Source organism: Flavitalea sp., from assembly GCF_035489435.1.
GTDB lineage: Bacteria > Bacteroidota > Bacteroidia > Chitinophagales > Chitinophagaceae > DATHKG01.
In genome coordinates this window covers 1-57,671 of the sequence record NZ_DATHKG010000017.1, presented here as the reverse complement: position 1 = coordinate 57,671, position 57,671 = coordinate 1, and the positions used below count along the sequence as shown (strand labels likewise).

General features: G+C 41.4%; 47 protein-coding genes and 1 tRNA gene (1 of these 48 running past the window's edge). 32 read left to right on the top strand and 16 right to left on the bottom strand.

The window, feature by feature from the left end; translation table 11 throughout:
• The 4 genes from VK664_RS02085 to dgoD form a co-directional block, all read right to left on the bottom strand.
• A protein-coding gene (locus tag VK664_RS02085) for a SusC/RagA family TonB-linked outer membrane protein (protein WP_461396938.1) crosses the window boundary here: on the bottom strand, positions 1 to 2,868 show its 5' portion. Its footprint begins 273 nt before the window's first position; the window shows 2,868 of its 3,141 coding nt (coding positions 1-2,868); its start codon is at positions 2,866 to 2,868; its stop codon lies beyond the left edge, outside the window.
• Positions 2,869 to 2,997: 129 nt separating this feature from the next.
• Positions 2,998 to 4,257 carry a mandelate racemase/muconate lactonizing enzyme family protein gene (locus tag VK664_RS02080; RefSeq protein WP_461396937.1) on the bottom strand — a complete coding sequence of 420 codons (1,260 nt, stop codon included), beginning with the start codon at positions 4,255 to 4,257 and terminating at the stop codon, positions 2,998 to 3,000.
• Between the two features lie 398 nt (positions 4,258 to 4,655).
• Entirely contained in the window at positions 4,656 to 5,555 is a 900-nt protein-coding gene (locus tag VK664_RS02075) for a DUF4380 domain-containing protein (RefSeq protein ID WP_461396936.1), read from the bottom strand.
• A 161-nt stretch (positions 5,556 to 5,716) separates the two neighbouring features.
• A complete protein-coding gene (gene dgoD, locus VK664_RS02070; protein WP_461396935.1) occupies positions 5,717 to 6,961 on the bottom strand; it encodes a galactonate dehydratase in 1,245 nt (414 codons plus the stop codon).
• 486 nt (positions 6,962 to 7,447) lie between these two features.
• Here dgoD and VK664_RS02065 point away from each other — a divergent pair, with 486 nt between their 5' ends.
• The 6 genes from VK664_RS02065 (at position 7,448) to VK664_RS02040 (ending at position 17,231) form a co-directional block, all read left to right on the top strand.
• Positions 7,448 to 9,628 (top strand): outer membrane protein assembly factor BamB family protein, encoded by a 2,181-nt coding sequence (locus VK664_RS02065; protein WP_461396934.1) that lies wholly within the window; start codon positions 7,448 to 7,450, stop codon positions 9,626 to 9,628.
• 276 nt (positions 9,629 to 9,904) lie between these two features.
• Complete coding sequence (locus VK664_RS02060) at positions 9,905 to 11,143, top strand: OprO/OprP family phosphate-selective porin (protein WP_461396933.1); 1,239 nt, start codon at positions 9,905 to 9,907, stop codon at positions 11,141 to 11,143.
• Between the two features lie 75 nt (positions 11,144 to 11,218).
• A complete protein-coding gene (locus tag VK664_RS02055; protein WP_461396932.1) occupies positions 11,219 to 11,482 on the top strand; it encodes a hypothetical protein in 264 nt (87 codons plus the stop codon).
• Between the two features lie 164 nt (positions 11,483 to 11,646).
• Positions 11,647 to 14,037, top strand: a complete 2,391-nt coding sequence (locus VK664_RS02050; RefSeq protein WP_461396931.1) for an arylsulfatase — start codon at positions 11,647 to 11,649, stop codon at positions 14,035 to 14,037.
• A gap of 131 nt (positions 14,038 to 14,168) precedes the next feature.
• Positions 14,169 to 15,623: a DUF1254 domain-containing protein gene (locus tag VK664_RS02045; RefSeq protein WP_461396930.1), complete on the top strand. Its 1,455-nt coding sequence runs from the start codon at positions 14,169 to 14,171 to the stop codon at positions 15,621 to 15,623.
• A 36-nt stretch (positions 15,624 to 15,659) separates the two neighbouring features.
• A complete protein-coding gene (locus tag VK664_RS02040) occupies positions 15,660 to 17,231 on the top strand; it encodes a DUF1254 domain-containing protein (protein ID WP_461396929.1) in 1,572 nt (523 codons plus the stop codon).
• A 28-nt stretch (positions 17,232 to 17,259) separates the two neighbouring features.
• On the opposite strand, the gene VK664_RS02035 is transcribed toward VK664_RS02040, so the two are convergent.
• The gene (locus VK664_RS02035; protein WP_461396995.1) at positions 17,260 to 17,400 is read right to left on the bottom strand and encodes a hypothetical protein; all 141 of its coding nucleotides are present in this window, start codon (positions 17,398 to 17,400) and stop codon (positions 17,260 to 17,262) included.
• Here VK664_RS02035 and VK664_RS02030 point away from each other — a divergent pair.
• The 8 genes from VK664_RS02030 (at position 17,362) to VK664_RS01995 (ending at position 25,638) form a co-directional block, all read left to right on the top strand.
• Positions 17,362 to 17,745, top strand: a complete 384-nt coding sequence (locus VK664_RS02030; protein WP_461396928.1) for a GFA family protein — start codon at positions 17,362 to 17,364, stop codon at positions 17,743 to 17,745. The two genes, VK664_RS02035 and VK664_RS02030, sit on opposite strands and share 39 nt — an antisense overlap.
• Before the next feature lie 306 nt (positions 17,746 to 18,051).
• Positions 18,052 to 19,107 carry a SphA family protein gene (locus VK664_RS02025; protein ID WP_461396927.1) on the top strand — a complete coding sequence of 352 codons (1,056 nt, stop codon included), beginning with the start codon at positions 18,052 to 18,054 and terminating at the stop codon, positions 19,105 to 19,107.
• Between the two features lie 134 nt (positions 19,108 to 19,241).
• Positions 19,242 to 20,507, top strand: a complete 1,266-nt coding sequence (locus VK664_RS02020; protein WP_461396926.1) for a BamA/TamA family outer membrane protein — start codon at positions 19,242 to 19,244, stop codon at positions 20,505 to 20,507.
• A gap of 49 nt (positions 20,508 to 20,556) precedes the next feature.
• A complete protein-coding gene (locus tag VK664_RS02015; protein ID WP_461396925.1) occupies positions 20,557 to 21,363 on the top strand; it encodes a hypothetical protein in 807 nt (268 codons plus the stop codon).
• Positions 21,364 to 21,944: 581 nt separating this feature from the next.
• Positions 21,945 to 23,546, top strand: coding sequence for a tetratricopeptide repeat protein (locus VK664_RS02010; protein ID WP_461396924.1), 1,602 nt, complete (start codon positions 21,945 to 21,947; stop codon positions 23,544 to 23,546).
• A 449-nt stretch (positions 23,547 to 23,995) separates the two neighbouring features.
• Positions 23,996 to 24,316 (top strand): SDR family NAD(P)-dependent oxidoreductase, encoded by a 321-nt coding sequence (locus VK664_RS02005; protein WP_461396923.1) that lies wholly within the window; start codon positions 23,996 to 23,998, stop codon positions 24,314 to 24,316.
• 141 nt (positions 24,317 to 24,457) lie between these two features.
• Positions 24,458 to 25,009, top strand: a complete 552-nt coding sequence (locus VK664_RS02000; RefSeq protein ID WP_461396922.1) for a DNA-3-methyladenine glycosylase I — start codon at positions 24,458 to 24,460, stop codon at positions 25,007 to 25,009.
• Positions 25,010 to 25,164: 155 nt separating this feature from the next.
• Positions 25,165 to 25,638 carry a hypothetical protein gene (locus VK664_RS01995; protein ID WP_461396921.1) on the top strand — a complete coding sequence of 158 codons (474 nt, stop codon included), beginning with the start codon at positions 25,165 to 25,167 and terminating at the stop codon, positions 25,636 to 25,638.
• A 219-nt stretch (positions 25,639 to 25,857) separates the two neighbouring features.
• On the opposite strand, the gene VK664_RS01990 is transcribed toward VK664_RS01995, so the two are convergent.
• The 4 genes from VK664_RS01990 to VK664_RS01975 form a co-directional block, all read right to left on the bottom strand.
• Complete coding sequence (locus VK664_RS01990) at positions 25,858 to 26,238, bottom strand: hypothetical protein (protein WP_461396920.1); 381 nt, start codon at positions 26,236 to 26,238, stop codon at positions 25,858 to 25,860.
• 169 nt (positions 26,239 to 26,407) lie between these two features.
• Positions 26,408 to 26,695, bottom strand: a complete 288-nt coding sequence (locus VK664_RS01985) for a hypothetical protein (RefSeq protein WP_461396994.1) — start codon at positions 26,693 to 26,695, stop codon at positions 26,408 to 26,410.
• Positions 26,632 to 26,970 carry a toll/interleukin-1 receptor domain-containing protein gene (locus VK664_RS01980; RefSeq protein WP_461396919.1) on the bottom strand — a complete coding sequence of 113 codons (339 nt, stop codon included), beginning with the start codon at positions 26,968 to 26,970 and terminating at the stop codon, positions 26,632 to 26,634. The genes VK664_RS01985 and VK664_RS01980 overlap by 64 nt, the downstream gene beginning before the upstream one ends.
• 437 nt (positions 26,971 to 27,407) lie before the next feature.
• A tRNA-Arg gene (locus VK664_RS01975) sits at positions 27,408 to 27,481 on the bottom strand.
• 76 nt (positions 27,482 to 27,557) lie between these two features.
• On the opposite strand from VK664_RS01975, the gene ung reads away from it, so the two are divergent.
• Positions 27,558 to 28,229 (top strand): uracil-DNA glycosylase, encoded by a 672-nt coding sequence (gene ung / locus VK664_RS01970; RefSeq protein ID WP_461396918.1) that lies wholly within the window; start codon positions 27,558 to 27,560, stop codon positions 28,227 to 28,229.
• A gap of 57 nt (positions 28,230 to 28,286) precedes the next feature.
• Positions 28,287 to 28,946: an NAD-dependent epimerase/dehydratase family protein gene (locus VK664_RS01965; RefSeq protein ID WP_461396917.1), complete on the top strand. Its 660-nt coding sequence runs from the start codon at positions 28,287 to 28,289 to the stop codon at positions 28,944 to 28,946.
• An 89-nt stretch (positions 28,947 to 29,035) separates the two neighbouring features.
• Here VK664_RS01965 and VK664_RS01960 read toward each other — a convergent pair whose 3' ends face one another.
• Positions 29,036 to 29,527, bottom strand: coding sequence for a hypothetical protein (locus VK664_RS01960; RefSeq protein ID WP_461396916.1), 492 nt, complete (start codon positions 29,525 to 29,527; stop codon positions 29,036 to 29,038).
• A gap of 367 nt (positions 29,528 to 29,894) precedes the next feature.
• Between VK664_RS01960 and VK664_RS01955 the strand changes: the two genes are divergently transcribed.
• Positions 29,895 to 30,047, top strand: a complete 153-nt coding sequence (locus VK664_RS01955) for a hypothetical protein (RefSeq protein ID WP_461396915.1) — start codon at positions 29,895 to 29,897, stop codon at positions 30,045 to 30,047.
• 199 nt (positions 30,048 to 30,246) lie between these two features.
• Positions 30,247 to 31,017, top strand: coding sequence for a lysophospholipid acyltransferase family protein (locus VK664_RS01950; RefSeq protein ID WP_461396914.1), 771 nt, complete (start codon positions 30,247 to 30,249; stop codon positions 31,015 to 31,017).
• Here VK664_RS01950 and VK664_RS01945 read toward each other — a convergent pair.
• Positions 31,014 to 33,887: a putative LPS assembly protein LptD gene (locus VK664_RS01945; RefSeq protein ID WP_461396913.1), complete on the bottom strand. Its 2,874-nt coding sequence runs from the start codon at positions 33,885 to 33,887 to the stop codon at positions 31,014 to 31,016. The genes VK664_RS01950 and VK664_RS01945 overlap by 4 nt on opposite strands.
• A gap of 148 nt (positions 33,888 to 34,035) precedes the next feature.
• Between VK664_RS01945 and VK664_RS01940 the strand changes: the two genes are divergently transcribed.
• The 11 genes from VK664_RS01940 to VK664_RS01890 all read left to right on the top strand — a co-directional run bounded on the left by VK664_RS01940 (position 34,036) and on the right by VK664_RS01890 (position 48,670).
• Positions 34,036 to 35,001: an N-acetylmuramoyl-L-alanine amidase family protein gene (locus VK664_RS01940; RefSeq protein WP_461396912.1), complete on the top strand. Its 966-nt coding sequence runs from the start codon at positions 34,036 to 34,038 to the stop codon at positions 34,999 to 35,001.
• Positions 35,002 to 35,086: 85 nt separating this feature from the next.
• Positions 35,087 to 36,040, top strand: coding sequence for an N-acetylmuramoyl-L-alanine amidase family protein (locus VK664_RS01935; RefSeq protein WP_461396911.1), 954 nt, complete (start codon positions 35,087 to 35,089; stop codon positions 36,038 to 36,040).
• Between the two features lie 105 nt (positions 36,041 to 36,145).
• Positions 36,146 to 37,072: an N-acetylmuramoyl-L-alanine amidase family protein gene (locus tag VK664_RS01930; protein WP_461396910.1), complete on the top strand. Its 927-nt coding sequence runs from the start codon at positions 36,146 to 36,148 to the stop codon at positions 37,070 to 37,072.
• A gap of 113 nt (positions 37,073 to 37,185) precedes the next feature.
• Positions 37,186 to 38,169, top strand: a complete 984-nt coding sequence (locus tag VK664_RS01925; RefSeq protein WP_461396909.1) for an MlaD family protein — start codon at positions 37,186 to 37,188, stop codon at positions 38,167 to 38,169.
• 10 nt (positions 38,170 to 38,179) lie between these two features.
• Entirely contained in the window at positions 38,180 to 40,189 is a 2,010-nt protein-coding gene (locus VK664_RS01920; RefSeq protein WP_461396908.1) for an OstA-like protein, read from the top strand.
• A gap of 76 nt (positions 40,190 to 40,265) precedes the next feature.
• Complete coding sequence (locus tag VK664_RS01915; protein WP_461396907.1) at positions 40,266 to 40,799, top strand: hypothetical protein; 534 nt, start codon at positions 40,266 to 40,268, stop codon at positions 40,797 to 40,799.
• Positions 40,800 to 41,226: 427 nt separating this feature from the next.
• On the top strand, positions 41,227 to 41,976 hold the full coding sequence (locus tag VK664_RS01910; RefSeq protein WP_461396906.1) for a DeoR/GlpR family DNA-binding transcription regulator: 750 nt from the start codon (positions 41,227 to 41,229) through the stop codon (positions 41,974 to 41,976).
• 228 nt (positions 41,977 to 42,204) lie between these two features.
• On the top strand, positions 42,205 to 45,321 hold the full coding sequence (locus VK664_RS01905; protein ID WP_461396905.1) for a SusC/RagA family TonB-linked outer membrane protein: 3,117 nt from the start codon (positions 42,205 to 42,207) through the stop codon (positions 45,319 to 45,321).
• Positions 45,322 to 45,338: 17 nt separating this feature from the next.
• On the top strand, positions 45,339 to 46,964 hold the full coding sequence (locus VK664_RS01900) for a SusD/RagB family nutrient-binding outer membrane lipoprotein (RefSeq protein WP_461396904.1): 1,626 nt from the start codon (positions 45,339 to 45,341) through the stop codon (positions 46,962 to 46,964).
• Positions 46,965 to 46,991: 27 nt separating this feature from the next.
• Positions 46,992 to 47,735, top strand: a complete 744-nt coding sequence (locus tag VK664_RS01895) for a DUF4397 domain-containing protein (RefSeq protein WP_461396903.1) — start codon at positions 46,992 to 46,994, stop codon at positions 47,733 to 47,735.
• Positions 47,736 to 47,830: 95 nt separating this feature from the next.
• On the top strand, positions 47,831 to 48,670 hold the full coding sequence (locus tag VK664_RS01890) for an OmpA/MotB family protein (RefSeq protein ID WP_461396902.1): 840 nt from the start codon (positions 47,831 to 47,833) through the stop codon (positions 48,668 to 48,670).
• Positions 48,671 to 48,784: 114 nt separating this feature from the next.
• Here the strand turns inward: VK664_RS01890 and VK664_RS01885 are convergent, their stop codons facing one another.
• The gene (locus tag VK664_RS01885; RefSeq protein WP_461396901.1) at positions 48,785 to 50,065 is read right to left on the bottom strand and encodes a nucleoside recognition domain-containing protein; all 1,281 of its coding nucleotides are present in this window, start codon (positions 50,063 to 50,065) and stop codon (positions 48,785 to 48,787) included.
• A 187-nt stretch (positions 50,066 to 50,252) separates the two neighbouring features.
• On the opposite strand from VK664_RS01885, the gene ychF reads away from it, so the two are divergent.
• On the top strand, positions 50,253 to 51,350 hold the full coding sequence (ychF, locus tag VK664_RS01880; protein ID WP_461396900.1) for a redox-regulated ATPase YchF: 1,098 nt from the start codon (positions 50,253 to 50,255) through the stop codon (positions 51,348 to 51,350).
• Positions 51,351 to 51,534: 184 nt separating this feature from the next.
• Here the strand turns inward: ychF and VK664_RS01875 are convergent, their stop codons facing one another.
• From VK664_RS01875 to thrS, 3 genes are all read right to left on the bottom strand, one after another.
• The gene (locus tag VK664_RS01875) at positions 51,535 to 51,993 is read right to left on the bottom strand and encodes a hypothetical protein (protein WP_461396899.1); all 459 of its coding nucleotides are present in this window, start codon (positions 51,991 to 51,993) and stop codon (positions 51,535 to 51,537) included.
• Positions 51,994 to 52,180: 187 nt separating this feature from the next.
• Positions 52,181 to 52,801: a translation initiation factor IF-3 gene (infC, locus tag VK664_RS01870; RefSeq protein WP_461396898.1), complete on the bottom strand. Its 621-nt coding sequence runs from the start codon at positions 52,799 to 52,801 to the stop codon at positions 52,181 to 52,183.
• A gap of 79 nt (positions 52,802 to 52,880) precedes the next feature.
• Complete coding sequence (thrS, locus tag VK664_RS01865) at positions 52,881 to 54,815, bottom strand: threonine--tRNA ligase (RefSeq protein ID WP_461396897.1); 1,935 nt, start codon at positions 54,813 to 54,815, stop codon at positions 52,881 to 52,883.
• Positions 54,816 to 55,128: 313 nt separating this feature from the next.
• Between thrS and VK664_RS01860 the strand changes: the two genes are divergently transcribed.
• Both VK664_RS01860 and VK664_RS01855 read left to right on the top strand, forming a co-directional pair.
• Positions 55,129 to 56,346: a hypothetical protein gene (locus tag VK664_RS01860; protein ID WP_461396896.1), complete on the top strand. Its 1,218-nt coding sequence runs from the start codon at positions 55,129 to 55,131 to the stop codon at positions 56,344 to 56,346.
• Between the two features lie 143 nt (positions 56,347 to 56,489).
• On the top strand, positions 56,490 to 57,350 hold the full coding sequence (locus VK664_RS01855; RefSeq protein WP_461396895.1) for a hypothetical protein: 861 nt from the start codon (positions 56,490 to 56,492) through the stop codon (positions 57,348 to 57,350).
• Positions 57,351 to 57,352: 2 nt separating this feature from the next.
• Here VK664_RS01855 and VK664_RS01850 read toward each other — a convergent pair.
• The coding region (locus VK664_RS01850) for a hypothetical protein (protein WP_461396894.1) at positions 57,353 to 57,671 on the bottom strand (319 nt) is incomplete at its 5' end.

The following is a 57,671-nucleotide window of genomic DNA, read 5'->3' as shown; positions in this document are numbered from 1 at the left end:
GCCCAGCACATTGGGTGTTTCATAAAATGGCTGAAGATCAGATTTGGCAGTATTGACTCTGCCATCAGGATTAACTCCGTCTCCAATTACATATCCCTGTTCACGACCAACCAGCGTTCGTTTATGTAGTCCATGCCGCAAAGCATTCATATTTGAACCGGCAATCATTTTTGAACCCAATTTGAAGTCTATTAACACAGTCAGATATATCCCTTGATAATTAAATGAATTTGTTATGCCACCAAAATATTTTGGCAGTACATTTCCGACATAAGAATCATAACTGTTCCTGAGTGGCCTTCCCCCGTTAGGGTCAAAGATCTGCCGGCCCTGGGCATCTCTCTGGTATAAAAATGTATACAAAGCTCCTATCGGCCTGCCCACAACCTGTTTAACAAAACGACCACCACCACCACCAACTACTATTACTGTATCGGCAGGAGACTGCCCCAATTGCAACACTTCAGATGTATTAAACGAAACGTTTGCACTTATATCCCACTTAAAAGATTTAGTATCTACAGGGACGATTGTTAAAAGCATTTCCAAACCTTTATTCAGGCTTCGGCCAACATTAATCAGTTGGTTTGTATAAGATGAGGCATCCGAAACCTGGGCTGCCAGGATCTGATCGTTTGTTATTTTACGATAATAAGTGAAGTCGAAACCTATCCTGTTATTCAGAAACTTCAGTTCAACACCGAATTCGGTTTCAGACACTCTTAGCGGGCGAAGATCGCCGTTAGGAATGGTTGAAGCATTAATGCCACCCACGGGAATATTTTGTCCAGATGGGTTAGGAAAAAGATTATTATTAACCGAATAGTACAAAACGTTCGAATAGGGAGCAACGTTATCATCCCCCACTTCGGCATAAGCAGCTCTTAACTTTCCATAAGTCAGCCAGGCAGGCAGCGTTTTTAAAGCATCCGTAAATACAAAGCTCGCTGTTACTGATGGATAAAGGATACTACGGTTTGAAGGAGCCAGCGTAGAGAACCAATCATTACGCGCCGTTACATTCAAATACAAAAAGTTTTTATAAGAAAATTCAGCCGCTCCATACAATGAATTTACTTTCCTTTCAGACTTGCTATACAACGGATCTTTTATTCTTCCATTCAGGATGGTATAAAGTCCTGGCTGAACAAAGTCAGTAACACTCACACTATTGTATTCCATCCTCCTATACATCTGGTTGCCACCAAGGGTAAGATCAAGTCCGAAATCATTTATTTTGGGACTGGCCCCAATCAAAAAATCATAATTTCTTTCCCGGAAGCGCCTGATATCCTGGGTATAGGAACCATTGATAAAACCGGTAGGTGCGGCTGGAATAGGCGCATAACCATTTGGAATATTGTAATCCTGGGCTCTTGTATACATATCCTGTGCTATCCTTCCCTGCACATAGATCCAATCGTTTACCTGGTACCGTAAAGCAATATTGCCAATAGTCCTATCCCTTTGGATATTTTCAAAACGATGGTTAACCGAATAATAAGGGTTGTTCCGTACTAAAAACCTGGACATTACAAATTCGTTCCCATTGGGCAATGTCTGGTTTTGCTCCATTGCATGAAATGGCATTGAGTTCGCCAATGTGTATAATACAGTAGGCACAGCCATGTCCTGGGTATTTACCTGGGGGGGATTTGAGTTCTCTTCATTAGAGTAATTAACGTTGCCCAAAACCGTCAACTCTTTTGTAACATTTTGGGTGAACCCAAGGTTGATGGTTTTTCTGTTGAATTCAGAATTTGGCATTATGCCCTTGTTATCAGTATTTGAGAAAGAGAGACTAAACCCACCGTTTTCGCCGGTATTTGAAACTGTTATAGTATTGGTGAGATTTTTACCTGTTTTGTAAAACTTTTTATACCTGTCAAAGACCGGTTCATAGGGATAGGTTTCACCGTCAAATAAAACCTGGGTCATTCCCGGCTGAAACTTTTCTCCAAAACTCCAGACACCTGATTGTGGAAATGGAGTTGTTGGTCTTACACCTCTTTCGCCCTGCCCATATTCATATTGAAAATCCGTGAAATCCAGGGGAGTATCTTCAGTGTAGTTCAGATTATAATCAACACCTATTCCCTTGGTTGTTCCCTTGGTTTTTGTAGTGACCATAACGACCCCGTCTTTTGCCCTGGAGCCATAAAGCGCAGAAGCAGTGGCTCCTTTTAAAACAGTGATTGACTCTATATCATCAGGATTAATGCTTGACAGGCCATCTCCTCCGTCAGTACTGTTTACCTGTCCGGCCCTGAATCCATTTCCGCTTCCAAGTCCATAAGTTGTATTGTCCATTGGTACGCCGTTGATCACTATCAGTGGACTGTTGAGGCTACTGAATGATGACTGACCCCTGATGCGAATCTTAGCTGAACCTGCAGGACCGGTTCCCATGGTGGAAATATTGACACCTGCAAGTTTTCCCTGTAGGCCACTGGCAACGTTTGGCGTCCGGTTTTCTGAAATCTGTTCAGCATTTACTGAAGCGGTGGCATAGCCAAGTCTTCTTGCTTCTTTCCGGATACCTAAGGCTGTTACAATAACATGATCCAGGTTCGTGGATTCAGGTTCGAGTTTGACGTCGATCACGCTACGTGATTCAACAGGGATGTTTTGCGGAAGAAAGCCAACTGAAGAAAAAATCAATGTGTCATTTGCCGGGACGCTGATAGCATATTTACCATTATCATCCGTGACAGCTCCCTGTTTTGTACTACTAACGGTAACGGTCACACGGGACAATTTTTCATTTTGGGGTCCGGTTACTGTGCCCGTAACATTAATATTCTGTGAAAACGAATAACCGTGGCATAAAAGCATTACAGCAAAAAAGAGTTTTAATGTTTTTTTCATCGCAATCGTTTTTAGGTAATGGTTCAAGGATAGTTGTATCGTTTATCTGGAATTTTATTTCAATGGTTTATTCTGAATGTTGTTTTTATGGTTAATAATTAAGTTTTGTGTTTAAGGTTAAAAATCACATTACCAGTTATGAATAGCACCGTCTGGACTCAGGAGATAAGGATGAGGAAATTTTGTTTTAGTAGTTACTTCCATTACGAAGGTCACTTTCTTAGCATCAAATTTTACCCCTAAGCCCGGGGCCGGGTTGAGATATAATTTGCCGTTTTTGAAGATCACGTAATCATCGTTGAAATAAGCAGGCTTTTCCGGTGCACCACCAGCCAGTTCCATCAGGCATCTTGATGGTGAGCTGGATCCCAATACATGCACAAGTGCAGCTGTCGATAATGGTCCGGTGAAATGAGGAATCATCCCGACATAATGTGTTTCTGCCATAGAGCAGATCTTTTTGAATTCCAACAATCCTCCCGAATTGGGTACAGTTACCCTGGAATAATCAATCAGCCTGTTCTCTATGAGTTCATTGATATCCCAACGGTCGCCAAACTGTTCACCCACGGCGATAGGCACCTTTGTCATCTGGCGAACGGTTTTATATACTCCCGGATTTTCTGATCTTACAATATCTTCTACGAAATATGGCTCCAATGCTTCAAGCGCATTACAGACTTTTATGCCTTCCGTAAGATCAAAACGGGTGTGCAGGTCAATGGCCCAATGCCCTCCACCGCCAACTGCAGCATCTATTTTTTTGCAGAATTCAATTGTTTTTTTTGCGTTATCATAGAAGTCAAAACGCTCTTCGCCATTGCCACCGGTTGGACCTATCCGATAAGTTCTGAGACCGGCTGCAATACAATCACGGGCTCTGCCTTCCTGGGTTGTTGCTTTCGAAGCTGCGAAGCCGGTAGCATAACATTCAACATATTCACGGGTTGAGCCACCGAACAGTTCATAAACCGGAACATTAAGTGCCTTGCCTTTAATATCCCATAAAGCCATCTCGATGGCACCAAGTGCATGAAGTTTTTCACGGCCCGGCGGATAGAACATTCCCCGATACAGGTATTGCCACAGATGTTCAATTCTGAATGGATCTTCCCCAATCAGCATTTGTGCACATTGTTCGATCATATCTTTGGAACCGCCTTCGCCTATACCCGTAATTCCCTGGTTTGTTTCTACTTCCACTATTCCACGTGCCTGGTTGAATAGTGGCTTGTTGTAGCCGGGGATACTATAATACCTGATCTTAGTAATCTTAAGTGAGGATGCTGCTCCATTTGCAAAGTACTGGCTGGCATTTAGCAATGATGACCCGGCTAATACGGCGGTTGATCCGATCAGTGTAGATTTTATAAAACTTCTTCTTTCCATAAACAGTTTTTAAGCAATGGCGGATAGACATGGTAAGACCTGGATTATTCGGTCAGACAAGTTGTATTCAGTCAATAAATGTTATTGATCTATAGATGTTCTGAACTACTAATAAGATGGTACGGAGTGAAGGGAAGTATTTTTACTTTGATATTTATAGAAATCTAAAACTTTTTAATAACTAAAAAAATTAAAAAAATCTTCGAATTAACGACTTGAAAATATTTATATCATGTTCACGGACTTATTATCATAACCGATTGCTCTTTCAATGCTTTACAAGACTGTACAATGCTGACCAATGCTCGGTCCACGCCTTACAGTGCTGAACAATGCCGGCTCAACTGTTAACAATGCTGTACAATGCTGGTTCGATACTATTTCAATACCGTTCGATACTATTCCAAAATTTTTCTTACATAAGAAACAAGATCTGTGCTGCCTGCTTCGCGATTGATAGTTGCAGGAATTTTTCTAAGAAACCATTTAATCTCCCAGGTCAAAGATGCTCCGGGCTGTAATTTTTCATAAGCACCCTGCTGTTCAATTTCAACATAAGATTTTCCGGGATTGGTATACACTTCAATTTCTGATTCTGCAGGGGCCGCCTTGTCTGCAGCAATGTCTGGAAATTTTTTAATGAGAATCACATCGTCATTTACCTGGGCTACCCATCCTTCTGATCCATCAGCAAAAAATTTATTGTGGGTCGCCGGTATTTTATCTTCCTTGTAATTGAACCAGGTAATTCCATCTTTATCTTCTGCAAGACTTGCCAGGTTACCCCGCCTTTCACCGGTACCTTTTGGATAAAATGCAAGTCCCTTTGTATGGACCCGGGTCACTTCCCAGGGTGCTACGTTTCGAACCTGGTCCGATTGATTGGTAATCGTATATTTTAAGCTGAAATATTTATTCTTTCTGTCGCCAAAAATTTCTTTAGAAAAAACATAGCCGAATTTCGCATCCTTTCGGCTAACCATTTTGATCACCTCTTTTTTCACCTCAACTGTATAAGGCAGGCTGTCTAATTCCGCAGGTACGCTTCCACCCCACTCTTTTTGAGGACTGGGCCACAACGTTGAGCCCCAATAATCGGGGTGAACATCGCGACCCGTCAGGAAATTTTTGCCTTCGTATCTCAAAGCAGTAATTCTTCCACCAACCTTGGGATCCACCTCCATCACCATGTTATTGACCTCAATATTATAAATACCATTTCGATTTACAGGTATAGCTTTTTGAGTACCGCATCCCATCATGATGGTCGAGGCAATAAGTGTTAAAAATTTCTTCATTGATTCACATAATAAAAACCCAGACTAATTGACTTCGATAAAATATTTGTCACTATTACTTCTAACAAACTAAAACTTAATAAAGCTAACCTCTATAATCACTCAAAACTCCCCAACTCACCACTCACTCATAACTCATAACTCATAACTCATAACTAAGTTTACCAGTCCACCACCGATCCATCAAGAAAGTTATACGTTTCCGGGTTCTTCCAATCATGTCCTATCTTATCTTTTATCTGATCTTCATCCAGTTCTATTCCAAGCCCAGGTCCATCGGGAATAAGTACGGTACCATCCTTTTGTAGCTTAAATGGATTCTTCAGATATCCTTCACCCAATGAAACCTGTTCCTGGACAAGAAAATTCGGAATACTTGCTGCCAGGTGCAATCCTGATGCAAGAGAAATCGGACCCATTGGATTATGCGGAGCAATAGGGATATAATATGCCTCAGCCATTCCTGCTATCAGTCTGCCTTCCGTAATCCCCCCGGCATGACAAAGATCTGGTTGTAATATACTGGCGGCTTTTTTTTCGAGCAATTCCCTGAAACCCCATTTTGTAAAAATGCGTTCGCCGGTTGCTATTGGGAGATGTGTTCCATGTGCAATATCTGCCATAACATCAGCATTCTGCGCCTGGCAGGGTTCTTCGATGAACATAGGATGATAAGGCTCCAGTTCTTTGATAATAAGTTTGGCTGTTTGCGGTGATATATTGCCATGAAAATCTATTCCAATATCCATATCACTACCGGCGGCATCTCTCAGGGCGGCAAAACTGTCCACTGCGCGTTTGATAAATTTCGGATTTTCTACAATGTTTGCCGGATGCTCATGATCCAGGGCTGTTTTTATTACCGTAAACCCTTCACTCTTTCGTTTTCTTATTTCATCCGGGGTGCGGGCCCGACCATACACTCTTACCCGGTCACGTGTAGGTCCGCCAAAAAGTTCATAGACAGGTACACCTAAAAGCTTGCCTTTGATATCCCATAGCGCCTGGTCAATGCCGCTCAACGCACTTGTAAGGATAGGTCCACCACGGTAAAAGGCATGCCGGTATATTGCCTGCCAGTGATGAATAACATGTCTCGGATCCTTACCGACCAAGTATGGCTCCACTTCCTGGATAGCGGTTTTTACCGTTAGCGCCCGGCCCTCAAGAAGGGGTTCACCCAATCCCACAACACCGGCATCGGTATGTATTTTTAGGAAAAGCCAGCGAGGTTTTATCAGGAATGTTTCAAGCCTTGTAATTTTCACCTCCCTTTTAGCTGGCAAGCGCTCGGGAGGGGCGGCATAAGATGACAGCGGCAATGCCATACCACCGCCAATAACACCTAATACTGATTGAATAGCGTTGCGGCGTGAGACGCCTGAACTGCGGGATAAATAGTCCATTGTTTTCTTTTTAAGATTTTAGGATGATATTTATATTTGAAGCACAGTCAGCATACCATTAAGGTTGCTGATTAGTCTTATCAAAAAATATTAAGGCACACACCAAGGGTTGAAACTTGTTAAACCAACCTTGAGAGCAGATACAAAAAAAGGTCGGAAACATGGAAGGGTATAAGCTGCAGACGGATTAAGGTATAACGTTAAAGATCAGGTGGAATGTAGCTACGACCCTAAAATAACAAATACGCGTACTAAACAATTCTATAACTCCAAATAAATTAACTTTCTATCCTGTAGTCAGTGGGATAATTATTCTTAAATGTATCGTCTTTTTGAATAGTTACTCATTTTTTCAAAAAGTTTTTTTACTCATTTGTAAAGTGAATAAACATGCTTATGGGTTTTAGTTTCTCCTCATCCTCCCCTCGAATCTTCATTTTTGCTTATCCTAAGGAATCGTTTTTTCTGTTTGTTATTTATTCATTCATGATAGAAGGTTGCACAAATAATGATGATGCTGACTGGCGAAATTATGGTGGGAACAAAGCCGGAAACCGTTATTCTACTTTAAAACAAATAAATAAAGAAAATGTAAAGGATTTGAAGATAGCCTGGACTTATGATACGGCTGAAGATTCTACACGTAATAAAATTGGAAGAAATATTGAGATTCAATGCCAGCCAATTGTTGTGAACGATATATTATACGGAACAACTCCAATGCTAAAATTATTTGCTCTTGAAGCAGCGACTGGCAAAGAGTTATGGAAATTTGATCCATTTAAAAACAAAGATCCTGAACTTCATCCCAGCCGTGGAGTGACCTATTGGGAAGATCAAGGTGAAAAGAGAATTTTATACACAGCGGGTTCGGGTCTATATGCCATCAACGCAATCACAGGTGATTTAATAAAAGAGTTTGGCAATGAAGGAATCGTTGACCTGCACGAAGGTTTAAGCCATGATAGTCTTGGTCATGATGTTTTAAATCTTTCAGTCAGGGCAACCAGTCCTGGTATCATTTACAAAAACATTTTTATCATTGGTTCGACCGTTTCCGAACGCGGAGATGCAGCACCAGGCTATATAAGGGGTTTCGATGTTAAGACAGGAAAGCTGGTCTGGGTTTTTCATACAATACCGTTACCCGGTGAACCAGGTTATGAAACCTGGCAAAAGGATTCGTATAAGAAAATTGGGGGTGCAAATTGTTGGGCCGGTATGGTGCTGGATGAAAAACGTGGAGCTGTATATTTCGGGACCGGTTCTCCCTCTTCGGATTTTTATGGTGGTGAAAGAGCTGGTAAGAATTTATTTGCCAACTGCATTTTATCACTTGAAGCTTCAACCGGAAAATTGAATTGGTATTTCCAAACCATTTATCATGATCTGTGGGATAGAGACATGGCATGTCCTCCTAACCTGGTTACTGTAAAACACAAAGGTCGATCCGTGGATGTTGTTGTACAGGCAACAAAAGATGGATTGATATATGTACTTGACAGGGATAAGGGCACATCGCTGTTCCCGGTTGAAGAAAGGTCTGTGCCAACACAAGGCTTACCCGGTGAAAAGCCATGGCCCACTCAAAAATTTCCATTGAAACCTGCTCCCCTCTCAAGGCAGGTATTAACGATTGATGACATAACAAACATTTCGCCGGAGTCAAATGCTTTTGTAAAACAACGTTTTACTAATACCAGGTCAGGCGATAAATTTATGCCACCAAGTATTGAAGGAACTTTATTTTATGCAATAGGCGGCGGTGCTGAATGGGGTGGTAATTCAATAGATCCATCGGGAATACTTTATCAGAATGTTAATGAAATGGTCTGGGATGTAAGTATGACAGACCTTCAAACATTAAATAATGAAAGGATATCACAGGGTAAAAAATTGTATCTCACGAATTGTGCTTCCTGCCATGGAGTGAACAGGAAGGGCGCATCGCAGGAATATCCTTCATTGATAAATGTCAGGGAAAAACTAAACAGCCAACAGATACATACTATCATAAAAAACGGCAGTGGACGAATGCCATCCTTTCAACATATCCGGGAAAGGGATAGAAACGCGCTTGTGGATTTTCTTTCAGATAAAGAATCGAATTTAAAAACAAAAGCTGAAGTAAAACATTCAGGAAAACAGTCTGAAGCTGGCAGTGGTGCGGATAGTGAAATCCTTCCCGTTTTCGATAGCAATCGTGTCGACAATAGTGAAAGCGTCTTTCCATACAATCCTCCTTATAACTTGAAAAATGGATTGAATCGATTTTTGGATCCCGATGGATATCCTGCCATAAAGCCACCATGGGGTACGCTGAATGCTGTTGATCTGAATACTGGTGAATACTTATGGACTGTTCTTTTAGGCGAGTTTCCGGAACTTACAAAAAAGGGGATTCCGGTTACCGGTACGGAAAACTATGGTGGACCAATAGTTACGGCCGGCGGACTTGTATTTATCGCCGGCACCAAAGATGAACGCATAAGAGCATTTGATAAACAGACAGGTAAAATCGTTTGGGAATTTCAATTGCCTGCCGGAGGTTTTGCCACTCCAATCACCTATCAGTCGGGAGGTAAACAATACATTGTTATTGCAGCAGGTGGAGTTAAAAATGATCATAAACCCGGTGGAAAATATATTGCTTTCGCATTACCTTGAAGAAGCCAGAAAATAAAATTTGTTGGGATTCACGCGTTTTTGATCAGCCTTGAACTAATCCATCCAACATACTTCTAATCGTCATCATTTTAGCCTTCAGTTCACCGTTACTTCACGGTGAAACACTTATCTGCGTCTGATAAGGGTACTAACATTGTGAGGCTATATACAGTCCTACAATCATTAGAATACATACTAATAAAATTGTCCGGGCACTGATAGCCGAATTGAAGGTTGAAAAATTGAAGTACGTCAGCAACAGTAAATGAATTTCTAATGGTGAGATCTGTATTCTACAGGGAACTTTTTATTGATCGCCATAAGGACTATAATTTATTGCCAATATTTTTGTTAATAACCTTCTCATCTGTTATAGCCCAAAATAAGCTGGATACTGCAAAATATCTTCAGGCCCGCTATACGGATAAGGGTATTGAATTTCAAACAAGAGATAATAAATTTCTTTTCCAGTTGCAGAGTCGTTTACAGTTCAGATTTGCTACACCCGGCGACCAGGACCCTCTTACGTTTGATGATTATAACCTGGAAAAGCGCCGCATTTTTAAGATCAACAGGGCCAGGCTGAAAGTAGGAGGACATGTATTTCAACCCTGGTTAAAATATTATTGGGAATATGAGTTGAGCCAGGCCAACCTTCTTGATTTCCGCATCATGTTGGAAAAATGGAAATGGCTGAGCCTGAAAGTTGGTCAATGGAAATTGGAATTCAGCCGCGAACGTTTTATCAGCAGTGGTGAACAACAAATGGTAGATCGGTCGTTGATTAACAGGCCATTTACCGCAGACCGTCAACAAGGTATTGAATTGTACGGACACCTGAAAGGAAAAGGAATAGCTGATTTCAACTACTGGGCAGCCGTACTAACTGGTACCGGAAGAGGTAATACAATAAATGATGATGAAAACCTGATGTATTTCGGACGGATACAATGGAACTTCCTCGGACGACCAGTAGAATTTGAAGGAGGCGATATTGAATATCATGAAAAGCCTGCAGCTATCATTGCTGTTGCAGGACTGACCAATCGAAGCCCATATACCCGTTTCTCCCAATCGGGTGGCGGCTCATTGACCGGGTTTCCTGATGATGTGCCGGGCCGTTATCGAGTGAACCAATTGAATCTTGAATCAGCATTAATGTTTCGTGGCTTTTCCTGGCAAAGTGAATGGCACCATAAAGATATTATTGACAAAATAAATGGCGATAGTACAACGGTGTTAACAGGGTACTACTTACAGGCAGGATATTTTTTTCATTATCTCTTACATTGGTTTCCCAAACAACTGGAAACAGCAATAAGACATGCAGAATATAGACCTAATAGCGGGATAAAAGAAAATTGGCAAAAGGAAACATCTCTTGCTTTCAATTACTTTTTCAGAGGTCATAAAAATAAACTCACCGCTGAGTGCAGTCATTTCGGTTTCCAGGACAAAACTTTGCCCCTTGCAAACGGTTGGCGATTCCGATTACAGTGGGATATTTCATTGTAATCAAATTTTTAAGTTCACCGTTACTTCACCGTGAAACACTTATCTGTCTTACATAAGGTCATTAACATTGTGTTCTTGTATGCACTTATGGATAAATCATTGGAATACATACTGACAAAATTCCCCGATCACAGATCTAAAATTATCGATTTATATAACAGTGATAGTGAGTTCCGCTCACTATGTGAAGATTACCAGGTCAGTGCGCAGACAATCAAACAATACAGGCAAAACTCAGAATTACACACCGGTTTCGAAATGGATTTCATGCAGGTATACATCGAATTGGAGATGGAAATAGTTCAGTTACTGGAAGTCAATGGAACAGGAAGTCGTTGAACAGAAAGTCGTTGTCACCTAAAGATCGTACCCCAACTATAGTGTAATTAAAGGTTCACCGTTAAGTGCACCATCGATGAAAGAGTTTATCCCCTCCTCAAAAACCGCCTAAACAGGATCAACCAGTTATTAAACAACATACAGCATTAAAACAAAAACGTAAAATGAAAAAAAAGTTTCTCCCGCTTTGCATCATTGTCGTCACGATGTTATGCCTTAGCATCGGTTGCCAGCAACCCTCATCACCAGAAACAAAATCAGCCGAACCAGGAAACACAACAGCGGTGGCAGGTGAGCTGGACCGTTCTGTATTGCCCATAAAGGAACCTCTCCGTCAACTCTATACGGAGCTGGATGCACGTAAAGCGAAAGCGCCTGCACGGTTTGATGTCAAGGCCCCCAAGGCTGCTCCAAATGTAGTCGTTGTATTAATTGACGATATTGGATTCGGTGCATCCGAGGCTTTTGGAGGACCGATTCATATGCCGACGCTGGATAAGTTAGCCGCCACCGGTTTAAAATACAATCGTTTTCACACCACCGCTTTATGTTCACCTACAAGAGTTGCATTATTGACTGGTTATAATCACCACAGCAATAATGCAGGCTCAATTATGGAAACAGGAACAGCTTTTCCCGGCAACACGGGGGTAAGACCTCAATCCATAACACCAATGGCAGAGGTGCTTCGTCAGAATGGTTTTAGCACGGCTGCCTTTGGTAAATACCATGAAACACCACCTTGGGAAATTTCTGTTTCGGGTTCATTGGACCGCTGGCCAACCCATTCGGGTTTTGATAAATTCTACGGTTTCATCGGCGGAGAAACCAACCAGTGGGCACCACTTGTATATGATGGAGTTTCACAAGTAGAATTACCGGATGATCCAAATTATCATTTTACGACTGACATGACGAACAATGCCATCAGTTGGGTTCGCTTCCAACAGGCACTGACACCCGAAAAACCTTTCTTCATGTATTTCGCTACCGGCGCCTGTCATGCACCACATCATGCACCAAAAGAATGGATAGATAAATACAAAGGAAAATTCGATGCTGGCTGGGATAAGCTTAGAGAGGAAACACTTGAACGTCAGAAGCAATTGGGCGTAGTGCCGAAAAATGTGAAGCTCGCTCCCAAGCCTACTGATATAAAAGATTGGGATAAACTTTCCGCCGATGAAAAGAAACTGTTTACCCGCCAGTTGGAAGTATATGCCGGGTTTGCTGAACATACTGATCATGAAATAGGCAGACTTGTTTCAGCTATAGAAGATCTTGGCGAACTCGACAATACATTGATTCTTTATGTTGTTGGCGACAATGGTGCCAGCGCGGAAGGTCAGATGAACGGCATGTTCAATGAGATGACTTTTTTCAACGCTGTTCCTGAAACCGTCCAGGATATGCTGAAGCATTATAACGAATGGGGAAGTGAAAGCACTTATCCGCATATGGCAGCAGGATGGGCCGTCGCTTTAGATGCTCCTTTTCAATGGACCAAGCAGGTAGCTTCAGATTTTGGTGGTACACGTAATGGCATGGTGGTGCATTGGCCCGCAGGAATAAAAGCAAAAGGAGAAGTGCGATCACAGTTCACCCATGCGATAGACATAGCCCCCACTGTTTTTGAAGCCTGCAAAGTGCCCGCACCAAAATCAGTAAACGGTATTGCTCAGGACCCCATAGAGGGAACCAGCTTCCTTTATAGTTTCGATGATGCGGCTGCGAAAGAAAAGCATACCGTTCAATATTTCGAAATGTTTGGTAACCGGGCCATCTATAGCGATGGCTGGTATGCAAGAACCATTCACAGGGCTGCCTGGAATCAAAAACCCTATCATCCCCTTGCTGAGGATAAATGGGAATTATACAATTCAAATGAAGATTTCAGTTTATCAAATGACGTGGCCGCGCAAAATGCAGGAAAGCTTAAAGAGATGCAGGACTTGTTCATGAGCGAAGGAGAAAAATTTCATGTGCTGCCAATTGATGATCGTTTGCTGGAAAGATTAATTGCAAGCGATGTCGGACGTCCCACAGTTATGGCAGGCAGAAACTCAATTACGCTGGGCGAAGGAATGAAAGGAATGGCTCCCGATATCTTTATCAATACGTTTAATCAATCCTACACAATTACCGCTGAAGTTGAAGTTGCTGCGAATGGGAACGGAGTAATTGTTTGCCAGGGTGGAAGGTTTGGTGGCTTTGCATTTTATCTGAAAGCAGGCAAACCTATTTTCACCTATAACTATTTGGGATTGGAACAATTCAGTATTGCTGCTGCTCAGGCATTAAAGCCTGGCAAGCATACCATTGTTTATGATTTTATATATGATGGCGATGGCAAGGGTAAAGGTGGAACTGGAACCATTACAGTTGATGGCAACAAATCAGGCGAAGGCCGGTTGCCAAAAACACAGGCTTCCATTTTTTCAGTAGATGATATGGCCGATGTAGGTGTGGATGATGGTACCTGGGTAGCGAATTATGGAAGCTCGACAAAATTTAATGGTAAGATTGGCAAAGTAACGCTACAGACGAAGAAGTAAAAAATTTTACATCCCTGATTTCTGCAACACCTACAAGGTCACAGTCACAGGTGGTAGCAAAAAAAATTACCCCCAAAAATGATACTTCCTGACAGGAAGAGCAGATTGTACCAACATAAAAACTATAAAAAATGGAACAATTATTAGAACAAAAAATCAAAACAGATGCTCCCAAACTCGTCACCACAGCTGATGCGGTCGAAACAAGGATTGGAACATTAACATTCGAACGCGGCTACCCGACAGAAGAGACTAAAAGAAAAGTCTTTGATGAAATTGATTACCAGCGCGCTGTACAGTGCTATTTATGGGCCTACCCTGTCGTTTCTTTTCAATCTATTTTGATGGAGACTAAACGGGGTCTGGGCGTTGAACGTAACGTCATGGGTATTGCGGATAATTTCGTTGACCCAAAATCTCTATGGCTTACAGCAAATGATATAACCATCTATGCATTGGCAAACCTGGACCTGGGTAAAGACGGACCTATGGTCATCGAGATAGCACCTGGAGCTATTGTTGGGCTGATAGATGATTTCTGGCAACGGTCGGTCACCGATGTTGGCCTCCCTGGTCCATATGGCGATAAGGGCGGTAAATTTCTTTTGTTGCCACCCGGTTATTCCGGTGAAGTTCCTCAATCAGGTTATGTAGTGCTTAATGGAACAATGAACAACTATAACGTTATGGTTCGTGGTATCCTTGTGAACAACGACAAAGACGCTGCTGTAAAAAACGTGAAGGCGACAAAAATTTATCCTTTGACCGAGGCCGGAAATCCAAAACCAACCAAATTCATATCGATGTCCGGTGCGATCATCAATACTCTTCCACCAACGGGAATTCAATTCTGGGAGTATCTCTCCATGTTTATCAACAACAACCCAGTGGATGAGCGTGACCGGTTTTTTATGGCGATGCTAAAACATCTTGGGATAGAAAAAGGCAAATCATTTAAGCCAGATGCAAGACAAAAAGGTTTCCTGGAAGAAGCCACCCATATTGGTGACGCAATGGGAAGAGTAATGCTCTTCGAAGGTCATGAACGCATTGAAAATGCCAACGTATTCGCCGGTACCTATTGGAATTGGGTCACCCTGGTGAACCCGAAACAGGAAACTGAGTATTACAGCCAGTTAGATGAAAGACTGCACTATACCTATGGAGCTATTTATACTACGCCAGGGATTGGTATAAAACATGCCGGGCCCGGATCAACCTATGTCCAAGCATTTAAAGACAAGGACGGCAACCGCTTTGACGGATCTAAATCATATAGGATGAAGCTTCTCCCTAATATACCCGCGGCTGCCTTCTGGTCTTTAACCTTGTATGACACGGCAACCCGCTCCATGTTACAGAACCCGACAAATGATGGAGCCCGTTCATCCTACGATAAGCTGAACATTATCCCCGACGGATCTCTTGACCTTTACTTTTCACCCAAAGCTCCGGCAGGCAATGAAAGCAACTGGATAGAAACAGTTCCCGGCAAGGGCTTCTACCCTATGTTCCGTTTCTATACTCCTAAAGTGGGATTGTTTGACGGATCATGGAAGATGTCAGACATCGAAGTGGCAAAATAAATAAATAAATAAAAACTCACTCCAAAAACAAAAACCATGGATCAAATTAATATTATAGAAAAACCCGCAACAGAGCGAAAGGCTTATGCTACACCCGATAAAGTTCAAACAAGCAGGTTAGGTGCGCTTCAGTTCACAGACGGTGTGCCAGATGCTGCTACAGCAGAATTATTATACGACGAGTTGGATTATATCCATGCAGTAGAGGCTTTTATCAGTGGTTTCCCTTTAGTGAACCAACTGGCACTTCGAAAAGGATTTATCGCGGCAGGCATTAACGATAACGAATTTATAGTTACGCCTAACCTGATGGATTCAAAGTCAGTGTTTCTTACTGCTAATGCTGACACTTATTATTTATGGGCGTATATAGATCTTACAAAAGGCCCCATAGTAGTGGAGACGCCTCCTGGTGCATTGGGTATTTTTGATGATATGACCTGGAAATGGATAAGTGACTTCGGATTGCCAGGACCTGACCGGGGCGAAGGTGGAAAATATCTTTTGGTTCCGCCTGATTATACCGGCTTTTTGCCCGAGGGTGCTTATTTCATTTGTCATTCTAACACATGGCAGGCATCATGCCTGGGCCGCTGTTTTCTTGAAAACAACGATCCGAAGTCTGTAGATGAACTTGTAAAAAAAACACTTAAGGTATATCCTTATGTGCCTGGAGGAGTAGGCTCGAGCATCGGCAATTATTTGCTTGGAAAAGGCGCGCTGGGACAACTAAGCAAACCAACAGCTCCAAAATTTATAGACGGTACCGCAAAAGTGATGAACACTGTTCCGCCTGCTGATTATTCCTTTTTTGAAATGTTGAATGAAGTTATTCAAACCCAACCTGCAGGATCAGTAGATGCTGAGATAGCAGGGCAGTGCGCGGCCATTGGGATTGTAAAAGGAAAATCTTTCAAACCGGATGCGCGGATGAAGAAGATACTTACCGAAGCCGCCGCTATTGCGAATGCGACCGCCCGTACTTTAACCTTTAAGGCAAGGGAATCGGAAGGTTTTAATTACTATGGCGCTAAATCAAATTGGGTGAACTCGCTGTTCACCGGGGGATTCGAATTTATGACACCACCACCGGAAGTTACAAAAGACGGTCTTAAACATTATCCAAACGATGGCGCAAGAAAACTAAACGCACGCACCTGGTTCTTTTATCTCGCCACCGGCATAACACCGGCGATGTGTATGCGACTGGAAAATATAGGTTCGCAATACCTGGCAGTATATCTCGATAATAAGCAGCAACCTCTGGATGGTAATAAGACTTATAAAGTTACATTACCTCCCAACATTCCTGCAGCAAGGTTCTGGTCGTTTACCGTGTACGATAATCAATCGCGTTCAATGCTAGAAACCCCGCAACGCTATCCACGCGCAGGAAGTCAGAGCTATCCTTCCCCGACTGCAAAAGCCAGTGCCGATGGTTCAACGACAGTTTACTTTGGCCCTAATCAGCCTGCTGGTATAGATCGTGGCAACTGGATCCAAACTATGCCTGGTAAAGGATGGTGTGCATTGCTGAGATTGTATAGCCCACTGAAGGCTTTCTTTGACAAGAGCTGGCAGGCAGGTGAAGTCGAGGTAGTAAATTGATTTTTGAAGAATTAATAAGTTTAATGATTTAAACGAAAACAAAATGGAGACTATCAACAAACAGGCGGAGACGGACAAGACCATAAAAACCCGTACGGCTTCCTGCGCCTGCGGCCAACTCACCTTTACCGTGGTAGGTCCCGACCCCGAACGAAGATCCTTGTGTCATTGTAAGTCCTGCCAATTGCGGACGGGGAGCTGGTTTTCAGTGCAGGCGCGATATCCACGCAACAACGTAACGATAGAAGGACAATCGACAGCATGGAAGTTCCCCGGCACCGCGGCACCGGTGACTTATCGCTCCTGCGATAGCAGTGGAGCCACCTATCACTTCTGTCCTGTATGCGGTTCAACCGTTTACTATGAGCTCGATGTGGCACCTGATTTCCTGGGGGTTAAAGTGGGTGCGTTTACCGATCCGACATTTCCCGCACCAAATATTGCCGGCTTCGAGGAGTACAAATTCCCTTATGCGATGAATCTATCGGAGCTTCCGATGGAACATCATCAATAGTTGTGGCTAACCTGTACAACAAAGACCAGGACACGGGAAGGCTCATAGTAAAAGAAATAAATTGCAAAAAACTCATCACCGCTGGCGCTATGCTGGCGGTGATTGTTAACTCAATAACGTCAACACACAACCGCACTTTTCAAAGTTCATTGCTATGAGACGAAATGCATAATTAAAAACTTCCGGAACTGAATTTTCGTGTTTGAGAAATAGCCGGCATACTTAACTGGTCCTTGTTGATAACGGTCACCTCTATAGGGTGAATCCATGCCGAATGAACAATACTCAACAATTTAAAAAAATAAAATGGGAGAGAATATAAAAATGGGAAAAGGATTCATTTTAATTCTTATAGCATTTTCGGGAATAAGTACTTCATTCTCTCAGGGCAAAGCCGTTTCACCTATACTAACAGGACACTATCTTCCGGGCATAATCAATATAAGAGATTTTGCCAATCCTTCTCCCGCCAACGGGTTAATCGCACTCGATTACAATATTTTTCTTTCAGGTGATAAGTTTTTTGGAAAAGATGGTGAACAGGTTACAAAGATTACAGGTCCATCAGGCACGTCTATTGACTTAAATGTTGATCTGAATGGATATCTCAATACACCATTTCCTGTTTGGGTATCAAAGTTTAAAATATTAGGTGCAAATTATCTCGCCGGTGCTACCGTAGGATATTCTACCATTAGCACAAACACTGCCTATGCAAGTATCGGGCAGATTGATTCCTTTCATCAAAGCGGCAACGTAACTGGAAAAGTGAGCGGATTTTCCGATATGGGTATAATGCCCATCTATCTTAGCTGGGGATTAGATCAATTTGATATCACCGCCGGATATATGTTTTATGCCCCAACTGGAAAATATGAACCTGGAGGCTCAGAGAATATCGGAGTTGGTTATTGGAGCCATATTTTTCAATGCTTTGGATACTATTATCCAATGAAAATAAAAGGCGAAACTTCCAAAGCGCTGGCAATTATGCTGGCTTCAACTTATGAACTCACCAGCAAAATAAAAAATGCGGATGTGAATCCAGGCAACAGGTTCTACCTGGATTATGGCATCAATCAATATCTAACTACGAAATTTTCACTGGGTGTATTTGGTGGAAATAGCTGGCAGGTGTCTGAAGACAAGGGAAGCCAGGTATATTGGAAAACCAATGTGAAAGACAAGGTTTCTGTATTCGGGTTCGAGCTGGGATACTGGCCCTGGGCCGACCGTTTACAAGTTACAGGCAAATACGGATTCAATTACGGGGCCGTTCAAAGTTTCAAAATAAACACTTATCAAATCAATTTGCTTTTTATTACGAATGCATTAACCGGAAAACAGAACCCAAAAAAATAATTACTTCCATAAAATATTCCCTTCAAACTTAATTGTTCGATGCTGCAGAGACAAAAGTTCAATGTAAAAAAAACAGAAGAGATATTTCAGCTGAATTTAATTAAGATACTATACATGATAAAGCAGACTCCCTTATGTTAGTTCGCAAGAGAATCAAACCAGATTATTATAGTGTTCCTATAAAAGTTTGCATAATTGGATGTTTGTTATTTTCTCATGTGGTAACCAATGCACAGGACACAATCTTAAAAAGTAATTTAGTTCCTGTTGAAGACCTGGGAGATTTTGCCAGGCGAATTCTTCATAAGAAAGTAGATTCGACGAAAGTCAAAAAGGAAAAAAAAGTTGCTATTCTGCCTTCCGTAGGTTATAACCCGAGTCTTGGTGCTTTGATTGGCGCGAAGATATCGGGACTCAAACAATTGGGCGATCCCACAAATACACATCTTTCATCTTTTGGCCTGGAAGCACTGTTAACTTCAAAAGGTGTCATTACAGTACAGGCACGTCATAATGTTTTTAAAGCAGCTAATAAATGGAATATCCAGGGCAACTGGCAATTTTCAAAATATTTAATTGCGGATTATGGAATAGGAACAGGCAATAAAGATTATCTGACTAAGAGTGACAGTACATTCCCTATCAAGTTTAATTTTATTCGCCTGACAGAAGGCGTATATAGAAAAATCGGCAATGATCTTTATGCAGGAATAGGTGTCACGATTAACATCCGCTCAAAGATTGACGACCAGAAATTGGAAACCTTTCCGAGTACCCCACATAGCCGCTACTCTAAGCGGAATGGGTTTGATTCAGGTAGATATTCTTCAAATGGGCTGTTGCTGGGATTCCAATATAATACCCGTGACCACCCATTACGTTCTTATAGTGGCTCCTACCTGGAATTGGTTTTGCGCTTCAACCCTGAATGGCTGGGCAGCTCAAAACAATCAACACAGTTTTATTACGATATCAGGAAATATATTGGCCTCAGCGAAAAAAATCCTGAACATGTTTTTGCAATCTGGCTTACTGCTTCATTCAGACTGGGCGGCACAATCCCCTATCTCGAATTGCCGGCTACCGCTTATGACATGTATAACAGGGCAGGTCGAGCCTATACCATTGGTAGATTTAAAGGTCCGTCTTATGCATATTATGAAACAGAATACCGTTTCCCGATAACCCGTAACAAATTACTGAGTGGAGTAGCATTTTTTAATTTACAAACCGCTTCAGATGATCTTGGAAAAAACATATTTCAGTACTGGGAACCTGGCGGTGGTGCGGGGCTTAGAATACTTTTACAAAAACAAAGCCGTTCCACCATTTGTTTTGATTATGCAAGAGGAAAATATGGATCAAGCGGATTTTTCTTTGGATTGAATGAAGCGTTTTAAAAAATACCCAACAAAATATTTATAGCTGAATTCTCTAAACGAAAACATTATGAAATACAACTTCGCAGTTTCATCAAAACAAGTACTTATTGTTATACTGGTAATGACAATTACCTGCGCACAAACATTTGCGCAGGATAGCATGTCTACAAAACAACCTGCCACAACCTCGAATAAATGGAGATTCCTGGCGGAACTGTATCTGATGTTTCCGAATATGGAGGGCCAATCAGGTTTAGGAACACTTCCCGAGGTGGATGTCGATGCTAATCCCGGTGATATATTTGATAAACTTCAGATAGCTGCAATGCTTTATTTTGAAGCAGCTAATGATCGCTGGGCTTTTTCCTCAGACCTCATTTATATGAGCCTGGAACAAGATCTCACGGCAGGCAGGGTTATAAAGAGCGGTGAAGCTAATGCGAAACAGTTTGCCTGGGAACTGGCAGGTATGCGAAAATTGATACCCGGGCTTGAAGCTGGTATTGGCTTAAGACTTAATAGTATGAAAATGGACTTAGATCTCGTTCAGAATAATGTGGGAGGAGGATCCACAAACAGAAACAGATCAACAACAGAAACCTGGGTTGATCCTTTTATAGTTGCTCGCCTTAAAAGCGATCCTGTCAAAAAATTCATTTACCAGTTGCGTGGAGATATTGGCGGTTTTGGGGTGGGATCAGATTTTGCCTGGCAGGTTCAGGCCTATGCCGGTTATCGCTTTTCAAAACTTTTCCAGATAACAGCAGGTTACAGGGTGCTGGGAATGAACTATGACAAGGGAAACGACGAAAACCGATTTTTGTATGATATGAACATATTTGGCCCTGTATTAAAATTTGGATTCAATTTCTGAGTAGTGAAATCTGAAACTAAGAGAAATGAATCTAATCGACATCAGGTTGGCAAAATATCTTCTCTGCATGATTATTTTTTTCGGATCGCTATCCGCGTATACGTAAACAGAGTTTGATTCACTCAAACGTAATAGCCAGCTGGATACCCTTTATCAAAAATCTTCAAAACCAACATTTAGCACGGAATTTGCCGAGTTAAAAATTTCCGGTTTTATAAACTTCATTTCAACAGTGGTCAGACTAGCTTTGGAATCAATTCTTGTGATAGTCATCTCAATAATTCTTATTCAAATGTTTTCAGGAAATTTATCTTCCAACGTATCGAGCTAGTTTTCAAATATTTGCACTATCATTTATTGCTACTTTTTCGACTCTTCTTACTGAAAAACTTAAAATAATAAAATTTACGAGCAGAGGATTTCCTTGAAATATCAGTAATAGCACTAAGCAAGTTTCCAATCCTGGAGATTTTACCCTTGTTACATAACGATTTTGTTTAATATTTTCGTCTGGCACACGACTAAACATTGTTGTTTAATTGTAGCTCTCATCCAAGTGTTAACTGTAAATGTCTAAGCTTATGTCTTCGCCAGATGTCTCAGCGGTCAAAGCAGAACTGGAACGCGTATTAACCTCCAAAATATTTCAAAAATCAACAGTCCTGTCGAACTTTCTCCGCTATGTTGTTACAGAAACCCTTGAAGATAAAACGCTCGAAATCAAAGAATATTCAATAGCGGTCAAAGCGCTGGGCAAGCCCGCAAATTTTAATCCGCAATTAGATTCTTTGATTCGTATTCATGCCGGTCGGTTAAGAAGAAACTTATTAGAATACTATCGCGTTGAGGGTTGTGGCGATCCTATTACCATTACATTCATCAAAGGAAGTTATATACCTGCGTTTCTTCCTACTGTGAAATTGAATGGGTCAGTCGTTGAAATTCCAATCTCCAAAGCGCCAACAAATTTAACCACCAGCCGAGTTGCAGTTTTGCCTTTTAAGAATTTGTCCGGTTCAAAGGAAAATGATTTTATGATTAACGGTTTTTGTGAACAACTAAGCTCTGACCTCGGCCAGTTTCCGGAAATCGCAGTGCTCGCCTACTTTTCCACTTTAAAATTTAAAGGAGAACAACCTGATATCAGAGAAGTGGGAACAGAACTCAATACAAGCCACTTGATAACCGGAAGTATTTATCGTGATAAAAAACATTTAAGGATTTCGATGCAATTGGTAAATGCATCAACTGGTTCCCAGGTATGGACGCACACTTACGATCGCACATTACAATCAACTTATCCCTACGAAATTTTTGATGATATCATCAAACAGGTAGTACCTAAATTAATCGGGCTTCATGGGCTCATCAGCAGAAATTTTGCGATGTCGACCCAGGTGGATCCTTCCATGGATCAGCATTCGCTAGACGCAGTATTCTGGTATTATCATTATGAAATAAAGTATACTGAAGAGGTTTTTCAAACAGCGAGACAGAAGATTGAACAATCGTTACACAAAAGTCCCGACAATGCGATGGCATGGGCAATAATGGCACAGCTATATATTGATGGCATCGCCTTATGTTATGAAACAGTAACTGACCCTATACATGAGGCAAATATTTGCATACAGAAAGCAATGCAGCTTGATCCGGACTGTCAGCATGCCTCCATGTCACTGACCTGGGTCTTTATTTTTCAAAGGGATAAAAACGCTGCTATGAAAGCTTTAGACAAGATGCTCTCAATAAATGAAAGATCACCATTTCACATGGGAGCCGCTTGTTTTTTCCTTGGCATTTTAGGGGAATATGAAAAGAGTATTGATTACTTCAAAAAGTCCACTGAGCTTAATCCGTATTATTCATGGTGGGTGAACCTGGGACCATTCTTTGCCCATTTCTACTCTGGCGATTATGAGCAAGCCTTACAATTTGCGAATCTTATTAACATACCAGGAGTATTCTGGAATCTACTTCCTAAAATTGCTGCATTAGGTCAACTGTCGCGGCTAGACGAAGTTTCAGTTCTGGTTGAAGAGTTTCAGATTCAGTTTCCCGGTATGGAAACAAAATATTGCCAGACACTAAAAACCATCCTTTTTCATGAATTGGTTCATGACCGTATTAAGGAAGGATTAAGTAAAGCCGGACTTGATGTTCAGAACAAAGCTATGGCATAGGCCCGGAACAAATAATGACTAATTCAGCAGTAAAAGAAATATTTACAAATTAGAGCAGAGGGTTTTATTAAAATCATCGTAATAGATATGACGAGTCCATAAAAGCAATTGCTCTTAGACCATTGATAATCCAATGATGAGTTTGATAGATTCTATGCAATTCGCAACTTCAGATATCGACTATATTAAAAGATGTTTTCTCATATAGCAGTTAGTTTTGGCGAGAGGTGTTTCTACACCTCTTTTTTTATACTCAGAAATTCATTTTGAAAAACATTCAAAGTAAATACCTGCGGACAATTTATTTATCCTTTACTAAATGGTGATTTGGTGTTAAAAAGTGATATAACAACTTTGTTGTATTAAATTAAATACAACAAAATGAAAACAATTTTTATTACCGGGGTATCTTCCGGATTAGGAAAAACAACTGCAAAATTAATGAAGTGGTGTCAAAGATTACCAGCCAGTTTGATGTTGATGTGGTTTTCAACAATGCGGGTTATGGACTTATCGGTCCGCTTGAAACCATAACTGATGAACAGCTTGCCCGGCAGTTTGAAACCAATGTATTCGGTGCCATACGGGTAACACGTGCTTTTATTCCTTATTTCAGGGAAAAGAAAACTGGTCTTTTTCTCACAACAACCTCTATTGGTGGCCTGATCGGCCTTCTCCTCAATTCAATCTATAATGCTACCAAATGGGGATTGGAACGCGTCAGAATTTTAAAGCATATGAAAGAACGTTTGAACGATTCTACGCCCTGACGTCGATGGGAAACAATTCAGACCGAACAATAAACCAGGAGCGATTGTTAACAAACCCTTACAGTTACCAAGTAGCAAACAGTAACCGTGTAGTAAATGGAGTACATCAACATTGAGGATCTTTTTTAACTTGTATTTGATATGAGCTATTGTTCTATTATAAATTCAATGCAGCCGGAAGAAAGGAAAGCGCTACATAAGAACTATCATGATAATCTTTACGGTTTCCCTTTATCGGATGACAACGAATTGTTTGGGAGACTGATCCTGGAAATCAATCAGGCTGGATTGAGTTGGGAAACTATTCTGAAAAAAGAAGCTTCTTTTCGCAAAGCATACAGCAATTTCAACATTAAGAAGATCGCGGCCTACACAGAAGTTGACAGGAATCGCCTGCTGAACGATACCGGTATCATCCGGAATAAATTAAAGATAAATGCCGCTATAGAAAATGCTAAAACAATACTGCAATTGGATGAAGAATTTGGTTCTTTCCAACAATGGTTGAAACATCATCATCCAAAAACAAAAGATGAGTGGGTAAAGTTGTTTAAAAAAACTTTCAAATTTACTGGTGGGGAGATCGTTAATGAATTTTTGATGAGCATCGGTTTTCTTCCCGGCGCACATGATTCTTCTTGCCAGGTATATAAACAAATTCTTAAACAGAAGCCTGTGTGGGCTGTCAAATAAAATAGCCTGGAATCACCAGGGAGCAAAATGTATACGTATAGAACCCTTCATTTTGTGACTTCCCTTACAAGAAAGCTGGTGCGGAGCTCCGTTTTAATGTTGCTCATGCGGGATTTTGTATCTTTAAAGACAACATCAAAGGAAAAGATGATTATATGAATAATACATCTGACAAAACCCCGGACGAAGAAAATCATGCATTCGAAGTATGGAAGTACTATGGAGGCGTCGGCGGAACTGACAAAGACACAATGATTAAGATTGTAACCTGGCTGTTGGGATTTTCTGCGGCGAGTATTGGCGTGTATACATCTGTCAAGTCAACGGATTTCCCGGCGCGAGTTCTTCCAATTATAGGCATCGTCTTTTCAATTCTCGGAGCATATATCGCTATATTATATGGGGCATACGTTGCCTGGAATTGGGCGATAGCAGATCGAATTGCGGAGGACAATGGCTGGACAAAACAGAAACCAGATTACCGACCGTTCCAGAAATCTGACAACTGCATAGCCTTTTGGCTTGCGAAACCATGCAACAATAAAATTGCCCCGGTTTTTAAGTTCTTTTTTTGGGTTTCAATTGTTTCTTTAGTTATTCACGGGTTACTTCTTTTTTTTGGCAAGTGATGCACATGTTAAATGATCGATACACATAGAATCCTAACACCTAGACAGCAGCAAACCTAATTTATTATACTTTGATTCTCACTCAAGATCTGGTTATCGCGAAAGTGTGAGCCCATTGCAAACACCAACCAGCCACCATTTCTCAAATTCATTTATTTATCTCTGCCTGGTTGTCTGCGAGAAGTTGTTTTGCGAAAATGTTTGTGTCATCCTGAAATTTTATTTTCTCCTATTTATTGCAAATATCATTACTGAAGAAATAATACACATTACTAAAGCAGCAATGATAAGTGAATTATTTTTTTGTGAAATTCCTATAAAGAAGTCTCCAACAAACATCACTAAAAAGAAAATATATGCAATTGTAAGCATAGGAATTGACTTTTTAAATGTTGCAAAAGCAAAGATAAAGCCAAGTGCAAATTGTCGGGTAGCCCACATATAAATCAGGTAGTCAACGCCTTTTGCGTTAAGATCAACTGTCTCTAAAACCGATTGGGGTGAAAAGCATAATGATAAACTTACCATTACTTCAAGTAACGCAAAAATTCCTGATACTATTAGTATCCATTTTGGTAATTTTTTTTGTCTTTCTGCCATAATCTCAATTTGTTTATAAATTGTTTTTTATCGTCTGTTTAATGTTCACACCGACGGTCGATAAATTGGTCGCTAGCATTTTTAGTACATGATCACTATCGCAAAAAAGCACATAAATTCTTAGGTAATCTGTGATTTTCGTTACCATAGCGAATTTCTCTTTGCAGTATTACTTAATTTGTGTAAGAACCTCATCGATTGACCATTGCGCGATTTTACGTGCCGCACTTGTTTTAGAAGCATTATTATTTTCAACCATCACGATCAAAGGCTTGGCGATATTAGTCATTGGTTGCATTTTAGAAACGAATGCCAGATACGCAGTAATTTTCTTTCTTGCTCCCTCCTTTTGTATTTCGCCCATTATCAATACATATCCCGAATGTGGATTATTTACAAGTTCCTTGGTTGTTGGGCCATCTGACTCAATGCTTTTTCCAATTCGATTCGCACCCAATCCTGAGAGTCGTTGATTCGGTTATGGCCGTTTATTTTGCTCCCCAACCAATTTGGTCCAATGATGGCTAATACTACTGAAGAGAATAGAAGATATTCTGAAATTGCTTCCGTGAAATCGACCCCTGGTTCGATTTTGTTAATGTCAAGGAAAATTTGATCATCGTAGAAGTATTGCTTCAGCGAGTCAACCAGTCGTCCAGTCTCACCACTCGTATCTTCCCTGCGGTAGCTTAAAAAAATATTTTTTTCCTTAGCATTTAGGTTGGTATGCATTTTTCCAAACGGAACAAATTAAGAAATCGATTTTGAATGATTTTGAATTATATACATTCGCAACTTGCTCGGATGTACATTCGAATTTATAATTAGAAGTTAAGCAATTCTTGGAACAATACTCAAGAACAATTGTCGACTACGATGTAGAATTGTCTAAATTCTACAATAGGATTCCAAACCGATTATTATAAAGGCGATTTCTTTGATTATTAATGTTGCATTAGTCCAAATAAGGCAATAGGTATCAAATTCTAATGCACTAAAAGTGACAGAAATGACTACTGGATAACTCCACATGATTATGTCTCAATGATTCTTTTGAATTGTTTTAGAATCGGTAGAATATTAGTTGAAAGTCTGGATGCTTCCCAATAGTAACTTTCCAAAAAAACCCTGAAATTCACAATCCGATTGTCTTTCAGGGTTTATTTCTGTGATCCGGATTGGATTCGAACCAATGACCTACTGCTTAGAAGGCAGTTGCTCTATCCAACTGAGCTACCGAACCAATTCACCGACCTAATTTTTAGACCGGCCGCAAAGATAATTTTTTTTAGTTTGCACCCAAACTGAAATTTGGATTAATGGACGTAAAAATAAATGAGTCCTGGAAGCAGGAGCTAAAAGCCGAGTTCACAAAAACATATTTTCTCCAAATCGTCGATTTCCTCAAAATAGAACGGGAAACCGGCAAAACAATCTTTCCGCCGGGAAAACTCATATTTAATGCCTTTGATACCACTCCTTTCGACAAAGTCAAAGCTGTGATTATTGGTCAGGATCCTTATCATGGGCCCGGCCAGGCACATGGGCTTTGCTTTTCGGTCCAGGATGGAGTAACTCCGCCGCCATCTCTGGTAAATATTTACAAAGAAATGTATTCCGACCTGGGCTTAAACGTCCCCAGAACCGGAAATCTCACAAAATGGGCCGAACAAGGCGTCCTGATGTTAAATGCAACACTGACAGTCAGGGCCAATGAACCCAATAGCCACGCCAAAATCGGTTGGCAGGATTTCACTAATACAGTCATAAAAAAAGTGTCAGATGACAAAAAACATGTCGTTTTCATACTCTGGGGCAAATTCGCGCATGAAAAACAGGCGCTGATAGATGAAACCAAACACCTGGTATTGAAAGCTGCTCATCCTTCACCATTCTCAGCTCATAACGGGTTTTTCGGTTGCAAACATTTTTCCAAAACCAATGAATATTTAATAAACAACGGACAATATCCGATTGACTGGGCCGTCTGATGCAAATACTGCGTCAACATTTACTGACCAACTTAATATTCAGCTGAAAAATTTATCATGGGAATCAAAGTAATCATTACTGGAGCAACAGGTATGGTAGGAGAAGGTGTGTTATTGGAATGCCTGGCCAACCCTGCAGTGACAGAAGTCCTGGTCATAAACAGGAAACCCGGTGGAAGATCAAATCCCAAACTGCGCGAGATTATTCATACAGATTTTTATAACCTGGCACCAATAAAAGATCAACTTAAAGGTTATGATGCCTGCTTTTTTTGCCTTGGTATTTCGTCAGTCGGAATAAGTAAAGAAAATTATAAACATATCACTTACGACTTAACCATGCATGTTGGCAAGACCCTGGCTGAGGCAAATCCTGAACTTGTATTTTGCTACATCACAGGCGCTGGTACCGATAGCAGCGAAAAAGGCAAACTGGCCTGGGCACGGGTTAAAGGGGCAACTGAAAATGCATTGCTGGCCTTATTTAAAACTGCTTATATGTTCAGACCGGGACTTATGAAACCAACACCCGGTCAGAAAAACGTCAAGAGCTTATATAGGTTTTTTGCGTGGATGTACCCGATTGGCCGGAAGTTCTTCAGCGGTGGCTTTTGCACGATAGAAGAAGTGGGCCAGGCCATGATCAAATCAGTTATTAAAGGCTCCCTCAAAAGAATTCTTGAAGTCAAAGACATCGTAGCACTTGCGAGAGCTTAACAAAATCATGAGCTCTGTTGAAAGAACATCCCGCTTTAAGACTGGAAGGTCATTGGTTCGAATCCAATCCGGATCACGAACTTTAAGGGCTATTTTTTATGTTTAGAAGCTGATGCCCCTTTATCAGGTCGCTTTTTTTCTGAGATTGATTTTACAATTGTTTGACCGTGCCTGATTTGCTTTTGGTCTTTTACTTTTGAAAGAGAATTTGCAAATGCTTCATTGACCAATTTTTTAATGTAGGCTTTTGGAAATCTCTTTTTGTCAGTAACAAGAATATAGCGATACTGATTTCCTTCTCCCAAAAGAATTTTGTCCGGGTCAGAAAGTTCACCGCCCCAATAAAAACCAAAATGAACATTTTTACTTGAGCGTCCCACTGCAATTGAACAAATGGTGTGTCCAACTTTGTCTGTCGGCGACCAACCAAATGCCACTGCATTATAGTTGTCGTAAATTAATTCGTTTGCTTCAGGACATAGGTCCCATGCGAAGTCACGAAGCCACATTACAAGTCCAATGATGTCGTCACCGAATGGTTTGAGAAATTGTAAAAGGTCATTTGTTTGTTCTTTACTCATTTGTCAATAGTTAAGTGTCACCACCTATTGCTGTCAAGATGAAGGGGAATGGCTATATTGGATTTCTTGATTACGAAACAAGTTAGTAATATTTTTAAAATGAAGGTGCTGATTCAATACCTGAACGATCGTCATTTATGTCCCCAATGAAGTTCATTACCAAGGCTATTTGTTTTCATTAATTAAAGGGTCAGCAATCATACAGCCAACCTTTTTTGTGCCATATAAATTTTACGTTTTAGATTGGGAATTAAAAAAAAATAGGTTGGCCCTGGTGCGGTTTAAAACTAAAAACAAAATGACCGCTATTTCAGTCAAACTGACCCGTTTTTGACTGAAATAGCGGTCATTTTAGAAAAACACCAAAATGAAGAATCTCCCGGCCTCCCAGCCCATGCAACAAATTAACAATACACATTTTACCTTTTCAATAGCACAACTTGTCTTGCTGACTGCTTTGCAATCTTTATTTGAATCCGATCCATCTTCATTTGAACCCGATCCATCTTCAAGTGAATAAGTGATGGCTTGCTTCAAACTTCTCAACAATGTATTGGTCGCTTCGCAGTAATGTACAGGCTAGCAATAAAAATGGCATATTTGCCGATATTTAAGGTTATCGGCTAAAACGCCGATAATTGATTTTCTAAATCGCGATCATTCAAACCCTAACCGGTTAGTATTTTCGCATATTCTTTCTTTGTATCATTGTCATTCATATGAATAAAAAACCAGGCGTTTTAAAATTGATATTTGGCAGGATTTGGGCAGCATGGGCAGCAATTGTTTTTATTTCAACGATGCTGATTATGCTCATTCCTTTTTTCCTCTTCAGCTATTTCTCTCCCGATCCCATAAAAACCAAACGCTTTATACTATACTCCAGGATCTGGATGGGTATCTTTCTACCACTGGTGGGTTGCCCATTACGTGTCAGAGGTAAAGAAAACTTTTTGCCTGGTGAAAATTACATAGTCGTTTGTAATCATAATTCATTCATGGATGTCCCGGTTTCTTCCCCCGCCATTCCCGGCGGAAATAAAACTATTGCCAAAGTGGAAATTGCAAAGGTTCCTCTATTTGGCTATCTCTATGAAGCGGGCAGCGTGCTGGTCGATCGAAAAAGCGAAACCAGCCGTAAGGAAAGCTTATCCAAAATGAAGAAAGTACTCGATATGGGATTACATATGTGCATCTATCCCGAAGGCACAAGGAACACAACAGACCTTCCATTGAAACCCTTTCACGACGGCGCTTTCAGGCTGGCAATGAATACCAGGAAATCTATATTACCCGCACTTATATTCAACACCCGCTCCACCCTTCCAACCAAACCATCGTTCTACATGATTCCACACAAACTGGAAATGCATTTCCTACCGGCTATTCCACTCACGGATACGGACACTACTGAAACCATTAAACAAAGAACCTTCGCGATAATGGAAGGTTATTATAAAGAAAAGAGAATGAAGGCTGCACGCCATTAAAACGAAGAAAACTGCCGGCTACGATTAATCTTCAAATCCCTCAGCAAACCCGATTTAGGATTAATACTGATGTTAAATGACCGGTACAAACCCACCGGGGTAACGTTGATGGATAGCTGCCAGCAATGCATCTCGCGGGAAAGAAACATGGTCAATGCACTTATCGAAGAGGATTTAAAATCATAATACCCATTCATACCCATCTTCCATTTTGGTGTCAGGTTGAAATCACCATTGAAATTGAAATTCGAATTAAGACGCGTTTCAAACCCCGAATAATCTGGTTTAAAATCGCGGGCAAAACTCAAAGAATACGACAGGGTAACCGACCACGGAATATTAAAATCAGCAAACTCAGCAGGATTCTGACGTATATATTCCATCTGTGAATTCTGTTCATCCAGCGTCATCGGTGGAAGATTATTATTCTGCTGCTGAAGTTCCTCCAACGCTTTTTTATCCTTGTCTGCATCTTTAGGTTGCGACTGGAAGCTCGTTGAAACCGCAATATTCCCATTCGTTATCCTGCCAAGCGAGAACTTCTCCCCCTCCCAGGCATACTTGTTGACACGACGACCCGATGCATCCACCTGGTAAGGATCCAGGTTAGCACCAGCAGTTATATTTATTTTTTCGAACAGGGTACTTCGCAAATACAGATTAATATTCGAAAGCTTGAATTCATCAGCCAAAAAGTTATAACCTCCATTAAAACCAAAACCATCAATCAGGCGAATCTTTTTTATTCCACCTTCGGTAGTATCTGTTTTTGATCGTTTTTTTATTTCCAAATTATTATCAAGCCCAAACCCTATTCCCCCGAATTCACCCTCGGACATGGGACCGAAGATCGTTCCGTCATATTTAGAAAAACGAACTTTGTTGGTATCCGTCTTGTTAACCTGTGTTTCATAAAAATCATTTTTCGCAAAATCAGGTTTATAAGAGATCGAAAAAGTCGGGCGAATAACATGCCTGATCGCCCTTATTGAACTTTTCGGACCAAATCTATCAAACATTCCGAATATCGCTGAACTCAACCCAAGACTGAAAGACATTTCACGTGAAGAAAAAAAGCCTTTCTCTATCGTGGTATCAACTTTTTGGGAGGAATCAGTCCAGTGCCTCGTAAATTTCTGGCTATACCAGTTCTCACGGTAACTAATACCCGGTGCTATCTGCAGCGGTCCCAGCTGTGGTAAAGCCAACTGTATTGGTATATTATGCTGGGCTCCCCATTGCATCGTATCCAGTATGCCTTTCCAGCTAAATGAAGAATCAAAAAAAGTTATCTGGTTAGCAACATTTGTACTTAAACCGATACCCAGTTTCTCATACCATTTTGGCGCTCCGACAAATTCTTTTTTCTGCAAAGGATAAAACGTATTCACTGTAAATGCAACAGTGGGAAGATTGATATTATAACGGCCATCGATATTGTTCTGGGAGTGATTGGCAGAAGCAGTCAGGTTATACAAACTTCCCCATGTTTTTGAATAAGTAATGGATGAACTCATCTGGTTGGAGTAATTCCGGGTAGGATTATTCGCCACAAACTGGTTAAACTTGCTGGATCCGGCATTGACGCTGGCAGAAAAATTTGTTCCCGGCCTCGCCCTGCTGTCAACCGTATGGCTCCAGGTTACATTATAGGTTTTCGTGGTATTAAATTCTTCTTTACCATCAGTGCTGAGGATCCGGCTGCTTTGCATGGCCAGGTTCATCGAACCGTTGTAGCGGTAACGTTTTCGATAAGTTGGTGTAAGAAAAGCTGCCCAGCCACCATAAGAATACAGGTTGGTCCGAAGCGTAACATCAAAATTATCATTGATAACCTTATAATATCCCAGTCCTTCGAGTCCAAGCCCAAACTGATCGTTTACGGTAAATGTCGGCGGAAGCAAGCCCGAATGCCTGCCCTGTGACATCGGAAAATAACCGAATGGAAGATAAATCGGAACCGGAACTCCTTCAAATTCAGGGTGTATCGGCCCCGTTACTGCCAGTTTTTTGTTCACCACCTTCATTTTCTTAGTCCGGAAGTTGAAGTGCGGTACATCATAATTACAGGTGGTTATTATTCCCCTGAAAGCAAATAGTTCTGTTTCTGAGATCTTTTTGATTCTTTCTCCCTGTACATACATTTCACCTTGCTGGGTAAATGTATTTTGAGTGATACCCCGCTGCGTTTCAAAATTATACTTGATCACATCCGCATCCATGGTGCTTTCCGTCTGTTTCATCCTGGGCCTGCCGACAATATTGCCAAGCGAGTCACGCCGGAAGGTTGCTGTCACCATTTTTGTCTCCTGGTCCATTTCAATACTGTCGGCAGTAAGGTTCATGTCCTTATAAATGATATTACCCTTGCTGTACAGAATTATTTTATTTGTGGGGATATCCAGCACCATCGAATCCGCAGCTGAATATTCTACGGGTGCATCCAGCGAATCCTTGGAAAGCCTCAAACCAAATGTATCGGTTGTATTAACCAGGCTGTCCCTGCCGACTGTAGTGTCCCGCCTTTGCAAGCTATCCATCCTTCCAGGTATTGTATCCCGCCTTTGAAGACTATCCCGCCTGCCTGGAATTGTATCCCGCTTTTTCAAACTATCTCTTCGCTTTAAACTATCCCTGATTTGCAAACTATCCCTCTTCACCGGGACAGTATCGCGAACTGTTTTCTGAGGCTTGTTGTTGTTTTTAAGCGCCGGCGCCGGCTTAGTAGAATCCTGTAAAACGGTTAATTGATTGTAAAAACTTTCGTGTGGAATATAATGTCCTGCTACATCATGCGTTATAGAAAGCAAACAAGCCACGAAAACCAATAGAAAATTGTATTTTAAACTATTTTTACCGCGTTTGCTCATATTACAGATAGTGGGACGAAAATAGTTATTAATGAATTAAGAATATGTGAAGATTGGTGCTGATTATCAGTTTTTTGTTGAACGCGAAAGTAAAGAAATTATTGAGGTTTTCAGGATTACAAACTTACTTTATAACTTACGGATAGGTATGATAAGAACAACTTTAGCCCAGGCCCGATTTACTGCTATTTTGACCCTTCTTTCAATTACGTCCTTTCATCTTTCTGCTCAGAAACAAACGATAAAAACAATCGTAGTGGATGCCGGTCATGGAGGAACCGCAGTTGGTGCAAAAGGACTGTTTTCAAACGAAGCGGATATTGCGCTTGATATAGCAATGAAGCTGGGAAAACGGATCGAAGATGAAATGGAAGACATAAAAGTCGTCTATACACGCACAACCAAGGCGTTGCCGGGTGGCGTAACGTCCAGCCGTGTAGCCAACAGGTTAAGAGCAGAAATGGCAAATGAAGCCCGGGGCGACCTGTTTATCAGTATTCATTGTAACTCTACAAGACAGAAAGCCGGTGGCTGGTATGCTAAAAGAGTGATCGGTCATAAAAACAAAGTGGTTTATACCGGTAAAGGATCCAAGAGGAAAAAGAAAACAATCAAGGTTCCTATCACTGAATCATATTATGTAAAAAACACCAGGCACGGAACGGAAACTTATATCTGGGCCGCCGATCGCAGCGGAGTTAAAAGTGAATATATACATACTGAAGATGATGGCGAATTTGCCGGGGACAGCGCAAATGCGGGTACCACTGCCGGTATGCCAGACATGAACACTCCCGAAGCAAGGGTTCGTGCACAGTTATATGAGAAAAAATATTTTACTAAAAGTCTTTTGCTCGGAACTTATATTGAAGAAGAATTTGAAAAAGGCGGTCGCCTTAGCCAGGGAGTAAAACAAAGAAACGAAGAACAGATCTGGGTGCTACAGGCAACCGGTATGCCAAGCGTACTTGTTGAAACCGGTTTTATCTCTAATAAAGAAGAAGAAGAATATCTCAATAGCGAGAAGGGCCAGGATGAAGTTGTGGATAGCATAATAAACGCCCTGAAAAAATACCGCAACGGTGCCGCCAGCCAGGCCTCAGCAACAAATTAATTTTAATAGCGACTTTTATCTGTTCAGAAACAGGCGTGATTTTGTATTTTGCGCAATTGACCAGTGTTCTAACCCGATAATAGTTATGCTGAAAAAAACTTTTCCTTTTCTTGCCTTCCTGATTTCTCTTACGGCACTTTTTTCTTTCTCAAATAAATGGATCCAGAAACCAGTGATCCGCACGATCGTTGTGGATGCGGGTCATGGTGGATATGATGTTGGCGCCAAAGGATTGTTTTCTACAGAAGCTGATGTGTCGCTTGCCATTGCAATGAAACTTGGAAAAAGACTGGAAACGGAATTTCCCGAATGTAAGATCGTTTATACGCGCACAGACAATGCGCTGCCAGGGAATCTGAACGACCTCAACGCTGCCAATCATCTGCGCGCAGAGATGGCAAATGAAGCCAAGGGAGATCTTTTTATCAGCATCCACTGCAACTCTGCCGGTTTAAGGGCAGGTGGGTGGAACGCCAAAAGGACCATCGGGTATAAATCAAAAAAAGTGACCACTGGAAAAGGCAAAAAAAAGAAAACAAGAACTGTTAAAACTCCTATCACTGAAACCTACTTTGTAAAAAACATCGTTGCTGGAACTGAAACTTTTATCTGGGCAGCAGACCGCAGCGGAATAAAAAGCGGTTATATAAATGTAGAAGAACCAGGCAATACCGGTGATAGTGTAGCAGAAGCTTCAGCGGACTCAAATATCATTATGCCGGATATGAATTCGCCGGAATTTCGTATCCGTTCACAGCTATACGAGAAAAAATATTTCACCAAAAGCCTGATGCTCGCTGGTTTTGTGGAAGAAGAGCTCGTGAAAACAGGACGCTCAAGCCGGGGTGTAAAACAACGCAATGATAAAGGGATCTGGGTTCTGCAGGCCACGGGCATGCCAAGTATACTGGTTGAAACCGGGTTTATTACTAATGAAGAAGAAGAAATACTTATAAACAGTGAGCAGGGCCAGGAAGACATTGTTCAAAGTATCGTGAATGCGCTGAAAAGATACCGCGAAGCTATCACGAGGAGCTAAGCCCCTCCTATTCTACAATTAATTCTTAAAATTTTATTCCGGGCTCTCCCCGCAACTTTCAACAGTATCTTTATTGAATAAATGTCCAAAAAAGGACCTGGGTAGATGCTGAAAAAATTACTGACCGGATTTATTCCCCTGTTATTTCTTACGATTCTCTTTTCTTTCAGGAAAGAACGCCCGGATGGAGTCCTGGATGGAGCGCCTTATAAAGCTCCGAACTTCGCCATTAAAACCATCATTGTCGATGCGGGACATGGTGGATCAGATGTCGGTGCCCGCGGCGCATATTCTTTTGAGAAAGATATCTGCCTCGGAGTTTCTCTTAAGCTTGGAAAATTGTTGGAAGACGAATTCAAAGATGTTAAGATCTTATATACCCGCACCACGGATGTATATCCTGCTATCAAAGAAAGAGCGGATTTTGCAAATGCGAATAAGGGAGATCTTTTTGTTTCTATCCATGTAAATGCCGGTCCCCCGGTAAGACATTCGAAATTTGCCGGCTACCGTAAAGAAACTTACTATACCGGTAAAGGCAAAAAACGTAAAAAAAGAACAAGAACCGTCCCGAAGTATACTACCTATTTTACACCCAACAATTCGCGGGGAACGGAAACTTATATCTGGGCAGCCGACCGCACTTCTGCCAAAGGCGACTATGTTTCTGAGCGACTGTCGGAAGTAGTGGACGAAAGTGCAGAATTCGCGCCGGACCTGAATGATCCAACCTTCAAGGCGCAGTCGCTGCTTTGGACTAAGAAATATTTCACCAAAAGCCTTTTGCTGGCCAACCTTGTTGAGGAAGAATTTTTAAAGGAAGGCAGAGAAAGCCGTGGCGTTAAACAGCGTAACGAGAAAGGGATCTGGGTGCTCCAGGCCACCGCTATGCCGAGTATACTTGTTGAAACGGGTTTTATCAGCCATAAGCCCGATGAAGAGTATCTCAACAGTAAAAAAGGACAGGAAGCAATAGCCGAAAATGTACTCAATGCTATCAGGAGGTACCGGGATGCAACAGAAGGCAAATAGTATTGACTGACAGGCACTTCATTCGAACTTTTATTGGAGATATGCGTTTTTATGCAGAATTTTAAGCGTTGATCCGAGGGCATACCCTACAGGTTTACAATAAAAAATGTCGAATGAAAATATCTAATGAGACGAAAGTTGGAGCACTTACTGCTATTGCCATCACTGTTCTTATCCTCGGCTTCAATTTTCTGAAAGGGCGGAATATTACTGAAAGGAATGATGAATTATTTGCTGTTTTCAAATCGGTCAAAGGCGTCGGTCCCGCAAATCCCGTTCTGATAAATGGTCTCCAGGTTGGAAAGGTTTCTTCATTAAAAGAAAAAGACAAAAACCTGAGCGGCATCATAGTTACTATCAGCCTCACCAAAGAAGTAAATATTCCTGACAATTCAATTGCGACTATAAACAGTGATCTGCTCGGGACCACTTCTCTTGAAATTTTTTTAGGAAACAGCCCAAACTTTATTAAATCAGGTGGTACGCTGCAAACAACCACAAACCCTGGTCTGCTGGGAGAAGTGAAAGGAGCCTTGAGTCCTGCCATCGATAATCTTAACAAAACACTTGCCTCACTCGATCTGTTTATTCAAAAGCTGAATACCATTGTAGACCCTAATACAAAAAACAATATCCAGGGTATCATTGCAAATCTCACCACAACTTCCAAATCGCTCGAAAACCTGTTGAATAATCAAAGCGGTGCGCTCGCAAAAACGCTGGGCAACCTTGAAAATTTCAGTGGGAACCTCGCGCGGAATAATGGCAAGATCGATTCCACGCTTACAAATCTTGAAAAAACAACCAATATGCTGTCCAATGCAGGGATTGATCAGGCCGTGATGCAACTTAAGAATACATTGAATAAACTTGATAATACCATTGCAAAAATTGACAGTAAAGATGGTACGCTCGGTATGCTGTTAAATGATCGCAAATTGTATGATGAACTTCATCAGACGAGCCGCAGTTTGACTATCTTGCTAGATGATTTCCGCACACATCCGAAACGTTATGTCAACATTTCTGTATTTGGAAAAAAAGAGAAAAGTGGTGCTTTGAAATCACCATTGCATGATTCAACTTCTGTGCGGTGAAAGCAGTAAGATGAAAAAAGTTCTATTTCTTCTGGCCTCTCTTCTCTTATTGTTCTCTTACTCCTATTCACAGGTTAAGAGTGGACCTCCTGCAACCGGCGAATCGAAACCAGTTGAAATCATCTATGCAGATAAACTGAGAACCGAAAAAGTTGACTCTGTCCGTGAGGTTCAAACAGGCTCCGGTAAAGTACAGGCAAAACAAGACAACACACTTTTTGAATGTGACAGTTTCTATTATGACAAAAGCACCAAGGTTTTTGAAGCATTTGGAAATGTACATATCAACGACAACGATAGTATAAATATATATTCAAACTACCTGCTTTACCATGTTGACACGCGTATAGCAAATCTTAAGAAAAATGTACGGTTAACTGATGGGAAAAGTACACTCACCACGCAACAGCTCGACTACGACCTTAATCAGAAAATCGGAAATTATTATGCAGGTGGCAAAGTTGCAAATGAAAATTCTGTACTTACTTCTACCGAAGCCACTTATTTTGCAGACAGCAAAGATGTTTATTTTAAAAAGAACGTTGTACTCATCGATCCGCAGTATAAATTAAAAGCCGACTCTTTATTATACAACAGCGAATCACAGCTGACCACATTTATTACAAAGACTTATATCGAAGATTCTGCCCGGAACATTGTTACCAGCAGTGGTTATTATGATCTGAAAAACAAAAAAGCATTTTTTGGTAAACGCCCGATCATCAATGATGGAGCTTCGCAGGTTATAGCAGATAACATAGACACCAATGACAGCACCGGCCTGAGTTTGCTGACCGGTAATGTTTTTTATAAAGACACTGCGCAGGGTTTTGCGATGCGTGGTGATTTCATGAACGTTAATAATAAAGCAGGCACTCTGCTCGCAACTAAAAATGCCGTACTTATTATTAAACAGGATAAAGATTCTTTGTTTGTTACGGCTGATACTTTGTTTTCAGGTAAACTCAGTTCGTTAATCCTGCCACCGCCCCTTCCTGATCCTGCAGTAACAGACACATCGATGTTGCGGAATACTGATTCAGTCCGCAGAACGGACACTTCGATGTTGCGCAAAACTGACTCAGCACGCAGAACCGACATAACTAAAATCACCGACAAATCTGTTGCAGACTTAAATACCTTAACGCCACCACCTGGGCCGGTTTTGAAAACGGATAGCACCGCGGGAACCAATCCTGCTAACCCGGAAAGAAAAATAATAAATCCAGGTAATTCAGCGGCTAAAGTCAAATCAAAAAACAATGCTACTACCGGTACACCAGGCATTGCAAAGACAAAGACCAAACCTGTTAATTCAAAAAACGCGGCTGCTCCAAATGCAGACAGTAGTGCTGCGATAAAAGGTGTAACCGTCGTTGATACAAAAGCCAAAAATGATAGTGCCGATCGTTATTTCCAGGCTTATCATCGCGTAAGAATATTTTCCGATTCACTCCAGGCAGTGGGTGACAGTCTCTGGTACTCCGGTAAGGATTCCATATTCAGGTTATTTAAAGATCCTGTGATGTGGGCATCAAACAGCCAGGTAAGTGGTGATACAATATATATCTACACTAAAAATAAAAAGCCGGAAAGGGTTTTTGTTTTTGAGAATTCCATCACAGTTAATAAGTCTGGCAACAATATGTTTAACCAGTTAAAGGGAATCCGGATGACTGGTTATTTCAAAGATGGTGAAATCGACTACATGCGTGCCAGGGGCAATGCAGAAAGCATTTATTATGCTAAAGACAGGGAAGATTATCTAGTCGGTATCAACAGGGTCGCGGGTGATATTATTGACCTGCGTTTTTTAAATAAAGAATTAAACCGGGTTGTTGTTATCAATGAAGTGAAGGGCACCATGTACCCGGTTTCCCAGATGCCCGAAAGCGAAAAGCATTTACGCAATTTCAAATGGCAGGAAGATCGCAGACCAAAATCAAAGTTTGAATTGTTCGAGCCGCCAAAACCCCTACCCACCCCAACTCCCGCTACCGTAATCCGTACGGATTTCTAACAACTTTAACAGACGCCATATGTAAGTGCGTTAAACCTTTTCGTTTATTTGGTTCATACCTTAAATACATACTAATATGAAAAGTTTGCTCGTAGCATCAATGATGATCACAGCTGTTCTTTCATGCAGTCAATTAATGGCACAGGATCCCGAGCCCGATCCGGCTTTCTACAAAATAGAGGAGCCTGCACGTGATTACCGTATGGCCATCGGTATCAGGTTAAGCAATTCCATACCTACGTTGAATAATGCCATAACGGGAAAATATTTTATCACCGATCGCAGTGCTATTGAGGGCATCATTTCTTTTGGCAGCCGGTTTGGTATTGGAGGTTTGCTCGAGGTATATCAGCCGTTCAGCACAAAAGGGCTTAGTTGGTTTTACGGTGCAGGCGCTTATGTAGGGTTCGAAAGCAATTCAGATAAAAATGGTGAAGGAGGTGGACGCACCTTTGTTGGTCCAACCGGTATTCTTGGAGTAGATTATAAATTTGCAAATGCTCCAATCAACTTATCGGTTGACTGGAAACCTGAACTCGATATTATACCTGCAATCAACTTTGTTCCGGATGCATTTGCCTTATCAGTAAGATTTGCTTTCGGAAAATAATTTCTTATAACATTTGTACAGGGTTAATCACATTTTTTAATTGTGATGACATGCATTCCTATCTTATGCTGGAATAATCCGCATGATCCCTGTTACTATTACGCACATACTTTACGATCATTATTCCCGGTTATTCTCTTGAATTTTCGACTCTGCCTTACCGTTAGGAACATCCCAAAACCAACTAACGAAAATAATCCCAGGCATGGTAGATTTTTTCCCATCCTGAATTCATAACTATATCTCTCTTTATTTTCTTTCATAATTCATAACTCATAATTCATATCTCTCTTGCAGTTATTTGCGGATCTTGGCAAGCGCATTTTGACCCAGGACAACTTTTACGCGTCCAGGAATATTTATTTTTCCCGATTTGCGGTTTTATGCGGGAATTTCTTTTATTTTGAGAGAGTAACCCGCTAACGAAATGCTCAAAAAACAAAGGCAGGCGTTTATTTTACGCCAGATTGATTTGCACAACAGCGTCCTTTCATCGGGTCTGTGTCAGCAGATTAATGTTTCTGAAGATACAATCAGGCGGGATTTACAGGAATTAGCCGACGAGGGCAAACTTATAAAAGTTCATGGCGGGGCACTATCACATTCTTTCAACCAGTTCCACTATCCTTCGAACAACGTTTATGCTTCCACTCAGAAAAAAATCATAGCACAAAAAGCAATCCGGCTCATCCAGGATGGAATGTTTGTTTTAACGACAGGGGGAACTACGCTGATTGAAATGGCGCGCTGTCTTCCTTCGCAGTTAAAAGCAACTTTTATTACAGGCAGTATTCCTATTGTGCAGGAATATATGGCCCATCCTAACATTGATGTTATAGTTATTGGAGATAAAGTATCTAAAAATGCCAAGATAACAACCGGAGGCGAAGCGCTGGCAAAAATCAGGCAGATCAGGGCGGACTTGTGTTTCCTTGGAGTTAACGGAATAAATGTAATGGATGGGATCACTGATAACGACTGGGATGTTGTGCAATTGAAAAAAGCGATGATTGAATCTTCTCAAAAAGTCGTTTGTGTTACTATCGCGGAGAAGCTTAATTCTCTCCAACCTATTCATGTTTCTGCTCTCAACCAGATTCAAATCCTAATTACTGAATTACCCCCCGACGATCCTTTACTTGAGCCATATGTGACCGCGGGAATCCAGGTTTTATAGTACGTGTGGCTCATCAATTTTTGTAGAGGTTATTTTGTAAGCTGATACATATTCAGCATGTATTAAGCGGCTTTTATTAGCCGGCTTTTGTGTGCTGCCTTGTGTTCAGGGTTTATAGAATTGTTCGAGTTTACATAATCGATCAGGATTTATAATTGTTCAAGGTTTATATAGTTATCAGGTTTATTTTTTTGTCACATCAGATAGATCACCCAGAAAAAACATGCTATGAGAAATTTACTATGCATGCTGTTATTGCCGTTAATGTTGTGCGTCCAGCAAACGGCTTCAGCCCAGGTTCAGACAGTTTCCGGTACCGTTGTGTCTACAAGAGATGGCAGCGTCCTTGAGGGAGCAACGGTTCAGATCAAAGGAAGTACTACAGGTACTCAAACTGATTCAAAAGGTAATTTTAGTATCAATGCTTCCAAAGGCGCAACGATTGTAGTCAGCTTCCTCGGATTTACCGGTAAAGAATATAAGGTGGGCGACAAAATCAGTGGCATTACCATTGGTCTAGTACCATCTGATAATTCTCTTGAGGAAGTTGTTGTTGCACTTGACCTTAAACGTAAGCCAAGGGAGCTAGGTTATTCAACCCAAAAAGTGTTAGGTTCAGAAATACAGGAAACGCAACGGGAAAACTTTATAAATGGTTTGCAGGGAAGAGTTGCCGGTTTAACAATTAATCCAACCGGAGGTACAGCGGGTGCTTCTTCAAGTATAGTACTTCGGGGTTTTAATTCACTATCGCTGAGTAATGAACCATTGTTTGTGGTGGACGGAATCATCATGGATAACTCCACCGTTAACGAAACCTCAGGAGGAGGTAGCGGACTCGGTCTCGCTTCTGATCGCCCGAACAGGAATAACGATTATACAAACCGGATCTCAGACATCAACCCGAACGATATTGAATCAATAACCGTACTCAAAGGGCCTGAAGCAACGGCTTTATACGGAAGCCAGGCAAGTTCCGGTGCTATGCTTATTACCACCAAAAAAGCAAAGTCGAATAAGCTTGCGGTTCAGTACGATGATGCATTCCGGGTCCAGCAACTAACCCGGTATCCCGATGTATTCGAAGGCTACCAAAATGGGGAAAATGGTGCTAATGCAAACGTTTTCCGTTATTACGGCGAACCATATCCCGCGGGAACAAAGCTGATTGACAATAAGAAATATTTCTTCAAAACCGGGTTCTCACAAACTCATAATATTGGTGCAGACTTCGGTGTAAAAAAATCTGTTTTCCGCGTTTCAGGTTCCTATTTCAACCAGGAAGGTGTGGTTCCCAATAATAATTTCAAACGGATAAATCTCAGGATATCCAATACAACAAAGATTGGAAAGTATATTGAAATCACTCCATCCCTGGCTTATGTAAGAAGTGAGAACGACAAGGTGCTTCGCAGTGCCGGCGGTTATATGCTTGGATTATTTGCTTACCCAAATACCTATGATATCAGGAAGTACCAGGACGATGCTGGCAACAAGATTCCTGTTTTTGCGTCTAATCCAAATCTTGAGTTAGACAATCCACTCTTCAATGTAAACGCAAACCCAAGCCGGGATGAAACGGATCGTTACACCGCCAGCCTGGGTATTAATATCAATCCTACTGACTGGTTAACAATTACGGGAAGATTCGGTTATGATACATACAGAACCGAAGGTTATACACTTTATCATCCAAAATCTTTTTACATCACACAGGCATTGAATGGTGAACAGGATAATTATTGGAGGAAGTATAATGGGTATAATCATACCATTACTGCAACAGCTAAAAAAGATTTTGGGAAATGGAGCACAAGACTCATGGTAGGTACTATGTGGCAGGATTATAATACACAGATGTTTGCAATAGTTGGAAATAATTTGAAAGATGTCACGCATTTTGACAGCTCCAATACTGCACCAAATACACGTCGCCGCCTTTTACAGAATAATCTTGGCGCCTGGAACGAACAGGTCACCAGGCAGATGGCGGGCTTTGGCGAAGTAAGTGTTGGATATAACAATCTTGTGTTTCTAAATTATTCGCATCGTTTTGAAGCAGCCTCTACCCTTCCAAAAGTTAACCGCAACTACAATTATCCGGGGGCCAGTCTGAGCGTTATCATCACAGATATATTTCCTGAGCTAAAACGGGGCACTACACTTAACTATTGGAAACTGCGCACTTCCGCCGCAAGTACAGCAAGGTTAAATTCCCCCTACTCAACTCAATCGGTATTTGTTGACAACTTCGCAAGTGGTGGTGGATTTTCCTACGGCTTTGTAAATAATAACCCGAACCTGGAACCAGAGAAACAACAAACATTTGAGGTTGGAACTGAGCTTAAGCTTTTCAACAACATACTGAATTTTGACGCCACGTATTATAATACGCTTAACAAGGGTCAGATCGTTGAAGGATTTCGCCTGAGTTATGCAACGGGATTTGTGTTAAATACTCAAAATGCAGGAAGCACAAGAAACCAGGGTTTCGAAGTATCAGCTGATGCGAACATTTTCAATAATACCGACTTTGGCTGGAATGTGAGAGTGAACTTTAATAAAATGTGGAATGAAGTTGTGCAGTTGCCTGCAAACGTTGCTGAGTATTACCTCGGCGACACCTGGTTATATGGTAATGCACGCGGTGGTATTACACTCCACGGTACCACTACCTCTATCACATCTTATGGTTATCTCAGGAATGATGCGGGAAAGATACTGATCAATCCTTTGAACGGTTTACCGGCAATTGATGCAGTATTCAGGGTTAGAGGTGATAGGAATCCCGATTATACTATTGGTACAACGAATACATTCAGGTATAAAAACTGGAGATTGAGTTTCCTCTGGGATCTCAAAGTCGGTGGCGATGTATTTAATGCCAATAAAATGTATCTCACCGGTATCGGCAAGAGTGACCTGACTATTGACAGGTATACTCCAAGAGTAGTTGAGGGTATATTGAATGATGGTAAACAAAACACGGCAAATCCAACTGTCAACACCATAGCAGTTATACCTGCTTATCTCGATGCTTACTATGGTGCGAATGGTATGCCGGAAGAAGCCTTTATTGAAAAAGATGTGAACTGGTTAAGGTTAAGGGATGTTTCATTCAGCTACCAGTTCCCGACAACTTTTGTGAAAAAAATCAAAGGGGTTAAGAGCCTCGGCGCCTTCCTGACAGCAAATGATCTTATTCTTATTACTAATTATACCGGTGGAGATCCCTCTTCAAATGGTAACACTGCAGCTGGCCGCGGGGTCGGTGCATGGGGCTTTGACTACGGATCATTGCCAACTCCTATCAGTATCAATTTTGGGATCAGAGCTAGTTTCTAATTTTTAAATATTAAGGCATGAGAAATATAAAAAATATCGCACGGTGCTTACTCGCTCTTGGAATTATTTCTATCAGCTCCTGTGCAAAAAAAATTGATGAGGCTTTTATTAACCCTAATGCAGGTGTTAAGAAGCCAATTGAAACATTGCTACCAGGTATTATTGGGAACATGGTTGGTAGCTCAGCCGCTGCGGGCTCTGCATACGGTACTGCAAATGATGGGATCTATATTGGTCGTTATGTGCAGTTTTGGGCAACAAATGTTACCGGCAATCAATACGACCAGATGGGAGGAGCTACCGGAGCACTTGATATACTGGGATCAGTATGGGCAATGCATTATTTCGGCATGGGGCAAAATCTTAACCGCATTATTGAGTGGGGAACTGAAGAAAAGAAATGGGATTATGTAGGTGTTGCACATGCTATTAAAGCCTGGAGCTGGCTCACCCTCACCAATGTTTATGGAGAAGTCATATTAACTGAAGCTTTTAATACAAGCCAGTTAACTTTTAAGTACAATGATCAGGCGGATGTTTATGACACTGTGAGATCGGTTTGTCGAACTGCTTTAAGTTTTCTTAATCAAACCGGTGACGGAGTAGACGCTCAAAACCTCGCTAAAGGAGATGCATATTTTTATAACGGGGATGTAAACAAATGGAAGAAATTTGTTTACTCGGTGATGGCGCGTTCTTTCAACCAGCTATCAAATAAGACTACTTACAATGCCGATTCTGTACTGTTTTACTGTAACCTGGCGATCAATGTAAATTCAGATAATGCATATGCGAGATTCGCAAACACAGGCATCACAGGTACTTCTAACTATTTCGGCCCGTTTCGTGGCAACGTAGGTGCCTTGAGACAGGCTCAATACCCGGTAAATTTATTGACCGGGCTTAACTCAAGATTTCCCGGGGTAGTTGATCCAAGAGCGCCTTATCTTCTCCGTCAAAATACAAACGGCACTTACAGGGGTATTGTTCCTAACAAAGGGGCCAGTGGCCTGGTTGCGGCTGACAGACCTGAAAACTACTGGGGACAAGGTTTTGATACTGTAACCTCACCTACTTCTGATGCAAAAGCAAGATATATTTTCAGAAATGCTGCTTATTATCCAATCATCACAGCCGCAGAAATCCAGTTCATGAAGGCCGAAGCATATTATCGCAAAGGAGAGAAACCTCAGGCATTAACAGCTTATCAGGCTGGTATCGGCATCGCGTTCGACATGCTTACAGCAGATTTCAATGCAAATATACCCCCAGCGCAGGCAATTACACCAACTTCAAAAGCAGCCTACCTGGGTAACCCGGTAATAGTGCCTTCCGCTGCAAATCTGAAGCTATCACATATTATGCTGCAGAAATACCTCGCACTTTATGGTTATGGATCAATCGAAGTGTGGAACGATATGAGGAGATTTCATTATACCGACCAGGAAGGGGCTGAACAGGTATTTACAGATTTTACTCCACCTGCGGGCACTGATCTTTTCATTAATAATAATAATAAACTGGTATACCGGGCAAGACCGAGGTATAACTCCGAGTACCTGTATAACATCGCCGAACTTGACAGGCTTGGTGCCCTGGCACTTGACTATAACACCAAAGAACAATGGTTTACTCAAAAATAATGTTGTCATCAGTAAAACTAGTTTGAAATGAAATCATCAAAATCATTGTCCATAAGCTGCCTGCTACTGATAACTATCATGATAGCGGCTTCATGCGAAAAAGAATTCGACAAAATGGTAGTAGAAAACACTGCTATCCAGGACAAAGCATTGGTAAAGCTGTTTAACAGTACGGTGAGTTCGCAGCGCACTTACATGTATTTAGACAACGTACCTGTAACCGGATCCATACTCGCTTATGGAGGGATCTTCCCTTCTACCGGTTATGCCTCAGCGCTTACTCAGGGCAGTCACACAATTTTAATCAAAGACACCCTGGCGGCTTCAACCCAGCCCCAATTGAGTTTTCCTGCTACACTTGCGCCGGGTAAAAACTATTCAATTTTTACATACGATACGGTCAATTCAATAAAATATGTATTCACGGAAGATGAGATTGTAAAACCAGCTGATACAACTTCAAGGATCAGATTCACAAACCTGATTTTTTCCAAAACTCCATTGCCAAATGTTGATTTGTACTCTGTAGTAACAGGCAAAAATGTTTTTACAAATATTGCACTTGCGCAGGTGACAAACTTTGTTCCTTTTGCTTCGAAACGTTTAGATTCTTTGTATGTTCGGGAAACCGGAACAACAACAAACCTGACACCAGTATTCACTATCATTCCCACTATAAACCGGAGCTATACTGTTGTATACCGCGGCAGATATCAGACTACAACCGGAACGGTAATGCCAAGGAGTTTAACGGTGATAAGCAATTATTAATGTAAGCCTTCATATATAAAACATATGCGAAAAGCTGGCCCCTGGCCGGCTTTTTTTATTTGGCATGGTTTTCCTAATAATAACAAAAAATACATATGTTGAAAACACTGCTTACCTCTAAAACGATTCAAATCATTTTGATCGCCCTCACACTCACCTCCTGTGTCGCAAAACGAAAGCTTACAAGCGCTAACGCAACAATCCAGGGCCTCCAGGCAGACAGCACCAGAATGGCCGGTCAAATCTCATCGCTTCAAAAAGACATCACTCAACTCCAGTCAGAAGGCAAAACGCTTGAGCAACAACTTGCAGATACAAAGAAACAATTAGCCTCAACATCAAATCAACTACAATCCAGTTCAAAGGATGCTGCGGGAAGAATAGCAGATCAGCAAAAAAGACTTGAAACCCTGCAGGCGCTCATCGATCAGCAAAAGAAGACAACGGATGATCTTCGAAAGAAAATGTCCGATGCGCTGGTTAAATTCAATTCGAACGAATTATCAGTCTCTGTAAAAAACGGTAAGGTTTATGTCAGCCTCCAGGAAAACCTGCTGTTTCCCTCAGGTAGTGCAAACATCAACGTAAAAGGTAAAGAGGCACTTGGAAAACTGGCTGAAGTGTTGAGTCTTAATCCGGATATTAACGTGAATATCGAAGGCCATACCGATTCAATCCCCATTCGCGGTCGGTTTGAAGATAACTGGGCTTTGAGTGTAGCGAGGGCAACCAGCATAGTCAGGATACTGACTAAAGATTATAAAATTGAACCATTGCGTATTATAGCTTCCGGGCATAGTCAATATGATCCGGTTGAGAGTAACAGTACTGCTGAAGGCAGGGGTCGGAACAGGAGAACTGAAATCATCCTCACACCAAAACTTGACGAATTATACAAACTCATAGAAAGCGGTGGTAGTACAGGCGGGAACTAGATTAGACAAAGAGAAATAATTTTCCTTCACCCTTATATACATGATAAAAAATACCCTCTACCCGGGGGTATTTTTTTTATAGAGTTCACAAACTTCGCAGGATGTTTTAAGTGGTCACACTGAACTTCCGAAAAACAGGTAAGCCAGAAAGATTGCAGTAATAATACCGGCCAGGTCCGCCAGCAGCATCGCACCGATCGCATAGCGCGTATTTTTGACTGATACTGAGCCAAAATAAACAGCGATCACATAGAAGGTTGTATCAGAAGCTCCCTGGAATATGCCCGAAAGGCGACTTGCAAAAGAGTCGGCACCATAAGTAGTCATGGTACTCACCATCATACCCCGGGCTGCACCACCGCTTAATGGGCGGATAAGGGCAGTCGGCAAACCATCAACAAACCTGGTATCAGCTCCAAGCATATGAAAAAAGCTTTTCACTCCCCCTATAACCACATCAAATGTGCCGCTGGTTCTGAGCATACTAACGGCTACCATTATCCCAACCAGGTAAGGGATGATCCGGATACTTGTTTCAAAGCCGTTTTTCGCACCATCAATAAATGCGTCAAACACATCTATTTTTTTATATACAGCACCAAGTATAATCAGTAAAAACACCAGAAGGATCAATCCATTGCTAAGCATGCCCGAAAACAACTGCAGATCGGGTGCATTCAGCCTTACCACATAAACAACCAGCAGTCCAATCACGGCAGATATTCCCAGTATCCATAAAATGATCGCGGGCTGTAATACATTTATCTTCTGTTTGAATGAAACGATCAGCATTGCAGTGATAGTACCCACAAAAGTGACTATCATACATGGTATAAAAATATCAGTGGGATTGGAAGCATTGTTTGCGGCCCGCACTGCAATTACACTCACAGGGATCAGGTTCAATCCCGCAGCATGCAGACACAAGAACATGATTTGAGCATTTGTAGCTACTTCCGGCCTCGGATTTAATTCCTGCAGGCTTTGCATTGCTTTCAGTCCAAAGGGAGTGGCCGCATTATCCAGCCCGAGCAGGTTGGCGGAAAAATTCATGATCATATGCCCCATGGAAGGATGACCCTTGGGAATTTCCGGGAAGAGTTTTGAGAAGAAGGGAGCCACAATCCTCGAAAGCAGGCGCACCCCTCCTGCTCTTTCTGCTATACTCATAAAACCAATAAATAAGCTGAGAATTCCGATCAGTTTGAGGCAGATCTCGACCGCGATCCAGCATGTTTCGACGATTCCGTCAAGTTTGAGGGGATTGTTAGGGTCGGCCGACTTTCCGATTACCATCCAGCTGAAGATCTGGGAATCTCCAAGAAAAAAGCATTTGAAACCGGCGACTGAAATTGCGATAATAATAAAAGCCGACCAGATCCTGCTTAAAGCCATATAACTCGTTTAAATTCAGATTGAAGATAACAGATTCAATGCAAATACATTGCAAAGTACAACGCACGAACTGTTCATTTTATTGAAAGGTAACCGGAGCCGGATTGCTCTCAAATCACAACAGATCCCGCGATTTGCCTATGATGCCGCTGTATGCACTATATTTGCGGCTCAAATTTTTTGAAACATGGCTTTACAAGCAGGAATTGTCGGTCTACCGAACGTGGGAAAATCAACTTTATTTAATGCGGTCAGCAACAGTGCGAAGGCCCAGGCCAGTAATTACCGGTTTTGTACCATCGAACCAAACGTTGGGCTGGTAGATGTACCTGATTTCAGGCTGGATAAACTGGCGGAATTGGTTATACCTAACCGCATCGTTCCGACCCAGATTGAAATTGTTGATATAGCAGGCCTTGTAAGAGGAGCAAGCAAAGGTGAAGGACTGGGAAATAAATTCCTCGCGAATATCCGCGAAGTAGATGCCATTATCCATGTGATCCGTTGTTTTGAGGATGAAAACATATTGCGTGATGAGGGTCCGATCAACCCGGTTAGTGACAAGGATATCATAGATACTGAATTACAGCTGAAGGATCTTGACAGCGTTGATAAAAAAATTCAAAGGGTTGAAAAACAAGCGCGCACTGATCCAAAGATGAAAGCTGAGCTTGATATACTTATTCGTTGTAAAGCGCATCTGGAACAAGGAAAAAATATAAGAGAACTACAGCTTGATAAAAATGAAAAAGTAGCCATAGCCGATATATTCCTTTTGTCTGCCAAGCCGGTACTTTATGTTGCCAATGTTGACGAACCATCAATGCATACCGGGAATAAGTTTTCAAAAGCCTTACAGGAATCTGTAAAAAATGAAGATTCGCTGGTTATTATCATGAACAATTCAATTGAAGCACAGATTTCCGAGATGGAAGATCCGGCAGATAAGGAATTGTTTATGTCTGAATATAAAATGACTGAACCTGCACTAAACAGGTTGATACGTTCAACTTACCAGCTACTTAACCTGTTTACCTATTTCACCGCCGGTGTGCAGGAAGTGCGGGCATGGACCATACACGAAGGCTGGAAAGCGCCACAGGCAGCAAGTGTTATTCATACAGATTTTGAAAAAGGATTTATCAAAGCCGAAGTAATCGGTTACGATGATTTCATCCAATATGGTTCTGAAGCCGCTTGCCGGGAAAATGGACGTTTAAGGATTGAAGGAAAAGAATACATCGTTAAGGACGGTGATGTGATGCACTTCCGTTTCAACGTTTAACAGGATATTTTCTTAAGGAATATTAATTTAATGCAGGCTACTTCGGGTAGCCTGTTTTTTTTGATATTTTGCCTGCTTCTTAATAGTTTCCTTGCTTCCTAATGGTAGGCTTGTTTCATAATAGTTGGCTGGTTTATTAATAGTTGGCTTACTTATTATTGTTTGCCTGCATCTTATAGTGTGGCTATTTTTTATTTACATCTCCAAACTTCTTTATCAGAAAAGCAAGAATTGTATTGATATCTTCTTTTTCTGTTGATGTAAGTTCCTGGTTAAGATTCACCTTATTCAAATACTTAATAGCCGCCTTGTGTTGAGGAGCCATATCAAGTATCTGCTGAAGCTTTAGTTTTGATTCTGTATCTTCTGTATACATTGGAGTAACGGGAGGCAGTTTGGACCTGTATTTCACAGCTTTCTTCTTGATGATAGCTTCCAGTGTTGCGGGATTGAACGGAGGTTTGACCGGTATCTTTTCAATCTCATTCAGCAGCACCTGGATCTGTTTACCACTCAGGCCACCATTGTTTTGATAAAATTCATAGATATTCCTGATATAAGAATTGTCTTTCTCAATAGGCATGTTATAAAACACCCATTCAAATACTTCCTGTAAAAAATCGTATTCAGCACTACCTTTCATTTGATAAATTTTGAAACCTTTTATTGAACGAAGAGCTTTCATTGAACGAAGAGCCGTCAATGAACAAAGAAACCTTCATTGAATGAAATCCTGAAACATTATTTATCGCTCGTTTTATTTCTTTTGTTGAAATAAAAAAACCATGAAGCAGCATACCGCTTCATGGTTATTAATATTATCAGACAGTTTATTCTGAATCTTTTTTCTTCTTCTGCGACTTTGGTGCAAAGATCATCAACATCCTTTTACCTTCCATTTTCGGAAGTGCTTCAGGTTGGCCAAAGTCAGCGAGTCTTTCTGCAAACTTAAGCAGCAACAATTCTCCTCTTTCTTTAAACATAATTGCCCGACCCTTGAACTGCACATATGCCTTTACCTTATTTCCTTCCTTAAGAAAGTTCTCTGCATGTTTTGATTTGAAATCGAAATCATGATCATCGGTACCCGGTGTAAAACGGATTTCCTTGACCTCGGCCGATTTACTTTTGGCCTTCATTTCTTTTTCCTTCTTCTTCTTCTCGTAAAGGAATTTATTGTAATCGATTATTTTACAAACCGGGGGATCTGCCTGCGGAGAGATTTCAACCAGATCAAGTTGCTGTTCCTGCGCCATTCGCAATGCATCTTGTATCGCATATACACCCACCTCTATATTATCACCCACCAGCCTCACCTGAGGTACGCGGATCATTTGATTTGTGCGATGTTCCTGTTGTTGTTCTTTTCTGAATCGTGGATTAAAACTACCTCTTGGTTGTCTTGGTGGAAATGCCATAATTTTATTCGCTCCCATCCCTACCGGGAGCATTCTTATTTTTTTATTTTTAATATTCCTTCAGGGAAAGGAACTTTTCGCAAACACATTATTAATATCAGAATACGATTCGTTATTCCGAAACCCTATTCTTGATTTCAACACTCACATTATTAATAAACTCGTCAACATTCATTGCACCCGAATCACCCTTACCCTGCCGCCTTACTGCGACTTTTTTCTCATTCACCTCTTTTTCGCCGATCACCAGCATGTAAGGCACCTTCGCCAATTCTGTATCACGGATTTTCTTACCAATTTTTTCACTGCGGTCATCTACCTCTGCACGAATATCCGCATTTTTCAGCGATTCCAAAATAGTTTGTGCATAATCAAGGAACTTGTCACTAATGGGCAAAATCTTCACCTGGAGCGGTGCCAGCCAGAGCGGGAACTTGCCTGCATAGTGCTCCAGCAGGAATCCAATGAATCTTTCATGGGTACCCAGCGGCGCCCGGTGGATGATCAAAGGTGTTTCCGGCTGATTTTCCTTGTTTGTAAACTCAAGTTTGAATCTCCGGCCCTGTGCAAAATCCACCTGGTTTGTAGCCAGGGTGAACTCACGGCCAATAATGCTCCAGATCTGAACATCAATCTTTGGACCGTAGAAAGCGCCCTCGTCCTGCACTTCAATGAAAGGAATATTGGACTCTGTAAGTACCTTCCGGACCATTGCCTCGGTTTCAAGCCAGAGTTCCGGTTCATTGATGTATTTCTGACCCAGCTTAGCCGGATCATGTAATGACAGGCGCATCACATACTTATCTATCCCGAATATTTTGAAATACTTAAGGTACATGTCATTTACCGCACGAAACTCGGCGGCAAACTGCTCATTGGTGCAATAAACATGGGCATCGTTCATATGCAGGCAACGAACCCGCATCAATCCAATTAATTCCCCGCTCTGCTCATACCGGTAACAGGTGCCATATTCAGCGAGACGCAATGGAAGATCTTTATAGCTTTTTGGTTCAGCTGCAAAGATCTTGTGGTGATGTGGACAGTTCATCGCCTTCAGGTAATATTTCTGACCCTCCAGCTCCATTGGCGGATACATGCTATCCTGGTAATATGGAAGATGGCCGCTGGTAATGTATAAACTTTCCTTAGCGATATGTGGAGTAACTACTCTTTTATATCCTGCCCTTTGTTCAGTTTCTTTTGCCAGTTTTTCTAGTTCTTCAATGATAATTGTACCATTGGGCAGCCACAAAGGAAGACCCGGCCCGATATCGTCATCCATTGTAAAAATACCCAGTTCCTTACCAAGCTTACGGTGATCACGTTTTTTGGCTTCTTCAAGAAGTGCAAGGTATTCGTCAAGCTCTTTCTGAGATGGAAAGGTTACGCCGTACAAACGCGTAAGCATCTTGTTTTTTTCATCCCCTTTCCAGTATGCACCGGCAATGCTTGTTAGTTTGATGGCTTTGATAAAACCAGTATTCGGGATATGAGGTCCACGACACAGATCAGTAAAATTTCCCTGGCTATAAAAGGTAATGTTGCCATCGTTCAGATTGCCTAACAGGTCAAGTTTGTATTCATCCCCTTTCTCGTCAAAATATTTTATAGCATCTGCTTTCGAGATCTCCTTCCGGATATAAGGATTGGCCTGCTTTGCAAGTTCAGCCATCTTTGTTTCCAGTTTTCGCATATCCTCCTCCGTGATCTGCCTGCCACCAAGATCAATATCATAATAAAACCCTCTTTCAATTGCAGGTCCTACCCAGAATTTTGCGCCCGGAAACAAGGATTCAACGGCTTCAGCCATCAGGTGCGCAGATGAGTGCCAGAATGTGGATTTACCATCGTCATCTGTCCAGGTAAGCAATTTAAGGGTCGCGTCATTGTTGATCGGCCGGGTAGCATCCCAGACCTCCCCATTAACATTCGCAGCTATTACTTTCCGCGCTAACCCTTCACTTATCGATTTTGCAATATCCAGGGCTGAACTTCCTTCATTATACTCCCGGACAGCGCCATCAGGAAAACTTATTTTTATCATTATTACTTAAACTTTTAAAACCATCGATATCTGGTGAAACATATCTTCCTTCGAAGCTGCATTGCATCTTAAAATCATCGACTGCTGCGCGGCCTCGCCTCCGAAACCGCATCGCAACTAACAATCATTGACTGCTGTGCGGCCCCGCCCTCCGAAGCCGCATCGCAACTAACAATCATTGACTGCTACGCGGCGAAGGCGGGCAAAGGAGGGCGAAGGGGGACAAAATTAACGAAGAATTTGCAGACAACCACTTACGATATTTCGATCTGAAAGGTAAGTTTTTACTAATTTGCCCGGTGAGGAATTAATCATGAAGCATTTATTACTTTTTCTGTTTTTTTCTGCAGGATTATTTGTTTCAGCCCAGGATGTAACCGGGATCTGGCGTGGCAGTTTTTATGGTGAGCAAAACAGGTACATGAAACTCAGGGGCGAAGAAGACCGCTACAAATTTGAAGTGCAGATTAATCAAAATGCCAAAGCTTTTGAAGGGGTTACCTATTCCTACAAAACAACGATATTTTATGGTAAGGCAACCTGTCGCGGCACAGTAAATCCTGTAAATAAAAAGGTATTGCTCGAAGAACTAAAACTGGTTGAATTAAAGATGCTCCAGGGAAACAGTGCTTGTGTGATGACCTGCTATCTTCAATACTCGCGTAACGAAAATGAAGAGTTTCTTGAAGGAACCTATACCAGTTATAACAATGTTGATTCCAGCAACTGTGGCGGTGGAACAGTTTTTCTGCGCAAAGTAATTACTTCTGATTTTTACAAGGAACCCTTCCTGGTAGAAAAAGAAAAGAAAGCTAAAGAGGTGGAACCAAAAAACAATACTGCCAATGCAAAGCCTGCTGTTAAACCAACTCTGAAAAATCCGGCTACAACTCCTGCAAAAAAACCAGCTACCAATCCGACGGCCGGCACTAAGCCACCAGTAAAAAAGACAGTGACACCTCCGGCGAAAAAACCTGTTACTGCGGGTACTAAAAAGCCAGCCATTGCTGCATCTAAAACACCGGCAACAAATAAAAAGCCGGACAGTACAATTGCCAAAGCCCCTGCCAATAAGTTGGATGATAAGATAACGGAGTTTAAAAAACCAATGCCGAAACCGGTTGAAGCCATAGTGGAAGGTCCGGAAGACGAAAAAAAGACGAAAAAAATTCCAAAGGTGCTTTCAACCAGGGAGAATGAACTCGTGAAAACAATAATGGCTTATGCAGGTGATATTTCTGTTAACATTTATGATAATGGGTCAGTAGATAACGATACCATATCGGTTTATCTTGATAAAAAACTCGTATTATCGAAAAAGAGGCTGACTGAAAAAGCCATCAAGCTAAATTTCACCCTTGACGAATTGAATGCAGAACACGAACTCGTAATGGTAGCTGAGAATCTTGGTGAAATCCCACCAAATACTTCTCTTATGGTTGTAACTGCAGGTGACAAAAAATACGAGGTTCGCATTACATCAACGGAACAAAAAAACGCGGTGATCGTATTTAAACTGCAGAAAAATTAGCATATGCAGGTTTCCCGTGGAAAACTGTGGTTAGTTATGATACCATTCACATAAACTGGAGAACTATGGTTAGTTATGATACCATTCACATAAATTTGAACATGATGATCCCTAAACTTATTAATTTCCGATAAATTATATTGATGCGGTTTTTCCTGGTGTTCTTATTAATGGCATTTTCCGGCGCTACTATGGCACAAAACCTTGCCGGAATATGGCGGGGAAAACGGACACAGGTGTCAGGCGGATGTTTTCCTGAATATTTTATTGAACTACATGTAACCTACGCAGGCAGCAATATAATGATCCTTGGCAATGCTTATAACTACTATGACAAGGACCGCTATACGAAGATCAATTTTACCGGCCGATACAATCCAGCCACAAAAAGAATGGTGATCATCGAGAATCTCGTTCTACAGTTTAATGTTCCCTCTCATTGTATTCCTTGTATAAAAACCTATGACCTGAACTATACAAAAAATGATTCTGTCGAGGCTTTTGTCGGCGAATGGAAGGGACATGAAATGGGGAATAATAATATTTGTCCTCCGGGCAGAATTCAATTAAACCGCGAAACAACATCTATTTTTCCGGTTGACGTTTTCCAAAACGATACACTAAACAAAATTCAAAAATCCCTTAACCTGGCTGATCGCGAGAAAGAGGTTATAAAAGAACTGGTTTTCGACACTTCGCAGATCAGGATCGATATTTATGATAATGCGGAGATTGATGATGATACTGTAAGCGTGTTCCTGAATAACACTTTGTTGCTCCATAAAAAAAGACTTACGGCTACTGCCCTTTCCCTGCAGGTGACTGCTTATCCGAATACGGATTATGAACTGATGATGTATGCGGATAACCTGGGTAAGATCCCGCCAAATACGTCTTTGATGATTATTACGGCGGGGACGAAACGTTATGAGCTGCGAATTTCTTCGTCGGAGAAAAAATCTGCGGTTGTGCGTTTCCGGTATTTGCCTACTAAGAAGCTTTGATCTCACATTTTCAGTGCAATTGAGTTATCTCCAGGCAATAAATGCATTATTATGCAACAGTTTTTGGTCGCTTCTTCGCTCCGTTTGGCACAGGAGGATCCCTTTTTTTGGTCTGTATTCCCTGTCTTAACAAAGTCGTTTATGCCGGGGCCCTCAATTAGCCCTGATCGTCTTTTGGGCTCTTTGTTAACTATACTTCCAGCGATGGTGGCTGTCTTCCCCTGATCGGCTTCAGTAACTCCGAGCAGGGAACGAAGGCCCAAAAAAAGGTACCCTCCTGTGCCAAACTCACTCATCCACTTTTGGGGGATATGCAACCAG

What these genes read in the sequence shown, in the direction of transcription:
- VK664_RS02020 (WP_461396926.1), top strand. Translation starts at nt 19,242, where the DNA reads ATGTTAGTTCGCAAGAGAATCAAACCAGATTATTATAGTGTTCCTATA.
- VK664_RS01920 (WP_461396908.1), top strand. Translation starts at nt 38,180, where the DNA reads ATGAAAAAAGTTCTATTTCTTCTGGCCTCTCTTCTCTTATTGTTCTCT.
- VK664_RS01890 (WP_461396902.1), top strand. Translation starts at nt 47,831, where the DNA reads ATGTTGAAAACACTGCTTACCTCTAAAACGATTCAAATCATTTTGATC.
- VK664_RS01855 (WP_461396895.1), top strand. Translation starts at nt 56,490, where the DNA reads ATGCGGTTTTTCCTGGTGTTCTTATTAATGGCATTTTCCGGCGCTACT.
- VK664_RS02075 (WP_461396936.1), bottom strand. Translation starts at nt 5,555, where the DNA reads ATGAAGAAATTTTTAACACTTATTGCCTCGACCATCATGATGGGATGC.
- VK664_RS01955 (WP_461396915.1), top strand. Translation starts at nt 29,895, where the DNA reads ATGAAGAATCTCCCGGCCTCCCAGCCCATGCAACAAATTAACAATACA.
- VK664_RS01910 (WP_461396906.1), top strand. Translation starts at nt 41,227, where the DNA reads ATGCTCAAAAAACAAAGGCAGGCGTTTATTTTACGCCAGATTGATTTG.
- VK664_RS01885 (WP_461396901.1), bottom strand. Translation starts at nt 50,065, where the DNA reads ATGGCTTTAAGCAGGATCTGGTCGGCTTTTATTATTATCGCAATTTCA.
- VK664_RS01900 (WP_461396904.1), top strand. Translation starts at nt 45,339, where the DNA reads ATGAGAAATATAAAAAATATCGCACGGTGCTTACTCGCTCTTGGAATT.
- ychF (WP_461396900.1), top strand. Translation starts at nt 50,253, where the DNA reads ATGGCTTTACAAGCAGGAATTGTCGGTCTACCGAACGTGGGAAAATCA.
- VK664_RS02025 (WP_461396927.1), top strand. Translation starts at nt 18,052, where the DNA reads ATGGGAGAGAATATAAAAATGGGAAAAGGATTCATTTTAATTCTTATA.
- VK664_RS01980 (WP_461396919.1), bottom strand. Translation starts at nt 26,970, where the DNA reads ATGCATACCAACCTAAATGCTAAGGAAAAAAATATTTTTTTAAGCTAC.
- VK664_RS01925 (WP_461396909.1), top strand. Translation starts at nt 37,186, where the DNA reads ATGAAAATATCTAATGAGACGAAAGTTGGAGCACTTACTGCTATTGCC.
- VK664_RS02040 (WP_461396929.1), top strand. Translation starts at nt 15,660, where the DNA reads ATGGATCAAATTAATATTATAGAAAAACCCGCAACAGAGCGAAAGGCT.
- VK664_RS01905 (WP_461396905.1), top strand. Translation starts at nt 42,205, where the DNA reads ATGAGAAATTTACTATGCATGCTGTTATTGCCGTTAATGTTGTGCGTC.
- VK664_RS02045 (WP_461396930.1), top strand. Translation starts at nt 14,169, where the DNA reads ATGGAACAATTATTAGAACAAAAAATCAAAACAGATGCTCCCAAACTC.
- VK664_RS02035 (WP_461396995.1), bottom strand. Translation starts at nt 17,400, where the DNA reads ATGACACAAGGATCTTCGTTCGGGGTCGGGACCTACCACGGTAAAGGT.
- VK664_RS01860 (WP_461396896.1), top strand. Translation starts at nt 55,129, where the DNA reads ATGAAGCATTTATTACTTTTTCTGTTTTTTTCTGCAGGATTATTTGTT.
- VK664_RS01990 (WP_461396920.1), bottom strand. Translation starts at nt 26,238, where the DNA reads ATGGCAGAAAGACAAAAAAAATTACCAAAATGGATACTAATAGTATCA.
- ung (WP_461396918.1), top strand. Translation starts at nt 27,558, where the DNA reads ATGGACGTAAAAATAAATGAGTCCTGGAAGCAGGAGCTAAAAGCCGAG.
- VK664_RS01995 (WP_461396921.1), top strand. Translation starts at nt 25,165, where the DNA reads ATGAATAATACATCTGACAAAACCCCGGACGAAGAAAATCATGCATTC.
- VK664_RS01965 (WP_461396917.1), top strand. Translation starts at nt 28,287, where the DNA reads ATGGGAATCAAAGTAATCATTACTGGAGCAACAGGTATGGTAGGAGAA.
- VK664_RS01935 (WP_461396911.1), top strand. Translation starts at nt 35,087, where the DNA reads ATGCTGAAAAAAACTTTTCCTTTTCTTGCCTTCCTGATTTCTCTTACG.
- VK664_RS01875 (WP_461396899.1), bottom strand. Translation starts at nt 51,993, where the DNA reads ATGAAAGGTAGTGCTGAATACGATTTTTTACAGGAAGTATTTGAATGG.
- infC (WP_461396898.1), bottom strand. Translation starts at nt 52,801, where the DNA reads ATGCTCCCGGTAGGGATGGGAGCGAATAAAATTATGGCATTTCCACCA.
- VK664_RS02050 (WP_461396931.1), top strand. Translation starts at nt 11,647, where the DNA reads ATGAAAAAAAAGTTTCTCCCGCTTTGCATCATTGTCGTCACGATGTTA.
- VK664_RS02000 (WP_461396922.1), top strand. Translation starts at nt 24,458, where the DNA reads ATGAGCTATTGTTCTATTATAAATTCAATGCAGCCGGAAGAAAGGAAA.
- VK664_RS01930 (WP_461396910.1), top strand. Translation starts at nt 36,146, where the DNA reads ATGCTGAAAAAATTACTGACCGGATTTATTCCCCTGTTATTTCTTACG.
- VK664_RS02065 (WP_461396934.1), top strand. Translation starts at nt 7,448, where the DNA reads ATGATAGAAGGTTGCACAAATAATGATGATGCTGACTGGCGAAATTAT.
- VK664_RS02010 (WP_461396924.1), top strand. Translation starts at nt 21,945, where the DNA reads ATGTCTTCGCCAGATGTCTCAGCGGTCAAAGCAGAACTGGAACGCGTA.
- VK664_RS02060 (WP_461396933.1), top strand. Translation starts at nt 9,905, where the DNA reads ATGGTGAGATCTGTATTCTACAGGGAACTTTTTATTGATCGCCATAAG.
- VK664_RS01960 (WP_461396916.1), bottom strand. Translation starts at nt 29,527, where the DNA reads ATGAGTAAAGAACAAACAAATGACCTTTTACAATTTCTCAAACCATTC.
- VK664_RS01945 (WP_461396913.1), bottom strand. Translation starts at nt 33,887, where the DNA reads ATGAGCAAACGCGGTAAAAATAGTTTAAAATACAATTTTCTATTGGTT.
- thrS (WP_461396897.1), bottom strand. Translation starts at nt 54,815, where the DNA reads ATGATAAAAATAAGTTTTCCTGATGGCGCTGTCCGGGAGTATAATGAA.
- VK664_RS02015 (WP_461396925.1), top strand. Translation starts at nt 20,557, where the DNA reads ATGAAATACAACTTCGCAGTTTCATCAAAACAAGTACTTATTGTTATA.
- dgoD (WP_461396935.1), bottom strand. Translation starts at nt 6,961, where the DNA reads ATGGACTATTTATCCCGCAGTTCAGGCGTCTCACGCCGCAACGCTATT.
- VK664_RS01950 (WP_461396914.1), top strand. Translation starts at nt 30,247, where the DNA reads ATGAATAAAAAACCAGGCGTTTTAAAATTGATATTTGGCAGGATTTGG.
- VK664_RS01895 (WP_461396903.1), top strand. Translation starts at nt 46,992, where the DNA reads ATGAAATCATCAAAATCATTGTCCATAAGCTGCCTGCTACTGATAACT.
- VK664_RS01915 (WP_461396907.1), top strand. Translation starts at nt 40,266, where the DNA reads ATGAAAAGTTTGCTCGTAGCATCAATGATGATCACAGCTGTTCTTTCA.
- VK664_RS02080 (WP_461396937.1), bottom strand. Translation starts at nt 4,257, where the DNA reads ATGGAAAGAAGAAGTTTTATAAAATCTACACTGATCGGATCAACCGCC.
- VK664_RS01940 (WP_461396912.1), top strand. Translation starts at nt 34,036, where the DNA reads ATGATAAGAACAACTTTAGCCCAGGCCCGATTTACTGCTATTTTGACC.